Raw genomic sequence first — 57671 nt, forward strand, 5'->3', positions numbered from 1 at the left:
CCGATAGTGCTCCTGGCGTAAGGTTATTCGCCAGCGCAATACCTGTAAAGTGAAAGATATCCAGGCAAATAGAGAAGTTTGTGCAATGCTTACAACAATTCCTGTTATAAATTTAATGAATTAAGTATCGCATTCCTATTCTAATTTCTGCCCCTCCCCGCAGAATGAATGGTGCAGCATTGAGTTGTACAGATGGTGGAAGCTGTTAAGCAGAGAAGAAGAGTTCATGCACCAATACCAGTATTCCGATCGATAACACGAACCAGCCAAATACTTTACGGAGCGATCCGGCAGATATTTTATCGGAGAGTGACATACCCACAAAAATGCCGCCTATGGCGATGGCCGTAAAGCTCATCAACAGGGGCCAATGGATCTGATACTGGGCCATGGTGCTGAAAAAGCCAAACAAGGAACTGAAGGTCATGATGGTTAAGGAAGAGCCTACAGCTGTTTTCATCGGCACCTTGCCAAATAATACGAGGGCTGGGATAATGAGGAAGCCGCCGCCGGCGCCCAGTATACCGGTAATGATGCCTACCCCGGCGCCCTGCAGAAATAGCGGCAGCATTTTCCGGGGCTGATCACCTGCGGGTACGATCGTTAGCTGGTTGTTGCGGGCGTTACGGATCATGGAAATGGAGGTGAGGAGCATCAGCAGGGAGAACATCAGCATCAGGAACACCGGTTTTGTAACGGCGAGCGGGCCAATGTTGAAGAAGTAGTTGGGCAACAGCGGCACCAGGTGATGCCGGGCAATAAAGACAGACAACATAGAGGCGCTGCCGAATACGAATACCACGGGTATGTCGACCAGGTTCTTGCGATAGGCCCGTACGGAACCTACGAGACTGCAGCATCCAACTACGAATAACGAGTACATCGTTGCCAGTACTGGATCAACCTTCAGCAGGTACACCAATACCGGCACCGTTATGATGGAGCCGCCGCCGCCTATTAAACCAAGGGAGAGGCCGATCAACACTGCTATGATATAACCCGCTATTTCCATACTTTCCTGTCTTTCAAAAAAGTGCGGAAAGGTAAGGTTAGTTTCCGAGGTCACGCATCCCCTTTTCTGTGAAGTTGTGGGTAAATTAAATTATTCCTCCGGCGCGTATTTGCAGGCTTCCCTTATTTTTGGCCAAAGTTTTTACATTGCTCAAATCTTTTCACCAGGAGGTGTTTATTGAAGCGGGTTGCGATGAGGCCGGCAGGGGTTGCCTGGCCGGTCCTGTATTTGCAGCGGCCGTCATCCTTCCCAAAGACTTTTACCATCCTTTACTCAATGACTCCAAGCAGGTAACGGAAGAGCAGCGCTATGAACTTAGGCCGGTGATCGAAAAAGAGGCTATCAGCTATGCCGTCGGCATTGTCGATCACGAAGAGATCGACCTGATCAATATTCTCAAAGCTTCCTTTAAAGCGATGCACCTCGCCATCGAACAACTCAAAACAAAGCCGGAACTGTTGCTGATTGACGGCAACCGCTTTACGCCCTACCCTTCCATTAAGCACGAGTGCATCATCAAGGGCGATGGTATCTACGCTTCTATTGCTGCTGCCAGTATCCTCGCAAAGACTTACCGCGACGATTACATGATGCAACTGCACGAGGCCTTCCCTCAATACAAATGGAATTCGAATAAAGGATATGCGACGCTGCAGCACCGCAACGCGATCGGCGAACATGGCATGAGCCCCTATCACCGCAAATCGTTCCAGTGCCTGCCTTCGCAGCTGGAGCTCGATCTCTGATACAGCCTGATTATATCAATACATCATTTCGGGAAAAAAACTGGCTGCTCGCTCGGGCCATTCGTTCTTCAGCATACTGAAATAAATGGAATCCCTGCGGCGGTCGTGGTGCATCTGCATGTGGCTGCGGAGTACGCCTTCGGGGATCATGCCCACTTTTAAGAGGGCGGCTTTGGCGCGCTCATTGAGGTTATCGGTCTTGATCTCTACCCTTTCCATTTTCATGACGCCGAAGGCATAACTCAACAATGCGAACTTAGCCTGTTTATTGATGCCCATGCCAATATAATCAGGCCCCAGCCAGCTGGATCCTATTTCAAGCCGCTTGTCGAAAAAAGATATATTGAGGTAGCTGGTACTGCCGCAGATGGTTTTGGTGTCTTTATCGATAACCACGAAGGGTACCCGTTTGCCCTGTGCACGCTCGGTCAGCAGATCATCGATCCAATTGCGCAGTGCCTGTGCATCATCGAGTTCCTGCACAAAATATTTCCAGGTTTCCCTGGATTGGGCGAGTGGATACAGGGCATCGAAATCGGCCGGAGTGAGCAGGCGTAGTTTTACCCGTTGTGTTTCCAGTTCGAAGGTATCGGGAAATAGCCGTTGGTATTCTTTCAGGTATGGAGGCATGGCGATCGTACTATTAGGGGGGCGAATATACGGCCAATTATTCAGCTACCCATTCACCGGCACCCTGGCGTATAATCACAGGTTCTTCACCCGTACAGTCTACCACAGTAGAAGGTACCATACCACCAATGCCGCCGTCGGCTACTATGTCGACCAGTTTTTCGAAGTTGGCGTACATCAGTTCGGGATCGGTGTATTCTTCCACCATATCACCCGGCAACGTGGTACTGAGGATGGGGTGACCGAGTTCTTTGACGATAGCGCGGGCAATATTGTTATCGGGGACGCGGATACCGATGGTATCTTTTTTGCTTTTGAGGATCTTCGGCACTTCCTTGCTGGCAGGCAGGATGAATGTGTAAGGCCCCGGCAGGTAGCTTTTCAGCATCCGGTACAGCGGGGTCGATATACTTTTGGTATATTGACTAAGATCGCTGAGATCGTGGCAAATAAAGGAAAACTGGGCCTTCTGGGGATTGATCTGCTTGATGCGACAGATACGCTCGATGGCTTTTTGCTGGAAGATATCGCAGCCCAGACCATAAATGGTATCGGTAGGGTAAATGATCACTTCACCCTTGGCCAATCCCGACACAATGGTTTGAATATTACGGGGCTGTGGATTATCGGGATGAAGATGTAATAGCATACCGGTAAAGTTAGCGGTAAAAGTCAAAGAATCAGCAAAAAGCAGGTCCGCGGCGCAACAATTGGCCGCCCGCAGTTGTCAGATTATCAACATATTCGGCAAGGTCATTCCATGAATTTGTATTTAATATTAAATTAGCGCAAAATTTTGTCCATGCGTTTACAAACTGTTGATAGAGTAGATTCTATAGGAGGAGACGAGTTTCAGCAGCGCTTTTATAAACCGATGAAGCCGGTGGTCATCAGGGATCTGGCCAAGGATTGGCCGGCCTATCAAAAATGGAACTGGAATTTTTTTAAAGAAAAGGTAGGTGACAAACGGGTAGGCCTGTACAACAATGTGAAGAGCGATGCCTATACCCCCATTAATACTGCAGATGACTATAAGACCTTTGGCGAATACATCGATATGATATCCCAGGGTCCTGCCGGCTGGCGGATCTTCCTGTTCAATATTTTCGATCATGCGCCGGAGTTGACACAGGATTTTGAGTGGCCCGAGCATATGATGAGGGGGTTCGTCAAGAAGTTCCCGATGTTGTTTACGGGTGGGGCTACGAGCATCACGCATATGCATTTCGATATCGACATGTCGCATATCCTGCATACCCAGTTCCAGGGCAGAAAGCGGGTATTGTTGTTTCCCTTCGAGGAACAACACAAATTGTACCGCAAGCCTTTTGAAGTGTTGAGCCTGGCCGACTTTTCGAACTACAATGTAGATGGCAAGGTGGATTACAGTAAGTTCCCCGCCCTGAAACTGGCGCAGGGATATGAAGTGATCCTGGAGCATGGCGATACTTTATTCATGCCTGCGGGATACTGGCATCATATGGAATACCTCGACAGTGGGTTTGCGATGAGTTTAAGAGCTTTGCAATCTTCGATCAGTGGCAAACTACAGGGCGCCTGGAACCTGTTTGGGATGCGCAGTATCGACACGCTGATGAAAAAGACAGCACCCAAGTGGTGGTATGATTACAAGAAAGACAAATTGTACAAGGCTGCGGAAAAGGAAATGAGCTTTCATTCCGTTTCTTAGTAGTTTTAAAATAGATCCGAACCCTTAACTATTGCGCAATCAGGCGCCTGTTGATCGTGTTGCCCGCTTAATAAGAATAGTTGATCTATCTTAATAAATGGGTGCAAATACTCTATTCATTAAAAATTCTTGAGGAAATTATTGATTTTTAAGAAAACTGTGATTACTTTTACCCTGCTTATGTGCTGAACCACTATTCACACCTCCAAAGCATTACAATCTCCAATCTCCTCATTCCAACCATCCAATTTCCAGTCCTGTTTCATTTTCCGGTACTATCGAAAAAGAAAGAACAAGTTAGCCTTGTACCATATAAGATTGTCCGCGACCCTTATAAATTGATTTTACCTCTGTCACGTTGTTTACGACCCTGTGCGTTTTGGCCACCCAAATCATGTGCGTTGCTGTAGCCAAAACCATCTGCTCTTACTTCAAGGTATTAGCAGTAAAAATCAAAGTGAAGTATTAAAAGTGCTCATCTCAACAAGAAGAATTCCTCTTCCAGGCATACGTCCTGTTGGCTGGGCTGCTTTATAATCTCTTCACCATTTGTTGAAGAATCCAATTCAAGACCATTATCAGGTTCCTTTAAACTGAATTTATATATACTGAATATATAGTTACCTTCTTTCTTTTTGTGGTTTCAGAGGTAAGCACAGGCCGGCGATTTCCATCGCTGGCTTTCTTTTTTATAATGAATTACCCGATTCGGATTTGTAATAACTGACAGGGCAGTAAATACAATTGAGAGGCGGGGTCATTGAATGACCCGCACTCCGGTTATGCAATGTTGAAACGTTAGTAGGCTGGAGATCGATCGAAGCAGGATCAGGAAATTGTCCACGTTTCATGCCCACGCAAAAGTTTATCGAGATTACCCGCACCTTTTGATTGGATGACCTCCTGCAATTGCAACTCCATCATTTCCTCGTAACAAGGTCTGTCGGTTTCATAGAACACCCCGAATGGGCGGGGCAGGTGTCCGTCTATGCGCGGATCATCGAACATACGCACCAGCAGCTGCGCTTTATTGGAATCGCGCTCATCGTGTATCCACAGGTCATCGGCACCGGCACCATCGCCGAGGTCGACGATTACCGGCTTAAAGCCATCGAGCTTGATGCCTTTGTTTCGTTGTGCTCCAAAAATGAGCGGTTTTCCCTGCTCGAGAAAGAGGGTATTATCGGGCTTGGTCGCTTTTTCGGTGAATGGCTCAAAAGCTGCATCATTGAAAATGTTGCAGTTCTGATAGATCTCGAGGAAGGAAGATCCCTTGTGCTGGTGACTACGGACCAGCGATTCCTGCAGGTGTTTGGGATCACGATCCATCGTGCGCGCCACGAAGGTAGCATCGGCCCCTAAGGCCAGCGCTAGTGGGTTAAAGGGATGATCGATGCTGCCATAGGGGGTAGACTTGGTAACCTTCTGCTCTTCAGAGGTGGGCGAATACTGTCCTTTGGTGAGGCCGTATATCTGGTTGTTGAAGAGCATGATATTGACATCGAAGTTTCGACGCAATAAATGAATGGTATGATTACCTCCTATGCTGAGGCCATCGCCATCGCCGGTGACGATCCATACGCTCAGGTCGGGCCTGGCAGCCTTAAGGCCACTCGCTACCGCTGTTGCACGGCCATGGATAGAGTGCATGCCATAGGTGTTCATATAATAGGGAAACCGGCTGCTGCAGCCGATGCCTGATATGATCACTATGTTTTCGCGGGCAATACCTAGTCCGGGCATGATCTTTTGAACCTGCGCCAGGATGGAATAGTCGCCACAGCCGGGACACCACCGGACTTCCTGATCGGTGGCGAAATCTTTTGGTGTCAATATGGGGATCGATGCGGCTTCGCTCATATCCTAAATTTACAAAATTTAGGGCACCCGGCCTTTTTTGAAAGCCAGGGGCGAAAACAGCCGGATAAGCTACTGACCGCTCACCAGCTCTTCCCAATATTCTGCAGCGCGGCGGGTGTGCGGTACCACGATGGTGCCACCCACAATATTGGCCACGGCAAACACTTCATACATCTCGGCAGTGTTGACACCCAGCTCATGACTTTTGCCCAGGTGGTATTTGATGCAATCGTCGCAACGCAGTACCATGCTGGCTACCAGTCCCAACAACTCCTTGGTCTTTTTATCGAGCGCACCTTCCTCATAGGTATTGGTATCGAGGTTCCACAACCGCTTTAATACCAGGTTGTCTTTACTGAGTATCACTTCATTCATTTTAGCTCGGTAATCATTGAACTCCTGTACTAGCTGGCCCATAATTTTTCTTGTTTATTGTACAAAATTAAGAAAGCGCTGAATTCATCATTTACGTGTAATGTAAAACCCTATCTATTCGTACATTCAGCACTTCAAAAATGTTACATGATGAAATTTCTCTATTCGGGTATCCTCTTTGCCGGTTGCACGTTTAGCGCCGTGGCTCAATCGCCCAAAGAACCGGTAAAAATAACCGATATGCTGAAGATCAAAACAGCAGGCGCTGTAACAATCAGCAAGGATGGCAGTAAAGCGGCGTTCAATGTGATGACGATTGAACCCGACGGCGACAGCAAGACCGATTTCAAATACAATACCCAGGTTTGGATGGTGCCCACCGACGGCAGTTCGCAGCCCAGGCAGCTTACCAGCCGCGAAAGCGCCATGCAGCCCGCCTGGAGCCCCGACGGAAGGCAGCTGGCTTTTGTTCGTGCGGCAGACGGTAAATCGCAGATCTTCCTGCTTTCACTGGATGGTGGAGAGGCTGTTCAGCTTACCAAATTCAAATATGGCGCTGCTGCACCTGTATGGAGCCCCGATGGCAAGCAACTCCTGTTTGCAGCCAGCGTACCCTTCAAAGACCTGCTGAAAGACGCAGAACTGAATCCAGGTAAACAGTCGCCCCGTTGGCCGGCAGAAAAGCCTGGCTTTGCAAAAAATGAGCAACTCACAGCCGCTGAGGTTAAGGCTGATCCGGATGGCAGCCTCGATGAAGTGCGCGCCTACCTCGACAACAATGCCAACGACCGCAAGGCACGGATATTCAACAAGCTCAATTTCCTGGATGAGACGAATATCTCATCCGATATGAGTTTCAACCACTACTTTGTCGTGAATGCCGTGGCTGGCGCTACGCCTGTAGCGATCACCAAAGGTTTTTACCGGTTCAACGGTGCCGGCTTTACGCCCGATGGCAAACAGCTTTTGCTGGCAGGTGATGTGGACTCGCTGGAACATCCGGACCGCTCTTTGGAGAGCCAGCTCTTTTTAGTGAATACTAATGGAACCAATTTCAGGAAGGTGCTGGGCGAAGACGGTAAAGTATACTCCAATCCGCGCATTTCCCCATCGGGTAAATGGATTGCCTTTCAACACGGCACTACCTCATTCGTAAACGTACCGGCACTGGCCATCATGCCGCTGAACGGTACGGCTAAAGACATCGTCGATATCCCTTTCGACCGTAATAAGGGTACGGTTACCTGGAGCGCAGATGAGCAATTCCTGTATTTCACGGCGCAAAGCAATGGAGGTATGCCACTTTACCGGGCAGACATAAAATCCCGTAAGGTTGACCAACTAACCGATTATAACAGTGGCATCAGCAGCTTTGATATAACGGGCAATAAACTCGTGTATGTAAAGGCCGAAGTAGCGAATCCCTTTGAATTATACCTCGCTGATGCGGCCGCCAAAAACCCGAAGCGCATCAGTAATTTTAATGAGTGGGTGAACAACAAGCTGATCTCCCAACCCGAAAAGAAAACCTTCACCAACAGCAAGGGCATGACGGTTGAGTACTGGGTGATGAAGCCCGCCAATTATGTGGCCGGCAAAAAATATCCGGTGGTGCTGGAGATCCATGGCGGTCCTTCTGCGATGTGGGGACCCGGCGAAAGCAGCATGTGGCACGAGTTTCAATATTTCTGCAGCAAGGGCTACGGTGTTGTATACTGTAATCCCCGCGGCAGTGGCGGCTACGGAGTCGATTTTCTGCGCGGCAATATTAATGACTGGGGGGCAGGCCCTTCCAGTGATGTGCTAACGGCGCTGGACAAGGCGGTGGCAGAGGGCTGGGCCGATACCTCCAGGCTCACCATCACCGGCGGTTCCTATGCAGGCTACCTCGTTGCCTGGATCATTGCCCATGACCAACGATTTAAAGCCGCTTGTTCGCAGCGGGGTGTTTATGACCTGGCCACCTTTTTTGGCGAAGGCAATGCCTGGCGCCTGGTGCCCAACTATTTCGGAGGCTATCCCTGGGAGCCTGCCACCAAAGCTATCCTTGAAAGAGAGTCGCCGATCAACTACGTGCAAAACATGCATACACCCTATATCGTATTCCATGGCGACAACGACCGCCGCACCGGTTTCGTGCAGAGTGAAATGTTGTACCACAGCCTTAAAGCGCTTGGCCGGCCAGTTGAATATGTACGCCACCCGAATGCAACGCATGAGATCACCCGCAGCGGCGATAACCGCCAGCGGATCGATCAGCTGCTGCGTACCTGGGAGTTCTTTCAGCGGTATATCCAGTAGCATGTTGAGTGACGGTGGATACCCTTCAACCATTCAATTCTTCATTCCAACGGCATTTTAGGCATTGTGCCGATTAGGGCTGGTTGATTTACCCTTAGCAGAATAGCTTTAGGTAAATCAACCAGCTTTTTTATGGCTACCGGAAAATTATATATGGCGGTGTTTGTTGCGGCGTTTACGGCGCTGGTATCCTGTGGCGACAAAGATCCGTTGCCGCCGCCCGCCGCAAAGCCTGTAACGGACCAGTTTGATGTGCGCATACGGGACATCGTTGTAACCAATTCCCCATCTCCGTACTATGGCTTTACGTATAACGATTCGGGGTACGTAACTTCTCTCAACTTCGCCAGCAGCCTTTATATTTACCACTACTACTACAAGAACCAACGTATCGATAGTGTTACCAGCACTTCGACCGACGCGCGTTATCTATTGTATAAGTACACCGGCAAGCTGGTAACCGGCGTGGATCAATTTAATGATGCCGGGAAATGGCTTGTTGTCACTATTCAGTATGACCAGCAAAACCGCGTGAGCAAAATGACATGGCGGCAAAAGTCGGCCACTGAGTTTGACAAGGTGAGTGAGTTTACTTATTATGATGACGGCAATGTAAAACAATTGAAAAACACCTATCAGCCTGGCGGCATTACTTCGGTCGTGGACTATGAAGCTTATGACAACAAAAGGGGGGTAGACGGCTTTAGCATCTTCAAGGATTTCTGGGATCACGTGATCCTGTTGCCCGGAGTAAAGTTTCAGTATAACAACCCTGTTCGCATGAAGATCGTGAGTGGCCCCAATGAAAGAATAATCCGTCACGATTATGTTTACCGCGACTCATTGCCCATTGAGCGCAACTCGCATACGCAGGTAACTGGGGGGCCTTCGGCCGGACAGGCGTTTACGGGACACACTACATTCAGTTACTATTAATGAACCTACGTGCTTCTTCTCAAATATCGCAGGTGACCTTATATACCTGCAAAAAAGACGCTCTTGATTTCCCGTTCCCAAAAATCGAAAAGTGAAGCTTTTGTAGTAGAATAGGCCTCGAGGCAACGCAGATCACTTTAATGCCGTTGAGCGCTTTCTTATTTTATTTCCTCGATCCTGATGGCCTCGAGTTGCTGGCGCTGATCCTGTTTGTATTGGTCGAATACCAGCTGGGCCGATTGGGAGATGGGTTCGGCCGATGGGAACTTCTGTCTCAAAGGATCCACCTGTACATTGTTTTTCCAGAAGCGGTAACAAACATGCGGGCCGGTAGCGAGCCCTGTGCTGCCTACATAACCGATCACCTGCCCCTGGCGCACATGCTGGCCCCTCTTGGCAGCACGCCTGCTCATGTGCAGGTATTGAGTTGTGTAGGTGTTGTTGTGCCTGATCTTTACATAATTCCCGTTGAAGCGCGAGAAGGCCGACTCTATAACCACCCCATTGCCCGTGGCGATGATGGGCGTGCCGGTGCCGGCGGCATAATCGGTGCCGAGGTGCGCTTTCCATCGCTTTTGCACAGGATGAAAGCGCCGCAGGGTGAAGCGGGAGGTGATATGACTGAATTTAAGGGGTGCCTTGAGGAAAAAGCGGCGCAACGTTTTGCCCTGCTCGTCATAATACTCGCCCGGCTGGGTGCTATCGGGCTGAAAGAAGAAGGCATAAAAAGGTTCTCCGTCGTGCGAAAAGACTGCAGAACGAATGGAGCCCAGTTCTACCGGCTCATCCTTGATGTATTGCTGTTCGTATACTACTTTGAACCAGTCGCCTTCATGGATTGAATAGAAGTCGATGGACCAGGCATAAATATCAGCCAGTTTCATAGCGAGGCCGGGATCGGCGCCTGCCTTTTTAAATGTTTCGTACAGTGACCCTTCTATTTTACCGGAAGCCGTGAGCGAGCGGGTTGTCACTTCTCTCTTACCCGTATAGATACTGATGGAATCGCGCAGATCGTATACCACATAATCGATCGCATTCGGCTGGTACACGAAATATTGTGCTTTCTGCAGGCTGTCTTTGGTACAAAAAACGGTGTACTGGTTGCCGGCCCTGATATTGCGGATATCGAATACTTTTTTGGATTTAGCGGCCAGCAGGGCGATGGTTGGTTCTTCTACCTGGTAGAGTTCAAGTATGTTGGCCAGGAATTCATTGCGTTCGATGGTCTTTTCGATCACCGTAAAGGAGTCCACAGACAGGCCGAACTTTCTTTGCGGCACTGCGGGAGCTGCAGATGTAGTTTTGGCGAGTGTATCGGATGATGGAGGAGTTGCTTGTTGCTGCCGGTTCTTACAGGCTGTTACAGTCAAAACGAATAGCAAGAGTACTAAAATACCGGGGTGTACAAGGCTGGGTTTGTGCATGCAGGTTGATTGTTCGCGGTTCGCGGTTTAATAATGGCTGATTGCTATTCTATCAGTGGGCCCTGCCGCGTCCGTATGCTTACCTTCTTAAACAATCAACAAAAGACAATAGCGAGGCTTAATTCATTCATCTATGGGCAATAACGCAATGTCTGCGTTTTTCTTATTCCGGACAAAAAAGGGGGTCATTAAAATTCTGTGAAAATGTCCCCTTGTTCCTCGCGGTAGGTCGATGATGGGTGCCCAACCGGGGCACTAACCCCCCCTATCGTGCGCTTCTTGTTACCCTATAACCGTCCGGCTGAAAGGCATAAACGACAACTCCATCAGCTTCACGTGCTGACGGGCAAAGGGAATGCCGATGATCGTGATGAAAAGGATCAAAGCGAATACGAGGTGTACGAAGGCAGTGTACAATCCACCGCAAAGCAGCCATACGATGTTGGCAAACAGTGAAAGGCAACCGGTGCTTCCATCCCGGGGAACTATTTTCTTACCGAACGGCCACAACACAACGCCAGCGAGCTTAAAACACTGGAATCCCCAGGGTATACCTACAATGGTGATGCATAATACAAGGCCTCCGAAGAAATATCCGAGGGCCGACCAGAGGCCACCGAATACCAGCCAGATGAGATTACCGATTAGATTCATATAGGGGTGCAGGCTTTTGAAGGTGATGACTTGCAAAATAAAGGGTTCGGGGCAGGTGGCCAAAAGGAGAATCACGGCTGGCAGCCACCGCGTCATTGCACGAAAAAAGCCCCCGGTATCCCGGGAGCTTTGAACTATTATCTTCTAAAAAAAGATTAATAACGGTTGTTGTTGCTGCGGGAGAAAGAACGACGGTCGTTGTTACCACCACCGGTACGCTCTTCGCGGGGACGGGCTTCAGTAACCTTGATAGCACGACCTTCTACGATACCACCATCCAGTTCAGCGATCGCTTTGCGGGCAGCCTCATCATCGGGCATTTCCACGAAACCGAAACCACGGCTCTTGTTGGTGAATTTGTCAGTGATTACTTTGGCAGAAGAAACTTCGCCGTAATCAGCAAAAAAATCTTGCAGGTCTTCATCGGTAACATTGAAGCTTAAATTCGAAACATAAATGTTCATAACAAAAAAACTATTAAATTATAGAATGATCTGAGAAAAAAGCAGAGTAATAGAAGACTAACTAACTATTAGCAGATTTGCGTAGCAGACTACATCGTTCACTTACTAAATGCTAAACCTCAAATTGACGCCGCAAATATAAGAAGTTTTGCTTTGATATTTTATCACGATATAATAAACCTATGTTAAGCAAGTATCGGATGAGCTCGTCGTCAAATGTCAGAGAATTGTCACATTTCCCTCTCAGGAATTAGGGTCAATTCCTTATTTTCATCCACTAAATGACTCATTATTATGGTGTTTAACAAGAAGATGACTGTGATTGGTATGTTGGCGATACTCGTTCTGGCTGGCATTGCGGCAAGCGCCCCTCCTAAACCAACGTATAAAAACCTCAAGGTGCTGCCTAAGAACATTACCCACGACGAGCTCGACAAGGTAATGGATGAGTGGAAGGCTGCCCTGGGTGTACGATGCAATTATTGCCACTCACCCCGCAAAGACGACCCCAAAAAGATGGACTTTGCCAGCGATGATAAGCCCGAAAAGGATATTGCGCGCAAGATGTACCAGATGACAGCCCGCATCAACAAAAAATATTTTCACTACAAACAGGGCGATACTACGGCTATTGCACCGCTGAGCTGTGTTACCTGCCACCATGGAAAAGAGCATCCCGATAACGTTTCCGTAAAAAAATAATTCATAAAAACGTGCAACAAAAGCCCGTTTTGCTTCAACGCAAACGGGCTTTTTCGATTTTTTAAGGCCCTTTCCGCTAACAGAACATATGAAATAGGCAACAGTTCTTTTTTTTCTTACCAGCCTCACTACCTAATTTTGTTACTCACCTTATAATTTTCACATGGCTGCACAACAATTCGACTTTGGAATGATCGGCCTGGGGGTAATGGGCAGGAACCTGTTACTGAACATGGCAGATCACGGATTTAAAGTAATCGGATTTGACAAAGACAATCAAAAAACTACTGCATTTGAGGCGGCCGCCAATCCTGGTACCACCGTTAAAGGGGTTGTTGCCCTCCAGGAAATGGTGAGCCAGCTGGCTGTTCCCCGCAAGATCATGATGCTCGTTCCAGCCGGCAAGCCGGTAGACGACGTGATCGAAAGCCTGCTCCCCCTGGTTCAAAAAGGGGATATCATCATCGATGGCGGTAATTCGCACTACACAGATACTTTACGCCGGGTTACTTACCTGAAAGACAAAGGCATCCACTTTATGGGTGTGGGTGTTTCGGGTGGCGAGCAAGGCGCCCGCACAGGCCCCAGCATTATGCCGGGCGGCGACCAGGAGGCCTATCCGCATGTTCAACCCATGCTGGAAGCCATCGCGGCCAAGGTCAATGGCGAACCCTGCGTGGCCCATCTGGGCAAAGGCGCGGCCGGACACTATGTAAAAATGGTGCACAATGGCATCGAGTACGCCATCATGCAGATCATCAGTGAGTGTTATGATCTGCTGCACCGCGGCGCCGGTCTCACCAACGACGAACTTCATAAAGCCTTCGATAGCTGGAACAAGGGCGACCTCCAATCCTTCCTGGTGGAGATCACCGCCGATATTTTCCTGCAGCCCGACGATAAAGATGCCTCCAAACGCCTCATCGACGTAATCCTCGATAAAGCCGGCGCTAAAGGAACGGGTAAATGGACATCACAAGACGCAATGGAGATCGGCGTTCCGATCCCCACCATCGACATGTCGGTAACGATGCGCAATATTTCTGCCATCAAAGAAGAGCGCCTGAAGGCCAATGCGCTCTACAAGAACCAATCTGGCAAGATCGATACCACCAAAGAAGCCTTTGTACAACAAGTACACGACGCTCTTTACTTTGGTATCCTCATGAGCTATGCACAGGGCCTTGCCATGTTGCACAAAGCGTCTACCGAGCTGGATATGCAGATCCCCCTGCAAAAGGTGGTGAGTGTATGGCGCGGAGGTTGCATTATCCGCTCTACCCTGCTCGATCTCTTTACCAGGATCTATACGCAGAACCCTCAGCTTGAGAATTTGTTATTACATGAGCAGATCGCGCAACTGCTTGCGGACAAAACAGAGAATACACGTAAAGTGGCAGGTGCTGCGATCCAGCATCAATATGCCGCCGGCTGTCTGCTGGCTGCCCTGAGCTACTTCGACGCTTACCGCAGCGGACAATTGCCCATCAACCTGGTGCAGGCACAGCGCGATTATTTCGGAGCTCATACTTATCAACGTATTGACCAGCCAGGCACGTTTCACACGATTTGGAATAAATAGTCCGGCTCAAATTAACATATATGCAAAATCACAAACGACCACCAGCTTCCCTGTTGTTCATTTTTGGTGGCAGCGGCGACCTTAATCACCGCAAACTTTCTCCCGCTCTCTTCAACCTGTTTATCGATAACTGGATGCCCGATAAGTTTGGCATCGTAGGCATTGGTCGCCGTCCTTACAAGAACGAAGACTACCGCAAACACCTGATGAACGGCATTCAGGAATTCTCCCGCCGTAAGGAAGACCAGATCGAACAGTGGGATACTTTCTCCAAAAATGTTTCCTACCTGCAAATGGATGCATCGAACGAAGCCGACTATCAAAAGATCGCCGACATCGTAAAGGAAAAAGAACAAGAGTTCGGCGAGCATCCCAACGTTATATTCTATATGGCGGTAGCCCCCGGCCTGGTTCCCGAAATAGCCAGCAAACTGGGTCCGCTCAACATATGCTCCGATACCAAATGCACCCGCATTGTGGTAGAGAAGCCCTTTGGTCACGACCTCAAGAGCGCCCATGAGCTGAATGAACTGCTCCTGAGCATGTTCGACGAAAAGCAGATCTATCGTATCGATCATTACCTCGGAAAAGAAACTGTTCAGAATATCCTGGCGTTGCGTTTTGCCAATGCTTTGTTTGAGCCCATCTGGAACAGGAACTACATCGAGCACGTACAGATCACAGCTGCCGAGACCGTTGGCGTAGAAGGCCGCGGTGATTATTACGAAACTTCGGGAGCCCTGCGCGACATGGTGCAAAACCATATCCTGCAGCTGATGTGTATGATCGCCATGGAAGCGCCTGTATCGTTCGAGGCCGATGAGATTCGTAATAAGAAAGTAGATGTGCTGAGCGCGATCCGCAAGATCACCAATGAGGATGTGCATGCTCACGCAGTGCGCGGTCAATATTCCGAAGGCTGGATGAAAGGCAAGCAGGTTCCCGGCTATCGCCAGGAGAAAAATGTTGCGACCAACTCGGGCGTAGACACTTTCGCGGCCGTGAAATTCTATATCGACAACTGGCGCTGGCAGGATGTGCCTTTCTATGTGCGCACCGGCAAACGCATGCACCAGAAGTCAACCATCATTACGGTACAGTTCCGTCCGGCTCCATTTTATGCATTCCCTCCGGAAGCTGCAGAGACCTGGAGGCCCAACCGCCTTACCATCAGTATCCAGCCCGAAATGGATATCCGCCTGCGTTTCCAGGCCAAGCGTCCCGGCCAGTCTATGACGCTGAACCCGGTTGACATGATCTTCAGCTACAAGGACTCCTACGACGAAGAAGAACCCGAAGCATACGAAACCCTGTTGCTGGATGTAATGGAAGGCAATGCCACCCTGTTCATGCGCAAAGACCAGATCGAAGCGGCGTGGAAGATCATCATGCCGATCCTCGAAACCTGGGAAGCCCGCCCACCGGTAGATTTCCCCAACTATGCACCTGACAACTGGGGTCCCGAAGATGCCGAAGCATTGATTGCCCGCGATGGCTATAACTGGGTTAACCTGCCGGTACAGAAACAATCCAAATCAAAATCGGAAGTAGGTTCCAAATAAGATCGATCATGCAACTGCACATACAAAAAGATCCTACAGCGGTAAGCCATGACCTGGCGGAATGGATTACCAGCAATATTGAAAGCAATTTACAACAGAAAGGCCGTTTTACCTGGGTGGTGACCGGGGGTAATTCACCCAAACTCTTATATGAGTTGCTGGCCGCCGCTCCTTATCGCGAACGGATCGACTGGAGTAAGCTGCATATTTTCTGGGGCGATGAGCGGGCTGTTCCCTTCAACGACGTGCGCAACAATGCCCGCATGACGTTCGAGCAGCTCCTTGGCCATGTGCCTGTGGTCAATGAACAGGTGCATATCATGAAAACGGACGTATCCCCCGAAGAAAGTGCCAAGGATTATGAAAAGATCCTGCATGACTATTTTGGTGATGAAGGAGAGAGCTTCGACCTGGTGCTGAATGGCATGGGCGATGATGGGCATACCCTCTCGCTTTTTCCGCATACGGAAGTGATACACGAAACAAAAGCCTGGGTAACGTCCTTCTTCCTCAAAGCGCAGGACATGTACCGCATTACGCTAACTGCTCCGATCGTGAACCGTGCCCATAAAGTGGCGTTCCTCACGTTCGGTGCCAATAAAGCCAATGCGTTGCAGCAGGTACTGAAAGGTGCACGCAATATCGAGCAGTACCCTTCGCAGATCATTCAGCCAGCCTCGGGCGAGCTGCATTGGTTTGTAGATGAAGCGGCAGCAGCTGGCGTTCAATAATTATACTTCTTTAAATAGCGAGACCGATAAGCCTGGGGCCTATCGGTCTTTTTTATTTCCTGGGCGACGTACGCCCGCTGATACTGCTGTGAATGATTCGGGCGCCTGTTTGTTGTTTACCCGAATATTTCCGCGATGATCGCGTTGGTCAGCTTTCTGTCGCTTTTGGTCCAGAAGCTATTGGGCGGCGGAAACTCATTGATACAATAACCACCCTGCTTCTCAAAATCGAAGAGCGCATGGCATTGGGCATTGACCACGAGTGCACATTTGAGCCAATCCCTCGACCAGATTACCTTAATGTTGAGCGGCTTCTCTTCCTCTGTCAATTCTTCCACATTGTAAATATGAACAGCATCGAGGATACGCTGGCCACCTGTTTCGGGAGTCAACTCCAGCGCATAGAAATAGCCTGTGCTGGTATCATCTTCAAATACAACGGCATAATTGTTCTCGCTGGACACACTTTCAATAAACGTATCCTCACCCGGGGTGATTTTCTTTTCTGCTAATAGGTATCCTTTCATATTGCATCTACTGAATCATATACAACCACTTTCTTCCACAGGGAGGAGCATTCTTCCACAAACTTCAGGTGTATGGGATCGGTTTGGTAGCTGGCCTGATCGGCATCGTTGTCGAACATCAGGCACCAGGAGATGGAATAACTGCTGTCGATCACTTCGCGGTTGGTATTGGCCGGCTGGCCGATATGGAACCACTTGATCGTTTTTACAGCAGACAGCTTTTTCAAACCGGCTATCAGCTTTGCTTTGTCTTCCTTGCTATCGGGATGATTAAGCCAAAAATATACGTGGTGAATAAACTTGTGGTCGGCCATGGTTGACTGATTATTTTCTGCTAATGTAATCAATCCTCCGGCAACTACGGCTTTACCGGTATTGGCGATAAACTCACGACGGGTAGTGCTCATATTAGAACTTTTTATTTTTTACCTCCTGTTCGCCTTCAGCCAATCCCTGATGCCTTTGTAGATCTTTTTAGCTACTGCCTTATGAAACGCAGGGTCCATGATCTTCTTCTCCTCTTCTTCATTGCTCAGGAATGCGATCTCGACCAGGCAATTGGGATATTCGGTGGGACCGCTCAAGGCGAAATTGAAGTTGCCGATATTTCCGTAATTATCCAAACCCAGTTGGAGCATCCGGTCAAGAATAGCCGTGGTGAGGGGGCGGAAGCCGATATAGCGGTAGTAGGTGCTGGTGCCTTTGCTGGCAGGATTACCAGAGGAGTTGAGGTGCAGGCTGATGAGCAGGGAGGGGTCCTGTTGCCGGAGGGCAAGGGTACGGTCGGGCATGCTGATATCGACATCGGCAGTCCGTGTCATATATACCTTTACTCCCTTACGGCCGAGGTAATGCTGCAAGGCTTCTGCAAACTGCAGGGTATAGGCTTTTTCTAGGCCCTTATTCATTTTACCAGATGCTCCCGTATTGCTGCCTCCATGCCCTGCATCGACGGCAATAGTGAGATTTCTGATGTTTAGCTTTCCTGGTTGCCGTTTGATGCGGATGACCAGCTTTTTTCCGGCGCTGTCATAAGAAATAAAATGTCCCCAATGCTGATGGTGCTTCAATTCGATGAACACCCGCAGCACATCGTCTTCTGTTTGTTCGTACCAGGCATTCTTAATTTCTTTCAATGTTTTCAACTGGGTGATCCAATTGCTGTTGGAGGTGGCGCCGAATATATCTACTGCCAGTCGGGAAGGATTGATCTGTTGTATCGCACGGTAAGGCAGGCGCTCTTCCATAGCTATGGTGACATAATCGTGGGTATCGTTGCCGTAAGCCCGCCAGCTGCCGGTGAGGTAGTAAGGTTTATCTTTTGTGGCTGTATCCGTCTTCACGTTACTTTTTGCGACGTAGGCGATGTGATACTTTGACAACTGCACTTTATAATCGGTACCGGCAGAATCAATCACCTTCAACACGACATTGGTATCGAGGTAAGTCATCTTGGCGCCGCCAAGACGATCATCTCCCAGGCCGTATTCCAGGAAGGGAAGCTGGCCGGTAGTCCTTACAAAGAAGTAACGCGTGGTATCCTGAGCGCGGGATGTAGAGAACAGGAGAAAGAGAAATGAGAGTGTTGCGAATTGTTTCATATGGCAAAATACACAGCAATAGCATACTAAATGCAGTTGCAGCATATTGCCGGTAATGCATGAGCTTTTTGAAAATCTATGGCACTCAAGTTCCTGCATGGGCAACAAAAAGGGCCGCAGTAGACACTGCCGCCCATAGTATAGCCATGATTCTAAATATGCTTATAAGGGATACTTATTGTCTTTGATCAGTTTGTCGGCAATACGTCGACGGGCATCTTTCGTATTGAAAGGCTCCACTTTCGAGAATCGCTTAATGCCCAGCAACATCATGCGTTGTTCATCACCTTCGGCAAAGGCGTTGATGGCCTCGCGGCCGAATTTGTTGATGTTGTCTGCAGCATCATACAGGTAGGTGCGCATGATGTCGAGTTCCCACTGGCAGGCAGCTTCGCCTTTTCTGTCGACCAGTTTAATGGTCCTCAGCAAGGCACTTTCGGCACAGAAGGTTTCAATAGCCATGTCGGCGATGTGCATCAGTATTTCCTGCTCGCTTTCGATCTTCATCATCAGCTTTTGCACAGCGGCGCCAGCCGTCATGAGGATGGCTTTCTTAAAGTTGGCGATGGCCTTTTTCTCTTTGGAGAATGCTTCTTCCTCGCCGCTGCCAAAATCAGGGATGCTCATCAGTTCTTTCTGTACTGCCATAGCGGGCCCCATCAGGTCGAGCCGGCCTTTCATGGCGCGCTTGAGTACCATATCTACTGTAAGGAGACGATTGATCTCGTTGGTACCTTCATAGATACGGTTGATGCGGCTGTCACGATAGCCTTTTGATATGATGTATTCGTCGCTGTAGCCATTGCCGCCGTGTATCTGCACGCCTTCATCAACGACAAAATCGAGCATCTCACTGCCAAATACTTTCAGGATGGCGCATTCGATCGCGTATTCTTCGGCACCGCCCAGCAGGGCTTCGTTGAATGGTTTTCCTGCAGACAGCAGCTCCTGCTCTTTGTCGTCGATCCATTTGGAGCTACGGTACAGGGCGCTTTCCGCCACCCACATTTTGATGGCCATTTCAGCCAGCTTGTGCTTGATGGCGCCAAAGGTGGCTATAGGCGTCTTAAACTGTTCGCGGGTAGTTGCGTATTGAATAGAGGTGGCAGCTGCCCGTTTTGCGCCGCCCAATGCTGCAGCACATAATTTCAGCCTGCCGATGTTCAGGATATTAAAGGCTATAATGTGGCCCTTGCCAATTTCTCCCAGTACATTCTCTACCGGTACTTTACAGTCCTGGAAATACAGCTGAACGGTAGAGGAACCTTTGATCCCCATCTTGTGTTCTTCGGCTCCCTGCGTAAATCCTTCAAATCCTCTCTCTACGATAAAGCCGGTGAACTTATCGCCATCCACTTTAGCGAAGACAGTATATACGTCGGCAAAACCGCCATTGGTGATCCAGCATTTCTGTCCGTTCAGCAAATAATGTTTGCCATCGGCACTCAGTTTGGCGGTGGTCTTTGCACCGAGAGCATCACTGCCACTATCGGGCTCTGTAAGACCATATGCGCCTTTCCATTCGCCGGTGGCCAGCTTAGGAATGTATTTTTCTTTCTGGGCATCGGTACCGAAATACAAAATAGGCAGGGTACCAATACCGGTATGAGCAGCTACTGCTACGGAGAAGGAGAACCCTCCGCCCAATCCTTCATTGACGAGCGTTGAGGTGATGAAGTCCTTACCAAGTCCTCCATATTGCTCGGGTATAGAAGCCCCCAGCAAACCCTGCTCACCTGCTTTCAACACCAGCGAAGGCATCAAACCGGGCTCCAGCTTATCGATGCGATCGATGACCGGCAGCACTTCGGCGTCGAGGAAGGATGCGCACATGTCTTTTACCATCTGCTGTTCCTCGTTGAAGTCTTCGGGGATAAAGGTTTCAAAAGCAGAACCTTCTTTGATCAGCCACTCGCCGCCTTTGAGGCTTGTTTTCGTTTGTGTTGCGCTGCTCATAGTAAATGTTTTTAAAATGAATAGTCAATCGTTTATTATCGTTGGTGCTCCGGCCGCTTGACAGTGGTCCGGTGCCCGCTTTATTTCAGATTATCGTATACGATCTGCAGCACTTCTTTACAGATCTCGATCCGCTCAGGTGGCACGCCTTCCAGTGCTTCATTCAACGTTTCTTCAGCAATTTCCATGCTCTGCTCCTGCAGCTTTTGTGCCTGTCGTGTGAGGTAGATCAGGTTCATACGCCGGTCTGCATCCGACGAAACCCTTTTTACCAACTGCAGCCTTTCGAGGTTATCGACCAGGCGGGTAATGCTGGGTTTATCGCGGAAGGTGGCGTTGCACAACTCCTGCTGGCTGATGCCGTCCTGTTTCCACAAATGATACAACACACTCCACTGCTCGATGGTTACATTGAGACCTGCACTGTTGAATTTTTTTTGCAGCCGCCTGGCAATAGCCGTCGATGCCTTACCGGTAATAAAGCTATATAGTTCGCCTCTTCTGAAATGGTTGTTTGACATATAGTTGTTTATACAACTATCCAAACTTACACAATTTCCCCGTCCCGGACAAGTTTTCTTCCGTTTATATATTGGTAAGGGAAAACCTTTATGGGGGCTTGTTCAGGCCTTTACAGCAGGGAGATTGGGGAAAATCCGCTGGCAGGAAGAATGGATACTGTGCAGCGATTGGGACGGCTGCTGCGCGCAGAAGGAATGCTTCCTTTTGAATGGACAAAGTATCGGAAAAGGGGGTGCTATGCTGGATAGAGAATGTGAAGTGGCACACGGTTTTGAAATGGCGGGCTTTAAGCAGGGGGCATGCCCGGCGAGATCAAAATCGATATAAATCAGGGGATTTTTGTAGGGGTTACTGGTTTCACTATGTTTTTATGATAGATTTGGTTTGCCTGCTATGCTGATCGTAACCTGCCCGCTACTCTATTAACTGAGCTATCGACTTTACCCCCTAAACACCTTACATGAAGCAACTTTGCCTCGTAGGCCTCTGCCTGTGCCTATCCCTGGCTGTATCCAGCCAGTCGATGAAAATAGTAGCGATCGGCTCTTCAACAACCAGCGGAACGGGGGCTTTCCCGTACGACAGTTCCTGGGTGGGCCGCTTTACCTATTATTATAAAACACAACTGAGCATTGCCAGTGCCGTTTACAACCTGGGCGTACCGGGCGCCACCTGCTATCGGGGTATGCCGGCAACCTATGCTCCCCCACTTAACCGGGAAGCGCCCGATGCAGCTACCAACGTATCCAAAGCCGTACAATTGCTGGCCGGAATGCCCATTCCTTCAAACGGGATCATTATCGTAGGGTATCCATCGAATGGCTATGTAACCTATAGCATCCCGGAGATCATGCAATGCCTGCAAACTATTTACGATTCGGCCACCAGACTTGGCAACCGGTGTTTTATCACTACGAGCCAGCCGCGAACAGATGGCGGTTATAATACACCAGCCATCAAACGTAAACTGGCCGACATCAAAGACTCCATCATCCGGCGTTTTACGGCAGCCAATACGATCAATTGCTGGGATGGCCTATTCAATCCGGCCGATAGCTCTATTTTGCCCGCGTATTCAGCAGGCGACAATGTCCACTTCAACAATGCTGGTCACCGGGTATTGTTCGAGCGTATTCAGGCCATGCATGTTTTCAGTATGGTATTACCGATCAGTATCGGAAAGTTTACGGTTACGCCGCTCGATAAAGGGGTAGATCTGCAATGGACGGCCGAACAGCCAGCTGAAGCCTCTTCTTTCGAAATACAACGAAGCCAGGATGGGATACATTTTCAGTTGTTACATAGGTTGGCGGGCATGGCCAGCGCCGGGCAACACACTTACAAATGGACGGATATAGCGCCATTACCCGGTATCAGCTATTACCGCCTGGCATTCCGTGAGGGAGATGCGCCACGTTATTCTACTACCGCCACAAGTACACGGCGCTTGCCAGCGCTTGCATGCGGCGCCATGAAGTGGCAGCGTGGAGCACGTCAAATTCAGTTACAATTGACTACCGATGCCAATCAGGTAGTGAATATCATGATCACGAATACCAACGGACAGGTGCTGCAGCGGCTGCAGCAGCCCGTGCGCTGTGGTTTAAACAACCTCAGCATTGCGCTGCCTGCATCGCCGGCAGGCATATACTATATGCGGATCTCCGGAACCAATGGTCAATCGATAACGCGCTCTTTTCTATATTGAGGCTTCGATTCCATTACTTTCTTATAATGTTGTAGTTTTAGAGCGGTGTGTTCTATGCAAACTGCTTTTATCAATTACAAGAGCTCGGCAATCAGCTATAGCTATGGCGGCAACGGTGAAAAACTCCTGGTGTGCCTGCATGGTTATGGTGAATCGGAAAAAAGCTTTCACTTCCTGGAGAAACATTTGCCAGACGGATACCGCATCCTGGCCATAGACCTTCCTTATCACGGCGCCACGCAGTGGAACGAAGGTTTGCAGTTTACCATCGAAGACCTGCTGGTCATTATCGATGCTATCTGCCGTCAACATGGTGACTATACCGGCCGCTTAACCCTTGCAGGTTATAGCATGGGTGGCCGCGTTGCCCTTAGCCTTTTTCAACAGGTACCCGCGCAAACCGACAAGATCATCCTCCTGGCACCGGATGGTTTGAAGGTCAACTTCTGGTACCGGCTGGCTACCCGCACGTATATCGGCAACCGATTGTTCCGTTTCACGATGTACCATCCACAGTGGTTCTTTCGCTTCCTGCAGGCAGGCAATAAACTGGGCCTCATCAACCAAAGCGTATTCAAGTTCACCAACTATTATATTCACGATAACCAGGTGAGAGACGATCTGTACAAACGCTGGACCTGCATGCGGCTAATACGCCCCCGATTATCAACCATAAAACAACTGGTAACACAGCATAGGGTGCCTGTGCGTTTATTGTATGGCCGGTACGACCGCATCATAAGATACGAACGCGGCGAAAAATTCAGAACAGGTATTGAATCTTTCTGTACGTTGCAAATAATTCCAAGCGGTCACCAGGTGTTGCATGAAAAGCATATGGCGGTGATCCTTGAATTACTGAAAACATAAATCCGTTTATCTAACTGCTCATACATGCCAATATTCCTGTTAGTGTTTTTCTTATTGATGGTGGGCTATGCGATCCTGATCAACTTTTACCACCGGGCCTGGAATCAGCTGCCCGTGTATAAAGTTGCCGACCGAAAGCCGGTTACGAATATTTCCGTTGTTGTGGCGGCACGGAATGAAGAGGACAATCTCCCTGCGTTGCTCGATTCACTGAACAGCCAGCAATATCCCAGCTCCCTCTATGAAGTGATCGTGGTGAATGACCACTCGACCGATAATACCTGGTCGATCCTGCAGCAAGCAGCCTATCCCGAATTGAAACTAAGGCCAATTAATCTCGCCGCCTACCTCGAAGACACCGGAACTACCAGATCGTATAAGAAAAAGGCCATTGAAACAGGTATCCGGGAAGCGCGCGGCACACTGATCGTAACGACCGATGCCGATTGCCGTTTGGGAGATCAGTGGCTGCAAACCTTTGCCTCTTTCTATGAAACCACCGAGGCGAAGTTTATTGCCGCACCGGTACGCATCGATGCGCGCCGCTCTTTACTGGGCATCTTTCAAACCCTGGACTTCATCACCCTGCAGGGCATTACAGGCGCTTCCGTATACAAACGTTTTCACAGCATGTGCAACGGTGCCAACCTGGCCTATGAAAAAAAGGCTTTTGAGGAGGTGAATGGTTTTGAAGGCATTGATAAGATCCCTTCGGGCGATGATATGCTGCTGATGCATAAGATCTATCAAAAGTATCCGGACAAGGTCTTTTACCTCAAAGCACAGGAAGCGATCGCTTCCACAGCGCCAGCCGCCAGCTGGAAAGCGTTTTTTCACCAGCGCATCCGGTGGGCGAGCAAGGCCGATAGTTATGATGACAAACGAATATTCTGGACCCTGTTGCTGGTGTACCTGATGAATGTTTGCTTTTTGGTGGCTGCCGTGGCGGCTTTCTGGAAGAATATCTGGCTGTTCTTTTGCCTGCTCCTGCTGCTTGCCAAGGTGCTGATCGAATTTCCTTTTGTACATTCGGCCGCTATTTTCTTTGGGCAGACTTCCATGATGAAGTATTTTCCTTTTTTACAGCCTTTGCATATTCTATACACTATTATTGCAGGATGGCTGGGAAAATTTGGAAAGTATGAATGGAAGGGAAGAGTGATCAGCAAGCAGCCTAACAATTAAACTTCAAATCATCGATGGCAACGGCCACAACACGTAGTACCTGGCGACGCTTGAAACGCAATAAAGGAGCCTTGTTCGGCATGGTGATCATTGTGCTTGCCTTGTTTGTTGCGTTATTTGCTTATCTGCTGGCACCGGACGGTACCCCCAACGCCAACCGGATGATCGTGGAGATTGGCGGACAGAAGCCAGGTTTCTCCCAACAGTTCCTGTTGTTGCCCAAAGAGCGCCAGGTAGAGAAAAGCGCTTTCCTGACCCGGTTGCTAACCGGCAGCGAAGACAGGTTTCAATATATTCCAATCTCCTCATACACGGAGGGCAAAGACAGCCTGATCGTGCAACAGTTCATCGATGAAGGCATCACCGAGCGTGTAGCTTTCCCATACAGCGCAACGCGCTGGAGCCAACAATCTTCCGAAGGCAATTATAGCATCGTTCATAAAACCTTTTACCTGGGTACAGATAAATACGGCAGGGATATCCTCAGCCGCCTGCTGGTAGGGGTTCGGGTAAGTTTAAGCGTTGGCCTGGTAACGGTGTTGATCTCACTCAGCATCGGCGTACTGCTGGGCGCCCTGGCGGGCTATTTCAGGGGCTGGGTGGATGACGCCATTATGTGGTTCATCAACGTGATCTGGAGCATCCCTACCCTGCTGCTCGTATTTGCCATTACCCTGATGCTGGGCAAAGGATTCTGGCAGGTGTTCATCGCCATTGGCCTTACGATGTGGGTGAGTGTGGCCCGCATTATCCGTGGCCAGGTGTTGAGTGTACGGGAAATGGAGTATGTGGAGGCGGCACGCGCGCTGGGATACGGCCATCCGCGGATCATCGTAAAGCACGTATTGCCCAATGTAATGGGGCCGGTGATGGTGGTGGCTGCTTCGAACTTTGCTTCTGCTATTGTGATTGAAGCGGGTCTCAGCTTTTTGGGGGTAGGTGTACAGCCTCCTCAACCCAGCTGGGGGCTTATGATCAAAGAGAACTACAACTTCATCATAACAAATAATCCAATGCTTGCGCTGGCCCCTGGCTTTGCGATCATGCTATTGGTGCTTGCCTTCAATATGCTGGGCAATGGATTGCGTGATGCGTTGCAGGTGAAGGCCTGATACTTCCCCATTAATTATTGCGGCTCTTTAAGTGGTTAAGGCGCATGGGTATCCTCAAAAAATGGAGCCCGTTGTACGGTGATACAACGGGCTCGTATATTTTTATTGCTACAGTTATTTCTTGGAATAACGATATCCACCGGTCCACTTGTTGGAAGCACAGCTTTTAGAAGTAACGGTGATTGTTACTTTGGAGACGGCTCCCGATGGAGTATTCGTGATGGTAAAGTTGCTGATATTGGTCTTCACATCCGGGAGGGTTTGTGTGAAGAAGGCAGAACCACCGGCATCCGGCTCGGCTTTCACCTCGATGGAAACACCGGCAGAAGGCAGGTTGGCAGTAATATTCACCTGCAAGGGGAAGTTGGGACCAGGAGCAGCTGGCTCCGTAGTTCCATTAGCTGGGGTGGTAGTTACCTGTAAAGCTGTTTCCGAACAGGGCTTGGGATCCCCCCCTTTTCCTCCGCAGGAAGGAGAAACCAAAATGACTGACAGGGCAATCAGGTTAAGGAAAACGATTTTTTTCATGCTGCGATAATATTGAGTGTACTGCTCTAAAGCTAATATTAAATTGGCTTATTAGAAACATCTATTTTATTGCGCCGGGCCTGGCGCATCAGGCCATCACTTGTACATTGCGGTTAAAACTCTCTTCGAGCGAAATGAAAGTTTCGGTACGTTCGATGCCTTTGATCTTCTGCAATTCATCATGCAACACAAAACGCAATTGATTAATATCACGGCAGATGATCTCGGCAAACATGCTATAATTGCCCGTGGTGTAATTGAGGCGGGTTATTTCGGGGATCTTCTGGAGTTCCTTGGCTACGGAATCATATAAGGAGCTCTTTTCTAAATAGATGCCAATAAAGGCAATGACATCGTAGCCCATCTGCTTAAGGTCTACGTTTAATTTTGTACCTTTCACCACTCCAGCTTCCTGTAGCTTTTTGATCCGCACATGGATGGTGCCTCCTGATACGAACAGCTTCTTTCCCAGATCAGCATAAGATATCTCGGCATTGTCCATCATCTCATGAATGATCTGTAGGTCGAGTTTATCAAGATTCAATTTAGCGCCCATTTAGCAATCGTTTTTTGTAAAAAATCAAACATTTCTACAAATATTTGTAGAATATCGAAACTTTCAAAATTTTTATTGAATAATTCTCAACGAATGGCCTTCTTTCTTTAATATTGCACTGTAATCGTTCTTTAAAAGTCAGTAGATACTGTGGAGTGATGGAATTTTGGCAGACATGCCCCCTTGTCTCGGGGGTGGGGGTCACAGGATAAACATAGTGTAATGCCGTCCTTCGGGATGACTGGGGTTGACCACCACAGATTGCGCTATAGCTAACTGCCCCGTGGAGGTTCGAGTCCTCCCTCTACAGCCAGAGCAAGCAACACATAAACCCTGTCGGATTCTTCCGGTAGGGTTTCACTTTTTTAGTACCTACCTCATTTATTTTCAGCTGTTTACTATCTTCCCTCGCTGACTTTCATCCTGTCTTTTACTGCAATCTCCCACTTTTATCGCTTTCTAATCGTTCATGAAACTTTCTCAAACTATGTGTCAACCATGTACCAAACATGTGCCTTTCATTGGTAAACACCCCCGTTTGACACATGGTTGGTACAAGGATGAGGCCAGGTTGAGGCCAGGACTACAGCCTGATCAGCGGGAGTTCATCAGGTATTACACCAGGTAAGACCGACGCTGAGCTACAACGTCAAGGGTTTGCCTGCCTCCTGGCCAGTGGTCGGAGGAGGTCCCTCTTTCTTCACCACGCCCATCACCGGGATACTGTATACCTGCGATCACTGATTACCAATAGAGTTCCCGGGCCGGCAAACCGCTGAAAGGGACCTGCTTCTTTTCAGCGGTTTTTTATTTCGCTACTTTTGCGCCCGTATGGGTCATAAAAAGTTAATTCGCTTTGCAGAGATGAGCACATTTCCAAATGTGCTGCAGTATCCCGAGAATATGCCGGGCCGATGGAAGGAGTTCTTTCACAACGACAACCCTATTGTGCTGGAACTGGCCTGTGGCAAAGGAGAATACGCCGTAGGACTGGGTCGACTGTTCCCAGACAAGAACTTCCTGGGCGTAGACCTGAAAGGAAACCGCATTTGGGTGGGTGCTAAAAAGGCGCTTCAGGAGAATCTGACCAATGTTGGTTTTCTGCGTACACAGATTGACCAGATCGCGCAGTATTTCGCCCCCGGTGAAGTGTCGGAGATCTGGATCACTTTCCCCGATCCACAGCTGCGTACCGGCAAGGCCAGGAAGCGCTTAACGCATCCCAAGTTTCTGCGGCTTTACCAACAATTCCTGCAGCCCGGCGGTTATATCAACCTGAAAACAGACTCTCCCAGCCTGTACCGCTTTACCAAATGGGTGATCGACCTGCATGAACTGGCGGTGAACCAGGATATGGATGATGTGTATGCCAATCCCGACATCAGTGATACATTACGGATCAAAACACATTACGAAGGATTGGATATTGCCCAAAGCAACCGCATTCACTATTTACAATTCAGTTTGCCGGCGGCACCATTGCCCGATAAGGATGAAGCCTTAAAAGAATTATTGCTTGAAGAAGGAACTGATAGAAGGAGTTGATTTCTATTATAACGAACAGGGGTATGTGGTCTTAACAGCCAAGTTTCACCTGGAACGTGGACGATGCTGCGGCAATGGCTGCCTGCATTGCCCCTATGAGTATATGAACGTACCCGAACCACGCCGTACCGAATTGCTCAACAAAAGAAAACAGCATGGCAACCCGTAAGAAAGCTGCTAAACCAGCCACGGAAAAACTAGCCTCCCTCACGCCTGCGGGCCGAAAGGAGTCGTTCTTCGAACTTGTTTTTGAAGTGGCCCGTCAGATACCCAAAGGGCGTGTCACCTCCTATGGCGCCATCGCCGCCTGTCTCGGCGCCAGATCATCCTCACGTATGGTAGGATGGGCTATGAATGGGGCAGATAAAGTAAAGCCTAAAATACCGGCGCACCGCGTCGTGAATCGCAATGGAATGCTGAGTGGCAAACATCATTTCGCCACGCCAACCCGCATGAAAGAATTACTGGAAAAAGAAGGAATCAAAGTAAAGAAAGATACGGTAGTCAACTTCAGGGAATTGTTCTGGGATCCTTCGGAAGAATTGATCTGATACGTCCATAACAGGTTCCTGCGTTCTATCATTGCCAAGCCAAACAGAATTAGTGAATCCGCACAACTGACCGTCCCATTCAAAAGCACCCAGACTCAACCAACCATTGGTACCCCCGCGACACCCGTCTCCTACTCCTTCCCTTCCAACTCATCAACCTCTTTACTGGTGAGATTTAGCAGTACAACGATATTGTCCTTACGGGGCATGAACATCAACAGCACCAATAAATGAAATGCGGCCAGGGCGAGAAACGCAAAGTTGCCCGAGAGGAAGTAACAGATGCCGGCAAACAGGCCAGGCGCTTCAATCATCGCCCACCACATAATACAGGCTGTTCGATATTGCTGCATGCGAGCCACCCCACCCAGGGTACTATTGCGGGCCTGCAACATCTTACGTTTGAACAGCCTGAAGCCGATCAACAACACCCCAACGGAGAGCACTGCTGCCACCCCCTGAAGCGTTCTCTCGAGATTAGAGTCGGTACCAGTAAGGTGGCCCGAGCGGGATGCAATGATCAACGCTACGGTAAACAAAAACAGCCCAGCCCCAATCGCCAGGTGAATGATCTTTAAAGTCTTAAAAGCATTTTGCTGCATGCCGGGAAGTTTACAGCCAATTTAATCAATAATACGGACTGATCAGTAGATAGACCAATACACCGGTCACCGCCACATAGAGCCATACGGGCCAGGTAATGCGGGCCAGCTTGCGGTGTTGTGGCCATTCGGCAATGAGCCCCCTGTAGGCAGTAAACAGGATAAAGGGCAATATGATACCAGCCAGGGGAATATGTGTAAGCAGGATAATGTAATAGAATAAACGAATTCCTCCCGCCTCCGCTTTTTCCGCATCCGTAACGAAACCGTCGTGATCAAGGTCACCAAACTTCGTATCGCCGGCAAACAGGTGATGGCAGATATACGATACGAGGAACAATATGGAAAGGATCATAGCAGCCAGCATGATCTTTTTATGCACCAGGTAGTTTTTACGCTTTACACTGATGAGGCCCGCCACAAGTAATACGCTCACCAGCGAATTAATGGTGGCGCTGATGCCGGCAAACACATGTGGATCGAAACCGAGGTCCACATTGACGGTGATCTTACTCAGCGATACCACGGCAGCAAATACCACTACCGACACGATGCCGATGAATACCCAGGCCTTTTTGTCATTCTTGACTAATACGGGAGCTAACATACTATGATGATTTCTTGTTTTTGGGCCTGCGAACGATCCACATCAAAACCGCCACTGCCGCGATCACCACCAGGTAGATCGGCCATAAGGAAAGTAATTCGGCCAATACAGGTGATGGTTCCTTCTTGTCTTTCTCCAGCATCAGGAGCGTGAGGTCTTCGGCCAGTTTGGCGAGTGCCACGGAATCAAGACCATTGTAGTAACCCCGTATAATGCCCTGCTTGTCGATCAGCACAAACTTCTCGGTGTGGATGAAGAGAGAGTCAACCTGACCTCCATCCTGTGCCGGCAACCTGATCTCGTTAAGGGCATAGTCATAGATCTTCTTCTTGGGGCCCGTCAGCATCGACCACACATCGTGGTTGACGCCATAACGATCGGCATACTGCTTCAATACAGGTACGGAGTCCCGCTCCGGATCTACGCTGAACGAAAGAAACTGAACATAGGTAGTATCGATACGCTTGGTAATATCTTTCATCTTCAGGCTTTCCTGAAGACTTTTCATGTTGCGCGTAAGGTAAGGGCAGATAGAGGGGCAGCGGGTAAAAAAGAAATCGGCAATGATCACGCGGCCGCGAAGGCTGTCCATCACCACCCGATTGCCCAGCTGGTTGGTAAACGTGTCGTTGGCCAGTTGGTACCACACCGTATCCGATACCTGCTTGCCATTGATAACGGTATCGATGGTGTACTCAGGATAGTACTTGCGGGGCATCTGTATGGCGTCACGGCTAACGGTCTTCACTACAAAATAACTGATTACCGGCAGCAGGATGGCGATACACAATCCTAAAAAAGCTTTCTGGCTCACGACGTAGATTTTGCTGCGCAAAGTTACCACAGGAAACAATGCAATGCTGGTTTTACCGGAAAAGCCAGGAAATAAAAAACCACCCCGCATGGCGGGGTGGTTCAGCTATTTAACACCTTCTTAATAAAGGATTAATGTACTGCTTCGGGCTTTGCTTCGGCTCCATGTTCACCATGAGCGGCTTTCTTTTCTACTGGTGTAGAAGTAGCCTCTTTGTGGTGTGGATCGTAGGTATTGCGCAGGTTCTTGTAGGAGTTACCATCCCACAGGAAAGCAGCAATGAACCAAACGAACAGGAGGGCCGGTACTGCGATCGTCATGATCATGTTCTTGATCTCATGACGCAAGTGCATGAACTCGGCGATGATATAAAATGCTTTAGCTCCAGTAAAAATGATGTACAGGATATTGAACATCAATTTCATCGAATGGTAATGCGGTGCGATGAACATACCAATGATCAACTCGATACAGGTGATCACCAACAGGATCCAGAACGTTCTCCAGATGGCTTTTGTATCGAAGCTGTGCTTTTCCCCGTTGCCGTGCGCTTCAGTATGTGTGTGCTCGTGGTGTGCCATAATTATTTGTATTGCAATTAGCGTTAATCAATTCGTTGTTTAGAACAGGTAGAAGCAGGTGAATACGAATACCCAAACCAGGTCTACAAAGTGCCAGTACAAACCAGCCTTCTCGATCATCAGGTAATGACCGCGACGGTCAAATACTCCCTTATAGGTCATGATGAACATGATGATGTTGATGATCACCCCGGAGAATACGTGGAAACCGTGGAATCCGGTGATGGTAAAGAAGAAGTTGGTAAAGTTGGTAGATGCTTCAGTACCGTCGGCATTCACGAACGGATTCATACCCCACCATGCACCCTGATGGTACAAGTGAGTCCACTCCCAGGCCTGGCAACCGAGGAACGCGGCGCCACCTACGATGGTCCAACCCAGCCATTTCAATACTGATTTACGATCATTGCTATGGCCTGCTCCCACGGCAAGTACCATGGTAACCGAGCTCATGATCAGAATAAAGGTCATTACACTCACAAATACGAGCGGCATGTGTGCGTGGCCCATTCCGGGGAATGAAGAGAACACCACGTTAGGGTCGGGCCAACCATTGCTGGAAAACCGTACCGTGCCGTAGGCGATCAGGAACGCGCCGAAGGTGAAGGCATCGCTCATCAGGAAATACCACATCATCAGCTTGCCATATTCTACGTTGAAGGGACTTCTTCCGCCACCCCACCATTTTTGATTCGCTGGTACTGCTTGTGCCATGTGTTGCTATTAGTTTAAACTCAATAAAAATTTTCTACTTTATAAGCCCTGCTTCGCAGTGGCTGTTCCGTTTTAAGGCCGGCTGCCTATGCTGGTTAATCCGCTTAGGACTTCACCAAAAAGAAAACAAACAGGTAGATCCACAACAGGTCTACAAAGTGCCAGTAGGTACTTATTACCTCTACCGGTACGGAGTTGTAGTTCCTGATCTTCGAACTGAACGCTTTTAAGAACATGATCAGCAAAGCGATGGCGCCGCCCAGCACGTGGAGGGCATGCAATCCGAAGATGATGTACAGGAACTGACCTGCGCCCGATCCGCCTTCCAGCTTTACACCCGATTGGAACAGCTGCTTGAAGCCGATGATCTGCATCGCGATGAACACGACGCCTAAAACGGCCGTCAGCGTCAGCAGGCTACGGTATTGTTGCATGCTGCGTTCCTTGAATGCCTTGAGCGCGATCTGCATCGTCAGGCTGCTGATCAGGATCACTCCCGTGGAATAATAAAAGATCTTAGGCACCACTACCGTGCTCCATCCTGGCTGCTCACCTTTCACGATATAGGCGCTGGTTAACCCGGCAAACATCATTATGATACTGCCGATCGCAATCCACAAGGTAAACTTGTGGGGATGGATTTTTTGTGGGCTCGAACTCACGATATTCATTCTAAATCAGTTCTATATAATAATCTGTTTCACAAAATCCTGCACACGTACGTCAATTACTGACTTATTGTTTACAACTTGTCTGCCAGCAGGGCCAGTAACACGATGGGCAGGTAAATATAGCTGCTGAACATCACCCTTCTGGCTGCTTTTACTTCCATTTCGCGGTAAAGCCTCACGCTTTGCCAGGTCATGAAAATATTGGCGGCTACTATGATCCAGAAACTGATCATTCCGCTCATGCCTATCAGGTAGGGCAATATGCCTACCGGAATAAGGACCAGCGAATAGATGATCGACTGGACGGCTGAATATCTTCCCGGACCTTCTACGGAAGGCATTAGCTTGAAGCCGGCCTTGCTGTAGTCGTTGTGCGAAATCCAGGCGATGGCCCAGAAATGCGGGAACTGCCAAAAGAACTGGATGGCAAAAAGCACCCATCCACCGGCACTAAGGTCATCCTGCCCTGCTGCCCATCCGATGAGACATGGTAAACCACCAGGAACCGCTCCGAGGAGCACGGCGATGGCGCTTACCTTTTTCAAAGGTGTGTACATAAAAGCATAAATGAACCAGCTTACCAAGGCCACCGCAGCCGACAGGATGTTGAAGTAATAAGCCAGGATCACTACACCCGCTATGAGGGTAATGATGGCAAAGGCCCAACCTTCAGCAACACTCATTCGTCCGGAAGCAACCGGCCGTTTGGCCGTCCGCTTCATCATGGCATCGGTATCGCGTTCCACCACCTGGTTTACTGCGTTGGCGCTGCCTGTTACGAGCATACCGCCTACGAACAACCAAATGATCATGGCCCAGTCGAATTCAACCACTTTAGGCGCCAGCAGGTAACTGATCACTGCAGAAAACACTACCATGAAGCTGAGGCTGAACTTAATCAGCATCATATAGTCGCGTACCTTACCGGCTATTGTAAAAGAACTGGTTTGCTTCACGGTTTCCTGCTGCGTCATTAGAAAATATTTAGACAGTGCAGGGCCGGGTTTGCGGGCCCTGCACCGCAACATTAATGATGGCTCTCATTGGGGCCGATAGGCTCCGTCTGAGGGATGAAGTCACGACCGTCTTTGCTATAGTCATAAGCCCAACGGTGTACTTCGGGAATTTCGCCAGGCCAGTTACCGTGTCCGGGCCTGATGGGGGTAGTCCACTCGAGGGTAGTTGCACCCCATGGGTTCGGCTTGGTTAATTTTCTACCCTTGAAGATAGAATAGAAGAAGTTGAAGATGAACAGCAACTGAACCGCGAATACGATGATCGCCACAGTAGAGATGAACTTGTTCAGCTCAGCAAACTGCTTGAACGACTCCCAGCCGGTGTAATCGAGGTAACGGCGGGGCATACCAGCCAAACCTTCATAGTGCATTGGCCAGAAGATCAGGTAGGCGCCGGCCAGGGTTACCCAGAAGTGGATATAGGCCATAGTATTGTTCATGAAGCGACCATACATTTTGGGGAACCAGTGGTAGATACCGGCAAACATCCCAAAGAACGCAGATACACCCATTACAATGTGGAAGTGCGCAATCACGAAATAAGTATCATGCAGGTGAATATCAAGGGTAGAGTTACCCAGGAAGATACCTGTAAGACCACCGGAGATGAACAGGCTCACAAAACCGAGCGCGAACATCATACCAGGCGTGAACTTGATATTAGCCTTCCAGATCGTGGTCAGCCAGTTGAACACCTTGATGGCTGATGGTACAGCGATCAGCAGGGTGAGCAATACGAATACTGAACCGAGGAAGGGGTTGAGACCAGTTACGAACATGTGGTGCGCCCATACCAGGAAGGCCAGGATGGTGATCGCAAACATAGAACCAACCATCGCCATATAACCAAAGATCGGCTTACGGGCGTTGATAGAGATGATCTCAGAAGCCATACCCATCGCTGGCAACAGGATGATGTATACTTCGGGGTGACCGAGGAACCAGAACAAGTGCTGGAAGAGGATGGCACTACCACCTTCGTTAGGCAGGGCTGTTTTGGTTGCGGCAATATAGATATCAGACAGGTAGAAGCTGGTTCCACCATGACGATCGAACAACAGGAGGATGAAACCCGACAACAGTACAGGGAATGAAAGTACACCCAGTACGGCCGTGAAGAACAGGGCCCACATGGTCAAAGGCATTCTTGTCATAGACATACCCTTGGTACGCATGTTCAATACAGTAGAGATATAGTTCAAACCACCGAGCAAAGAAGATACTACGAACATGGCCATCGCTGTGATCCAGAGGTCCATCCCGGTCTTTGAACCTGGTGAAGCATCACCCAGGGCGCTCAGTGGAGGATAAGCTGTCCAGCCACCGCTGAAAGGACCAGTTTGGATAAACAAAGAAGAGATCATCACGATGCTACCACCGAAGAAGAACCAGTAAGACAGCATGTTCATGAAGGGCGAAGCCATGTCACGTGCACCGATCTGCAGGGGAATGAGGAAGTTCGCGAAGGTACCGCTCAAACCACCGGTCAGTACGAAGAACACGAGTACAGTACCGTGCATCGTTACCAGTGCATAGTAGTTTTCAGCGCTGATCTTTCCGCCTTTGGCCCAACGGCCCAGGATATCTTCCAGCCAGGGGAAGGTTTGGTCGGGATAGCCCAATTGCAAACGGAACAGTACAGACATCAGGCCACCAATGACAGCCCATATCATACCCGTAATCAGGAACTGTTTAGCGATCATCTTGTGATCCTGGCTGAATACGTATTTGGTGATAAAGGTCTCTTTATGATGGTGTACATGATGCTCATCGTGATGCACATCGTGCGTGGTGACTACCTCAGGATGCCCGTGCAATGCTTCGTTGCTCATGATAAATTATTTATTCGATGTTAATGCTGTTTCGTTTCTTCACAAGGTCATTATTTATGACCGCTGGCTACTGTTTTAAGGGTGTCTTTGTGTGCTAGCTGCGCTGTCTGCTACCGGAGCGGCAGGCTGAGCAAGTGTTGCCACCGTTTCGGGGAAGGCAAGTGCATAAGCAGGCTTTTGCTTGGCTTTCCACAAAATGAACTCTTCGGGAGTAACCACCTTGATAATACCTCTCATAGCGTAGTGGCTGTTACCGCACATCTGATCGCAGGAGATCTCATACTCAAACTTGGGGTTGTTGGTGATCTTCTTCATTTCATCAGTAGTATACTGAGGCGTGAACCACATGGTGGTAGGTGTACCGGGCACCGCATCCATCTTCAAACGGAAGTGCGACAAGCCTACGTCATGGATCACGTCACGGGAATTGATGATCAGCTTTACCGCTTTGCCCTTCACGAGGTACATAGCTGTATTGTCTACGAGATCATCAAATCCTTGCGGATCAGCTTTCAGTTTCGCTTCGCCAACAGGGTTGTTATGCCTGTCTTTCTTAATGATCGTGGTATCTCTCCAGATCAGACCCAGCTGGTTACCAGTAGCCTCGTCGATATTGCGATAGTATTTTTTACCAAACTCACCATCCTTACCTGGGTAACGATAGATCCAACCGAATTGCTTTCCGGTGATCTCTACCTGCATAGCATCGGCAGGAGCTTCACCTGTCATACGGAACCAATAGAACAATCCGAAACCTACCAGGATACAGAGTGCGATAGCAGGTACCGTAGTCCACAGTACTTCCAATTTGTTATTGTGGGGATAGAAGAATGCCTGTCTTTTTTCGCTGTGCTGGTATTTGTAAGCAAACCAGAACAGGAGGATCTGTGTGATCAGGAACACAATGCCGGTGATGGCGATGGTGATCATCAACATCGTGTCGATGTTCTTACCATGCTCGGAGGCAGCGGGGTAAGGCATCAGCGTCTTGGGATACAGGGCTTTGTTACACCACCATACACCAATCAGTCCCAATACCAGGAACACTACCATCAAAAACGCATTGATCCTGTTGTTTTGCTCGAAAGCCTTCTTCTCTCCTTTCAGCACAGATACATACTCACTGGCCTTGGCAATCTGAAACGTGATCAGAAAGCCGAGGATGAGAATCGCTAACAGAAGTATTCCAGTAGTTGTCATGATCTATCAATATATTTAATTCAGACCTATCAAAGTTTTTAAGCTATTGAACTTTACACACGACCAGCCACGCTTAGGTATGGTGTATGATACTTTCTTTCGTGAACGGGTGGTTCTTCGCTACCAACGGTGTCTTGCTCATAGCATTACCAACGCTGTTCATGATGATACCGATGAAACCGGCTGCAATACCCAGGCTGAGTACGAACATTCCCTTATTTACATGTGTAGGATCGATGCTCGCAAAGATCATCTGGTAGAAGTCGAGCCAGTGGCCGAAAATGATCACCACCGCCATAAACACCATAGAAGCATAGTTCCGTTTAGCTCCGCGACGCATCAGCAGCAGCAGCGGCGCCAGGAAGTTGATGACAAAGCTGAGCCAGAAAATACCACTATAGGGACCTGAATCATGGCCTTGTGCAGAAATACGGGACTTGAAGTAAACTGTTTCTTCAGGAATGTTCGCATACCAGATCAGCATATACTGAGAGAACCACAGGTATGTCCAGAAGATAGAGAAGGCAAACATGAATTTACCAATATCATGCAGGTGCTCGTTGTTGGTGTATTCGAGATAACCTTTGTTCTTCATGTAGATCACGAAGAGGGCAATCAATGCCATACCCGATACGAAGGTAGAGGCGAAGGTGTACCAGCTGTACATGGTAGAATACCAGTGTGCATCGATACTCATGAGCCAGAACCAGGGCAAGGTCGACATGGTGGTAAGACCAAACCAGGCGATGAACACAGAAGCCCAAACAGTATTCTTGAAGATATACTTACGGCCTGCTTCTGCATTAGGCAGCGGGTTGTTGTCGAGTTCCTGAGAGAGGGCGCGCATTTTACGACCCAATACGATCCACAATACAATGGTCAGTAAAGTGAATGTTATATAAAAAGGAGTGTTGAGGAACCCCTTCTTGAACTCGAGGATCTTATCTCCATCGGGATGCTGCCAGTGATAAAAATGGGTAGGCAACAAAACGATCAGCAAGCAAACGACGGCGGTAATAATACCGATAGGCACTACTGCTGTTGAAATAGCTTCAGGAACCCTCCTGAACGACATTTGCCAGCCGCCCATAGCGAGCGTAGTAGCACAAATAAAGAACATGGAGGCATTAACTACCAGCAGGAAGAATGCACTGTTTTGCAGCAGGGCGCCCCAAAACAACTGCGGGTGTTCCCCTCTTCCATAAGCGATATATGCAATGATCACTGACAATGCACCTACTCCAATCAAACCGGCAGACCAGGTCTTATATCGCTTGGGTATTTCGAAAAATTCTCTTGAAGCCATTATCAACTATTTATAAGTTCAGTATCTCGTATCAGTTATTTTTTTGCGGTTGTATCAACAGCTGGTTTAGCGGCAGCAGAATCTGCAGCTGCGGGTGCAGCAGCACCACCTGCTCCGGCCTGCTTGGCTTTGATGTACTGGATCACCATCCAGCGTTGAGTAGTGCTCAGCTGTGAAGCGTAGCTACCCATTTGGCCTTTACCATAAGTTACAGAGTAGAACATTTGGCCGGCAGGCATGTTAACATAAGTTGGGTTTCCAACCAGGTTGGCAGGTGCGGCCGCATAAGGACCTTCAGAACCGTCGGTCCTGGTGTGCAGTACACCCTTTCCGTCCAATCCTGCGCCATGGCAGATACCACAGTTCACCAGGTACAGGCGCTCAGCTTCTTTAGACTGTGTCTCGCTCATTTTGGGCAGCGGATTGGCAACTTGCTTAGACAGTTCGTAGTTGACCAGTTCGCCTTGTTTATCCTGTGCGATGGGGAAAGGCAGCAATTCGCCTCTCTTTACAGTTCCCGGAACGGGCATGGCATTGTAATTAATACCTTGTGCGTGCAGGGTATCGAGAGAAGTGTAGGTTTCAATAGCACGGCTATAAGCCATATCTGGCATATAAACCTTACCGGGGCTTCTCCTTGTATCGCCGCAACTCCAGGCTACCAGGGCTACTAAAACAACTATGATTGATAATTTTTTCATCGTACTGAATATTCAGGGATTATGCTGTAACAGTTTCCGTTTTGTCTGCAATAAGTTTTTGTTCCTTGTCATAGGTACCCAGCCACCAGCCGGTTTCGGCGTGTTGGATATTCACTTCAGTACCGCCCGCAGCAGACAGGAATGAGCTTACTTCGGCGTCATTGGTTTTGCCGTTGCACTCGATCACCATGACAAACTTGTCGTCGGTAGCCCGCAGGTGGAAGTGATGCTTCTTTACGAAGGGGGCCAACTGGCAGAGGTAACAGAAGGTCAACACCATACCTACGGCAGCCATCAATACGGTAAACTCGAAGGTGATGGGAATCCACGCTGGTAATGCCAGGTGGGGCTTACCACCGATGTTCAGCGGCCAATCTTTGGTAAAGATCCAGGAAATGCTGCTCAACGCGATGGTTGTACCGGTGATGCCGTACACGAAACCCGCCGTATGCAGGCTGGTATCACGCAGGCCCATGGCTGTGTCCAGACCGTGGATAGGCATTGGTGTATATACGTCGTGCAGCTTATAACCGGCTTTACGTACTTGCTTTACTGCCTTGAACAGTACATCCTCCTCATCGAAGCAAGCCACTACAAATTTTTTAACCGCCATATAAGAATTTTAATATTTCTTTTATCTCAAAATCTGATTGCTTAATACCGTACCGGTTCTTCAAACACCGGCCGGGTTATTACACGCTACCGATTAGTGGTGTGCGTGTTGGGTTTCGTGGAAATACTCATCGGTATCTTTCGCCTCTACGGCCACAGCCTTCTGCTTGTAGCTTTCGCCCGATTTCTTCAGGATATGCTTGATCTCAGCGATCGCGATAACCGGGAAGAATTTAGAGAACAGGAAGTAACAGGTAAAGAACAAACCGAATGTACCCAGGTAGAACCCTACTTCCCAAATGGTGGGGCGATAGTAGGTAGCCCAGCTACTGGGGATATAATCACGGTAGATAGAGGTTACGATGATCACAAAACGCTCGAACCACATACCGATGTTTACGATCACAGACATGAAGAAGGTAACCACGATATTCCTTCTCATTTTGCGGAACCAGAAGATCTGCGGAGAGATCACGTTACAACCCATCATCAGCCAGTAGCTCCAGCCGTAGGGGCTCAGCAGGTTCAACCTGTTCTGGAAGAAGGCCCAGTTTTCGTATTTATTGGCACCATACCAGGAGATGAACAGCTCGGTGAGGTAGGCGATACCTACGATTGAACCGGTCAGTACAATTACCTTGTTCATCACTTCGATGTGTTCCATGGTGATATAGTCTTCCAGTTTCAACACCTTACGTGTTACCAGCAACAGCGTCTGCACCATCGCGAATCCGGAGAAGATCGCACCCGCTACGAAGTAGGGAGGGAAGATGGTCGTGTGCCAGCCGGGAATTACGGAGGTGGCGAAGTCAAAAGATACGATCGTGTGTACAGACAATACCAGTGGCGTACTCAAACCAGCCAGTACCAGTGACAAACTTTCGTGGCGTTGCCAGTGCTTGGTAGAACCGGTCCAGCCGAAAGAAAGCACACCATACATTTTCTTTCTCCATTTCAATTTGGCACGGTCACGAATGGTAGCCAGATCAGGAATAAGACCAGAGTACCAGAACAACAGTGACACGGTAAAGTAAGTAGAGATCGCGAATACGTCCCACAACAGCGGAGAGTTGAAGTTAACCCAGAGCGGACCGCGGGTGTTGGGGTAAGGCAGTACGAAGAAGGCCATCCACACACGACCCATGTGCCAGATCGGGAACTGACCCGCACACATTACCGCAAAGATGGTCATCGCTTCCGCAGCACGGTTTACACCGGTACGCCAGCCCTGACGGAACAGTAAGAGGATCGCGGAGATCAGGGTACCGGCGTGACCGATACCTACCCACCACACGAAGTTGGTGATATCCCAACCCCATCCGATGGTTTTGTTAAGGTTCCACTGACCCACCCCGTACGTTACTTCACGATAGATGGAGTAAACACCGAACAACAACAGGATCACGGAGATGATGAAGCCGATCCACCAGCTGCGCGTTGGCGGCGCCTCAATAGGACGTACTATATCTTCCGTTACCTGGTGATACGTCTTGGTGCCATCCACCAATGGGGCTCTTACTAACGATTCGTACTTTGATGCCATGTTTATTAGCTTTTAGCTATCAGCTTTTAGGCTTTAGCTGAAAATTTTTAGTTATTTGACCTTATCTACGCTTCAGATTCAATTTGCTTAGTGATGACCGGCAGCTTCCTTCTTTTCGCCTTTAACTGCTCCGTGTGCATCAGCCAATACCGCTTCTCCGCTCAATACTCCGTGATTGCTGATCTCATCCGTATTACGCACCTTGGCCAGGTAGTTGATGTTTGGCAACACGTGGATCGGCTCGAGTGCATGGAACAGGCGCAGCTTGTTGTGCTGACGAACCTGGCTGATCTCACTGTTCGGATTGTTGGCATTACCAAACACGATCGCGTCGGCTGCACAAGCCTGCTGACAAGCAGTCTTCACATCTTCGTCTTCCAATACGCGACCTGCTTTCTTAGCCTTCAGCTTGCCTTCCTGTAAGCGTTGAACGCAGAAAGAACATTTTTCGATCACACCACGGCTACGTACAGTAACATCGGGGTTCAGTACCATGCGGGTGAGGTCGTCGTTCATCATCAGCACCACATCGTCCAGTTTACCTTCTTCTACCAGCGGCGCCTGGTTATTGGCGAAGCTGTCGGCGCCGGTGTAATCGGCCCAGTTGAAGCGGCGAACTTTGAACGGACAGTTGTTGGCGCAATATCTTGTACCGATACAACGGTTATACGTCATTTGGTTGAGGCCTTCAGAACTGTGGTTGGTAGCAGCCACCGGACATACGTTTTCGCAAGGCGCGTTGTCGCAATGCTGACACAGCATCGGCTGGAATACAGTCTGGATGGACTCGGGATCATCAGGATTACCGCTGAAGTAACGGTCGATACGCAACCAGTGCATATCGTGGTAGCGCATTACCTCACGCTTACCTACCACCGGAATATTGTTCTCAGCGTTACAAGCTACCACGCAGGCGCCGCAACCATAACAGCTGTTGAGGTCGATGCTCATACCCCACTTGATACCCGGACGGGCGTGCGTAGGATAGAGGGTACCTTCTTTTTCGTAATCGTTGATACCGCCCCAGGGTTCCAGTTCCTTGGCCCTTTCGTTATAGATAACTTTAGGATCTTCTTTGAATTCCTTGAGGGTGATCTCTTTCAATACTTCCTGACGGCCTTCGTAGCTGTTGTGCGTTTGCACCATCGCTACTTTGTAGATCTCTTCAGTTTTGCTAACCGTTACATCGCCGGCGAACCATTCGATGGTTGAACCGTTGTAGCTCAGTAAGGGGTATGCATTTTTACCAAGAGGAGTACCGTCCATGGTCACTACCGATCTGCCGATCTCTTTCGCTCTTCCGTAACCAACCGCGATAGCGATGGTTTCGTTTTGCATACCAGGGATCACGATCACCGGCAGAGAGATTTCCTTATTACCAACTTTTACTTTGATAACAGGCTTTTCGGGATAGATCTCGTATTTATCAGCTTCCCAGCGATCGCTCAGGTTGATTCCGTAGTCCTTGGCGAGTTTGGGAGAAATGATCGCATAGTTGTCCCAGCTTACGCGGGTGATAGGATCGGGCATTTCCAGCAGCCAGGGGTTGTTACCTTGCTTACCGTCGCCGAGCGCTACCTTTTGGTAGATTACCAATTCAGCCTTACCTGCTTTCTTCAAGCCGTTGGCTGCAGTGATCGCCTGAGCTACTACAGCACCCGTAAATACAGGAGCAGCACCGGTACCAGCAGCTTCGATCACACCATCCTGCAGGGCCTTCACATACAACTCAGCACTGCCGAGGCGTGAAGTCCAGTAGTTCTTGAAGTAAACATCGTAAGCAGCGGTAGCATTACCAGCCCATTTCAGGAGAGAATCCTGGAACGGCCTTGTCTGGAACAAGGGGTTGATGGTAGGCTGGATCATGCTGAACAGACCAGCTTTTGGCTCTGCGTCACCCCAGCTCTCCAGGAAGTGAGGAGCGGGCAAAATATATTTACACGCTGAGGTCGTTTCATCCTGCCTGTCGTTGAAGGAAACAGTCAGTTTAACTTTCTTAAGGGCGTTCTTGAATTTCTCTCCGTCGAAGTATTCGTACGCGGGGTTCACACCGTTGATCAGCAGGGCGCCTACGCGACCAGCTTCCATATCGGCAGTGAGGGTAGCCATTTCGCTATCCAGACCCTGGTGGGTAAGGATGGGAGCGCTCCAGCTGATGGTAGAACCATAAGCACCGATCGCTTCGTTGATGGCGTTTACAATGATCTGTACATTAGGATTGTTGCTGCCGCTAACCACCAGACCTTTACCCCTGTTGGCAGCGAGATCTTTCGCAGCTTTTTCGATACCTTCTTTCAGCTTGCCGCTAACACCGGCAGCACCCTGACCTTGCACCGCGCTCAACAGAGCAGCTGCTACCACACCTACTTCAGAAGGACGGTGGGTGAAGCGCTCGTCGGCATTGGCGCCGGTCATGCTCATCATGCTCTCGAACTGGTAGTGCTTGCTGAGGGTGATATTGTCTTCTTTGATCTTTCTCTTCGTCGTGTAACCGCGTTGGAACTCAACGGGGCTGAGCCAGGTACCTAGGAAATCGGCACCGATGCTTACCACTACATCAGCATTTTCGAACTGGTAAGAAGGGATGGCTTTAACACCATGCGTGGCTTCATTGGCCAGGATCAAACCGCTATAAGAGATGGCATCGTACTGAACATGGCGGCTACCGGGGTATTTGGCCAAAAATTCAGTGATGAGTTGTTTTGTTGTGGGAGAGGTAACAGTACCGGTCAGTACTACTACAGCAGTACCACCGAGTGCAGCCAGTGCATCGGTGATCATTTTATCGATCGACTCATAGCTGGCGGCAGCGCCGTTGGCCATGGGATGCTTGATGCGGGCTGTATCGTACAGGTCGAGTACAGAAGCCTGTACGCGGGCTGTGGTAGCACCTTTGGTGAAGGAAGAAAGAGTATTACCTTCTATTTTGATCGGACGTCCGTCGCGAACTTTGGCTATTACGGGAATGGCTTCTCCACCGCTGATATAGGTGGTGGCATAATAATCAGCCACACCGGGGATCAGGTCCTGGGGCCTGTTTACATAAGGGATGGCCTTACGTACAGGCGTTTCACAACTGGCAGCTACCATCGCAGCAGCGGTGCTGAAACCAAGATATTTCAAAAAGTCTCTACGGGATGCGGAAGAATTGGCTAACCCGTTATCGTCAGCTTGTTGAGACTGTAATGGTTCGGGGAATTCATCCTTGGCCAACTGCTGATGGGCTTCACTGTTATTGAGCTCTGTAAAACTCTGCCAGTACTTTTTTTTAGCCATTTATATTAATTTGAAAAATTAGTCAATTTGAAAATTTGAAAATGCGGTCGCTGGTTGTTTTAAGTGGCGGACATCATTTCAAACGCTGATCATCCAAACTGTGCATCTCCCTTTTCAGGAGCACAGGTGCCAGTTTTTAATAGTGGCATTTTTGGCACTCAAGGCCTCCGATATCAGCAACAGTCACACTGTCTCTTGTACCGGCCTTGATCTCGGCGTGGTATTTCTCGTAAATGCTATAGAATTTGTTTCCTTCGCCTTTATCGTTGTTGAATTGAACTTTTGTTTCGCGGTGACAGTTCACGCACCATCCCATGCTCAACTCGGCAGCCTGTTTTACTTCGTGCATCGCAGTGATCTCACCATGACAGGTTTGGCACTGTACTTTACCAGCATTTACGTGCTGAGAGTGGTTGAAGTAAACGTGGTCGGGCAGGCTGTGGATCTTGGTCCACTCGATGGCCTTTGTTTTACCGGAGTATTGTTTGGTCTTGGGATCGTAACCGGCAGCAGCGTAGATCTTCTGGATCTCGGCAGTACCGTTTACTTCTGTGCCGTCTTCTTTATGGATGGGAGCACCGGTGTACTCGTTGATGGTAAGGTGACAGTTCATACACACATTCACAGAAGGAATGGTGGCATGCTTGCCTTCCATGGCACTGCCGTGGCAGTACAAACAGTTGATCTGGTTGGTACCGGCGTGTACTTTGTGCGAGTAGAAGATCGGTTGCTCGGGCTGGTAGTCTTTTTGACGACCGAGGCCGATGGCGCCTTTTACTACATAGAATCCACCAACTACAAAGAGCAATAAGGTGAGGAGGGTAATGTAGGTTTTATTGCGGTAGAAGGGAACAGGTTCGCCAGAAGGAACACCGTCCTTGTCATCAGCCAGTTTCTTCAGATTGCTGTTCACCTGCAGGAGGATGAAGGCAACAACTGCCAGGATCAGGGTCAATACACCATACAGGATGGCGCTATCGCTTTCACCCATTTTACCATCGGGAGCAGCTGTATCACCACCAGTAGGCGCGGCTGGAGCTTTGTAATCCTTGATGTACTTGAGGATGGCATCGATCTCGGGATCTGTCAGTGAGGGAAACACGCTCATGGCTGTCTTGTTCCACCTGCTGTAGAGATCATTGAAATATTTGTCGCCCGATGCAAGAACTTTAGAGTTGTTCCTGATCCATTCGTGCAACAGCTTTTTGTCCTTTACGCGGTCTTCAATTCCTTTCAGAGCGGGTCCGGTCAGGTCTTTATCCACTTTGTGACAGGTAGCGCAATTAAGATCGAATAACGCTTTTCCATCCTGCGCTGCAATCCTGTTTCCGAACGACAAAACAACGATCAATAATGCACTGAGAAGAGTTCTTTTGACAATTGGTCTATGGTCAATCATATCAGTTGAATATGACGAGATTATGTGGAAAAATTTCCTGAATTGGCTGCAAAAATAAGTCAGGATTTCAACAAACTATCAACATGTTTAAAATTTTTTTAACGCAGTCTGGGCGCGGGTTTCAGCCGATTTTTAGTAACATGTTTCATTCTGTCATGACATTTATGTCATGTTTTTGTCACCCGTTTTTGGGAATCAAGTGAGGCGAATTTTAGACGGATCGGATGCAGTAATAAGAGCATATCCAGGTTTTAGGGTTACAATCGAGTTTGCAATCCCTCTAAACGTCAGATGTCCAACCTTTTATTGTAAATGCGATCAAAATATTTCGCACAATCCATGGAAAATTGGCGCTGCTGGCTGAAACAGAAACGCGGCAACCTGTATAGGACATGAATGAATGAAGAGCATACGAGTACTTAGGAGCACTGGCATTATACCTTCAATACACTACCACTTCACCACCACTTGCCTGGAACTTCACTGCCACTTGCCCGCACATTGCCGGAATATGGTATCTCTACATAGAGAGCGCAGGCAATATCCAGGCAATGTGCAGGCAATATGTAGGCAATATACAGCCAATGTGAGGTAGCTTGCCTTCGCCTGTCCCGGCCAGCCGCTTCAATTTATCTGCCTGAAACTGTTTTATCTGTGGCCAAATTACCGCACTTTTGCGTGCATGTTCGAAAGGCTTCAACAGAAATGGAAGGTCAACGGATGGCGCTTGCTGCTCATCCTGGTCACTTTTGCACTGGGTGGAAGCCTCTGCGGTTACCTGGGTCGACAGCTTTTAGGGCTTTTTCAAATTGAATCGGCCGTTATCCGTGTACCTTTATATATTATATTGGTCACTATCCTGTGGCCCTTTTGTGTGATTTTGATCAGCATTCCCTTGGGTCAGTTTACTTTTTTCCGCAGCTACCTTCAAAAAATGGGCAACAGGATGAGGGGCCGCAAGGCCGGCCTGGGCCAACCTGTCCCCGCGAGGGTAACAACGCAGGCAGGCGCGCAAATGGCGAGCCCGGCTCCACAGCAGCCTATTTCAACGCAACCAACCGCTCAAACGAATACCGTGAACCAGGAAGCAATGCCACAGTCAGTAAGCCAGGTCAGTGAACAACCATCCGTTACCCGTGTAGCCGTTTTTGCCTCCGGGGCAGGATCGAACGCGCAGAAGATCATCGATCATTTCCGCAACCACCCCTCCATCCGGATAGCGTTGATAGTTTGTAATAAACCGGGTGCCGGCGTATTGGGCATCGCCGAACGCGAGCATATTCCTGTATTGCTGATCGAAAAAGAGACCTTTTTCCGCGGCAATGGCTATGTAGACGAACTGAAGGCCGCCGGGATCGAATTTGTGGTGCTGGCAGGATTTCTCTGGAAGGTACCAGCTTCCCTTACTGCGGCCTACCCCAACCGGATGGTGAACATCCACCCCGCCCTGTTGCCCCGTTATGGCGGCAAAGGCATGTACGGAATGCACGTGCACGAAGCCGTGATTGCCGCCGGAGAAAAAGAAAGCGGCATCACCATCCACTACGTAGACAACGTATATGATAACGGAGCCATCGTTTATCAGGCAACCTGCGCCATTGAGCCAGGCGACTCTCCTGCCGTGCTGGCCCGGAAAGTGCATGAACTTGAGCACGCCCATTACCCCCGGATCATTCAACAAGTGATTGAACATCTGCAAAATCAACGTTAAATTGAGGACCGGCAGGAAAGCTATGTCGCGATCTTGCCGTAATATCACCACCTTAACTTTACTTGTTTGGTACGGACGGCACTGATCATATTAACGATAATCGTCTTTTCAGTCAATTCTCAGTCCGTACTTGGGCAGGTGAGGGTCAATGGCCGGGTGTTCGATATGTCGCAGCGGAATCCCATGCAGGCCGTGAGCGTGAACAGCAATTCGGGCGCGGGAACCATGACCGATTCGCTGGGCAGGTATACCCTGGTGGTTCCAGAAACAGACTCTATCTGGTTCTCTTACCTCGGCAAGCCGACTCCCAAATACGCCGTGCAGAACATTCGCAACCTGCAGGTTTTCGAAGTAGCCCTGCATGTAAATATTACCGAGCTGAAACAGGTGATGGTGAAGCCGCCCAACTATAAGCTCGATTCTATCCAGAACAGGCTCGATTACGCCAAAGCGTTCAATTTCGAAAAACCAGGCATCAGCGGTTCTACCCTGCCCGTTACTTCCGGTACTGCACCGGCAGGTGTAGGTCTTGACGTTAACGAGTTCATCAATATGTTCCGTTTCCGCCGAAACCGCAATATGCTGGCTTTCCAGGAAAGACTGTTGCGTGAAGAAAAAGACAAGTTCATCGACCACCGGTTTAGCCGCGCCCTGGTGATCAAACTCACGAAACTCAAAGGCCCCGACCTGGATACCTTCATGGTACGCTACCGCCCTCCTTTATATCTCGTAGAACAGGCTACGGAATACGAATTCCAGTTATACATCAAGAACTCGTACGAGAAATTCCATAAGCTGCAGCTGATCATGGGCGACCTCAGAAAGGACGACAACTAGCTTTCGGTGCGCTTAGGTCCGCCAGGACTGAAGTCCGAAACCCCAATAGGCGTCTGCCCTCCGCCCTCCAACACAATTATACAATACAACCGGCCGCAGCGCTCCACTGGCTGCATGAACATTAATTGCTATCTTGAAGCCCTATTCAATTTACCTGCATATGAAAAAATTGATAGGGCTGGCAGGCTGTATCGTTCTATGCTGCACCGGCTTTGCCCAAACCAAAACAACCCCGGTCATCACTGCTGCTACCAACCCTGCTGCCGCAGGATTTTCGGCCGACAGGCTGCAGCGCATCGATCATTTATTGCAAACCTATGTTGACAGCGGCCGCATGAACGGCGCCGTAGCATTGGTGATCCGCCATGGAAAGATCGCTTATTATAAAAGTGTCGGGTACGATAAGAACCCCTCCACCCCGCTACAAAAAGATGGCATCTTCCGCATCGCCTCTCAAACCAAAGCCATCACGAGCGTAGCCGTGATGATGCTGTACGAAGAAGGCAAATTCATGCTGGATGATCCCATATCCAATTACCTGCCCGAATTCCGCAAGCCTGTCGTGCTGGATAAATTCAACAAGGACGACTCCAGTTATACCACCGTTCCCGCCAAGCGCGAGATCACTATCCGCGACCTGCTGACCCATACCTCTGGTATCGGTTATGCGCAGATCGGCTCTCCCGAAGCCAATGCCATCTATGCGAAAGCTGGTGTGGTGGGCGGTATCGGCGTAGGCAAAATATTGCTGGGTGATAAGATGAAAGTGCTTGGCAAACTGCCCCTGTTTCACCAGCCGGGTGAAAAGTTTACTTACGGGTTGAACACCGATGTGCTGGGATACCTGGTGGAAGTGGCATCGGGCATGCCCCTCGACCAATTTCTCCGCAAGCGGATCTTTGACCCCCTGGGCATGAAAGACACCTGGTTTTATTTACCCAAAGACAAACAGCATCGCCTGGTGATGCTATATACCGAGAACGCCGACACCAAAAAAGTAATCCCCATGCCCGAGCGGATCGGCATCAATGGCGAGTTTTCACGCGACTATCCGGCTAGCGATGGTACTTATTTCTCCGGCGGTGGCGGCCTGTCGTCGACCATTTATGATTACGCCGTCTTTTTGCAAATGCTGCTGAATGGTGGTACCTACAACGGTAAACGCATTCTCAGCCATAATTCAGTTCGCATGATGACGATGAACCAGATCGGAGATATCAGCCGCGGGGCCAATAAATTCGGCCTTGGTTTTGGCATCACGACCGAAAAAGGAAGCGCTGTGCTACCCACCCAGGAAGGTACTTTCGAATGGGGCGGCATGTTTGCCACTACCTATTGGGTAGACCCCAAAGAAGATATGGTAGCATTGGTTTACCGCAACGTGTATCCTACGCGTTGGGGCAACCTCGGCAATCTATATAAGGTGCTGGTGTACCAGGCCATAAATGATTAACAACAATTAACCCATCCCTTATGCTCCCTAAGATCAATACCCCCATCAAACCATGTTTTCTGCTCATCTGTCTGCTTACAGCGGCCGGCTTGCTTGGCCAGGACAAAACACCCGCTTTTGTACGGGACAGTCTCGACACCTATGTTGAGCGGGCCCTGAAGGACTGGCAAATACCCGGTGTTGCCGTTTGTGTTATCAAAGATGGCAGGATCGTCGTGATGAAAGGATATGGGATAAAGGAAGCAGGTACCGATAACAAGGTCGATACGAATACCCTGTTCATGATCGGCTCCAACTCCAAAGCATTTACCGGCACCGCCCTCGCCATGCTCGAGGCAGATAAGAAGCTATCCCTCGATGACAAGGTGCAGAAATGGCTGCCCGATTTCAAGCTGTACGATCCCTGGGTTGCCAAAGAAGCAACCCTGAGAGACCTGCTTTGCCATCGCCTGGGCTTTGAGACCTTCCAGGGCGATTTCATGTACTTCGACTCCGACCTTACCCTCCAACAGGTGCGGGAAAAGTTTGGCAAAGTGAAACCCGTATATAGCTTCCGCAGCAAGTGGGGTTATACCAATGCAGCTTTTCTGACGGCCGGCGAAGTGATCCCCAAAGTAACCGGTAAAACCTGGGCGCAGTTCCTGGAAGAACGCATCTTCAAACCACTGGGCATGAACAACACCTTGGCGCTGTCTAAAGACATTGCGAGCGCCCCCAATAAAGCATCGGCCCACACCGTCGACAAGGGAGTGCTGAAAAAAATACCTTATGGCAATATCGATAATATGGCGCCCGCAGGTAGCATCAGTTCTTCCGTAAGCGATATGAGCCATTGGGTACAGGCCTTGCTGAGCGGCGGCCGTTACAATGATCAACCGGTCATAAACCCCAATGCCATTGGGCAAACCCGCGTTCCGCAATCCATCCTTGGTAATGGAGGTCATATGTACAACAGGGCGCATTTTTCGCTGTATGGCCTGGGCTGGTTCCTGGAAGAATACAGCGGACGGAAGTTTGTGGGACATACCGGAGGGGTGAATGGATTTGTGACCAGCGTGGCCATGCTGCCCGAAGAAGCACTGGGCATTATTGTGTTTACTAATACCGATGCCAACAATTTTTATGAGGCGCTGCGCTACGAGATCATGGATGCTTATCTGGGCTTGCCCTACCGCAACTATAGCAATGTGTACCTGGGGTATAACAGAACCCAGGAAAAACATGCGGCCGACTGGCTGAAGAAAAAGCAGGATACCATCGCCAACCTTCCCGCCCCCTTGCTGCCGATCGCCGCTTATGCAGGCGACTATAATCATGCTGTATATGGGAAAATGAGCATCAAGCCCGAAAACGGAAAACTGGTTGCGCGTTTTGAACACCACCATGGCCGGTTTGCAACCCTGGATCCCTTAGGAGGTAACCGTTTTCTCGCCACTTTCAACGAAGCCTTATACGGTGCTAAAGAATGGCCATTTACAATCGACAAAGGCAAGGTGAAATCGGTGACTGTCACCGTAGCCGATTTTGTCGAGTTTACTCCTTACGAGTTTTATAAAATCAAATAACGTATAAACAGCCGCCCTTTTCATTGCGTGTCACAAATCGCAGGAATAGGTTGCAAAATGAATGCATATGGATCAACTTACTTTGGGTATCGGAACACGCCTTCAGCACACTCAATATGGACCTGGTGTTATTGTGGGCATCCGTTTTGCCACTTACCTCATCTCCTTCATCAATCACGGCGTAAAAGAGATCGACAAGAATGATACTCAGCTGGATGAGATCATCCCGGAAAACGTTACTGAAGAGATAGAAACCCATTCGGATGTCGAAAAATCACTGCTCAAGATCCTGCGGCTTTGGGGAGGTATTACAGAGACTGTTCCCTTGGGCGACCGCTGGAAAGGCGGCGTAATGCTCCTGCAGCCCGCCGATAAAAGTCAGAAACCAAAGGATGTGCCGATCGAAGCGTTCTTTCATAAGATCGTGATGCTGCGCGACCGCCTGCGCGTGCTGGAGCAACAGATCAATGCCCATAAGCAGCTCAGTGACGAAGACAAGGTCAACATGCAACAATACATCACCCGTATCTATGGTTCACTTACCACCTTCAATGTACTTTTCCGACAAAAAGAACATTGGTTTATAGGAGAGAAGGGGGCTAAGGAAGATTAAGCCGGCAAGCGTTTATCGCTTTTGCCTACCCACGCTAATCGTTTTTACTTAATAGCATAAACTCCGTAATAAAAACATTTTCCATAAATCATAACAGCTATTATCTTTATGCTTTCATAGGATAAGGTTTAATGGTTAATGGTATTTGATTAGTGTACCCCAACTTTCCAGTTGGGGTTTTTTTATGGCTGCAAGAGGCATTGCAGCATTTTGCACGAAAGACAGCCAACTCCACTTCATCATCACGCCCGCCCGGCACAACACCGCATACCTGCCCTGATTTTCAATTGTTTGCATTTCGTATCTTGTCTGCTCAAACCAGTTGAGCCACCCGATCATGAAATACTACCTGCTTTTATGTTTCCTCCCAATGCATGCACTGGCCCAGACAACCACCGACGCTGTAAGCGCCTGGCAGGCGCAGGCCAACAAAATCACCATCATCCGGGATAACTGGGGCGTTCCGCATGTTTATGGAAAGCAGGATGCAGACTGCGCCTTTGGTGTTATGTATACCCAGTGTGAAGATAACTTCTGGCAGCTGGAAGAAACTTTTATCAGCGCACTTGGCCGGTCGGCCGAGTTGTATGGCGAAAGCAGGCTGCCGGCCGATGTATCGGTGGCTTTGTTTGAATGTGTAAAGAAGGCCAAAGCCGACTATGCCAGTGCTCCGAAGCTCATCAGGCAACTCTGCAACAGCGCCGCTGCAGGCATCAACTATTATCTGTATAAACATCCCGATACGGAACGCAGGTTGCTGCTGCAGTATGAACCCTGGTACTTTCTGTTGCCTGGCACCGACAATCCTGCCAGTCACGGCATCAGCAACGCAGCCGTGCGGGCTTATACCAACTCGATCATTCGCGGTGAGGCTGCGGAAGGCGAAGACGATGGCATTGCAGAAAGGGAAAATGGTTCCAACACCATGGCCATTGCTCCTGTAAAATCGGCCAGCGGCCACAGCCTGCTGCTCATCAATCCACACGTTAACTTCTTTGGTAACGGCCAGCGGTACGAATGCCACCTCATCAGTGAGGAGGGGCTGAACGTATCGGGCTTTGCCATCTTCGGCAACTTTTATATCTGGAGTGGATTCAATGCCCATACCGGATGGGCGCACACCAATTCGGGCGTCGACTTCACCGATGTTTACCTGGAGCACTTTGATGACCCAGCGCATCCTGACCATTACCGATACGGAACCGGATATCGCGTAGCAACCAATTGGCAGGATACCCTGCTGGTTAAAACTGCTAACGGTTTGCAGGCAAGAACCATTTCGTTACAGAAAACGCATCATGGACCGGTGGTTGCAAAAAAAGATGCGCAGCTGGTCACGATCCGGAACGTGACCGCTCCTCAATCGCGCTATATAGAACAGTGCTGGAAGATGTGCCGGTCAAAGAATTTCAAGACCTTCAGGACCGCCATGAACATGCGCACGCTCGGTTATCCCAATACGATGTACGCCGACAAAAATGGCCGCACTGCTTACTGGCATGGTAATGCGGTACCCAAAAGGTCTACACAGTTCGACTGGCGCAATCCGGTTGATGGCAGCAACCCTGCCACCGAATGGAAGGGGCTGCACAAGCTAAAAGACATTGCCCAGGTGATCGACCCGGCTACCGGCTGGATACAGAATTGCAACTCGACGCCTTATATGGCGGCCGGGGTAAGTAGTCCAAAACAAAGCGACTATCCTGCCTATATGGCCTATGACAAACATATTTTCCGTGCGGTGGAAGCGGTGAGGCTGCTGGACAGTAAGGATAAAATAAGTTTTGAAGCGTTCGGGCAACTGGTGGTGAGCAATCACCTGCCGATGATGGCGCTATGGCTGCCACAGATACTGCATAGCTACGATAGTCTTGCACAGCTGTCAACAGATTTGCCCAACCGCCTGGGCGCCGTTGCAGATACATTAAGGCGATGGAACTACCGGTATGCCCTCAACAGCCAGGCTACCACCCTGGCGGTGATGTGGTACCTGCAATACGATGAGTGGAATAAGAGCCGGCCCGCTGGCGCCGCCGGCGACGACAATGCAGTTGACCTGCAAGGCAATCAGCTACCCATGAGCGGCGCCACCGCCGTTGAGTTGTTGGATAAGGCGGCATCAGCATTAAAAGCGAGGTTTGGTACATCGTTCATTAACTGGGGCGATATCAACCGGCTGCAGCGTGCTACCGGTTCGCCCGAAAGGTTTGACGACAACAAACCAAGCTGGCCGGTTGCAGCAGTACCAAGTCCGCTGGGCTCGCTCTTTGCGTTTGGCAACGGACAGGTACGCGGCCAGCAAAAATTCTATGGCACACGCGGCAATACTTATACAGCCATTGTTGAATTTGGACCCCGCATCAAGGCACGTTCCATCATGTACTTTGGTCAAAGCGCCAATCCAGCCTCCTCTCATTACCTCGACCAGGCTCCATTATACGTAGCAGGCAAATTCAAAGATGCCTGGTTCTATCGGGAAGACATTGAAAAACATGCAGAACGAACCTACCATCCCGGAGAGTAGACAATGACCATTTAACATTTTGCTAAGTAGAATTAATTCCACAGGCAAGCTATCCACCTATTCGAACAGTTGATGGCACGGGCTTTTTATACCCTATGGTATAAAATTGAATAATATGGATAAGCTTGAGTTAAAAGGTACGTGGAATATACTGAAGGGCAAGGTTAAGCAAGCCTATGCCGATCTTACCGACGACGACCTGAAATATGAAGAAGGTAAAGATGATGAATTGCTGGGCCGCCTGCAGGAGAAAACCGGTAAAACGAAAGACGACCTGATCAAATGGCTGAGGTCGCTGGGCTAACAATTCACACTCTATATATAAATCGTGGAAAGGGACTTTTGTGGGTCCCTTTTCGCATGTTTACTTGTACTGGACGTAGAACTGATTTTGAAACAGCTCCAGCGAATCGTATAATTTCTTTTTGGCGAAAAAATCGCCAGCCATTGGGTAAGCCTTAAACAACTGTTCGCGGGTGGCATGAAGCCGGTAAGGAAGGTAATAAGTGCCGCCCAGCAGCATGGCCTTATCTATTAGCGTCTGTGTCAGCGCTTTCATGGCCTGCTCACCATCGGGCGTAATAGCCTGGTTATACAACATCACAAACCCAAATACTTCCCGGTTTGCATAGCGGAGATAAGTATCTTCATCCTGCTTAACGTTCCTCAAAGTGATGTTTAACAGATCTACTTTGTGTTGTGGAATAATGTCGCGCAGCACTTCTATGAACCGGACAACAGAATCGGTGGGAATAAAATACTCATGCAGAATATCCGTATATCCCGGTTGCGTATTCTGAAATACTTCTACGGGTTCGTTTATCAATTGATTGCGCGAAAATGATTTGCCGTCAATCAACCGTGCACTCCATTTCTCCAACTTCCAACGCAGGTTCTTTCCATAACCGCTGTTGGCCGACCCTCTGAACACAGCCCGGCGCAAGTCTTTAAACCCAGTTTCTTTTAATGACACCAATTCGGAAGGACTGTCGACTGTGAACACGGATAATATGGCTTCCTGCATAAAATCCGACGGGTTAATATTCACCCTACCATAAACCATTCCTACGGGTTTTCCGCTATTGACGACCTCATTGAACTTTTTGATATAGTCTTCACTCCGGATCACGTATTGCTGTACCTTATACATCACATTGGGCACTACCCGAAGGCGCACGTCGACAATAATGCCAAACAAACCATAACCGCCCAAAACCAGCGAAAATAGCTCCGGGTGGTTGTTTCGGTCGCAGGTGATCAACTGACCCGCAGCATTTATCAGCCGAAAAGATTCGACGGTACCGGCTATGGGAGGCGAATTGGGTTGCCAGCCATGGCAATTAACACTGATAGAACCTCCTACGGTAAAGGAATTATTCGACTGCATCACGGCAACTGATCGCCCATTTTGATGCAGGTAAGGAATGATCTGTGCCCAACGTGCGCCCGCACCTGCCGTCAAAAGGTTGCTGGCGGTATCCAACTCCAGGTAATTGAAATTGGTCATATCAAGTATAATTCCATCCCTGCTGATCGTGTGAGCGCCCATGGAATGCCGGGCGCCGGCGATCGATATATTTTTTCCAGTCCCCGCCGCCCGGTGTACCAACTGCACTAATTGATCTATAGCCTCATCGCGATTTCCAGCCACCCGGATAATGGTATCGACTGGCGTTTCACTAATACGACTGGCATCGTTCGAATAACCAGTTCTTGAATAAGGTGTGGGGGCAGGATCTTTGTACCAGTGGTACAGCACAAACGTAAAAGGGCGGGCGATAAGAAGGAGAACAACGAATAGCACCAGCAGGATAACCCGCTTCAGGGTGAGCATTCTTTTCATTTGTAAGGCCGTTAATCCTTCTAATATAACGTAATTTTAGGTTGATCCATTAAACCCGAACCGGTGAGAAAATTCGTACCGATCAACACAATTACCTGCCCGCATTTGTAAAGTGTTGTTTAAATTTAAAGCTGTTATCTGCAACACATGAAAAAAACACTACTGCTCGGTTCCATCCTGGTTTATTGCGTTTTTCTGCAAGCGCAGTCATCGCGCAAGCTCCATTTCAAATCGATACTCGTAGATACCCACAACGACATCCTCACCACTGCCATCGATGATAAATTATCATTCGATCAAAACCTGAAAGGAAAAACCCATTCGGACCTGGCGCGGTTTAAAGAAGGTGGTGTAGACGTGGAGATATTCAGCATTTGGTGCGATGGATCGTATGGCCCAGGCAAAGGGTTCAAGCGGGCCAACCAACAGATCGATACATTGTATGCCGTGATTGCCCGCAACCCCGACAAGATAGCACTCACCACCACACCGGCCGAGCTCAAAAAGAATGTTCGACAGGGAAAGCTGGCGGCGATGATTGGTGTAGAAGGCGGCCATATGATAGAAGACAGGCTCGACTACCTCGACAGCTTATACAAGCGCGGCGTGCGGTACATGACACTTACCTGGAACAATTCCACCTCCTGGGCTACCAGCGCTATGGATGAAACGCCTGGTTCGCGCACACAGTTTGGCGCCGATGCCGCACCTGCAACCTCCCCGGAAAGAAAAAAAGGGTTGAATGATATGGGCAGGCAGATCGTAAAGCGCATGAACGAACTGGGTATGATGGTTGACCTGAGTCATGTGGGCGAACAAACTTTCTGGGACGCCATTCAAACCACCACCAAACCTGTAATAGTTTCTCATAGTTGTGTGCATGCTATTTGCCCCGTATTCAGAAATCTCAAAGATGAG

General features: G+C 49.2%; 54 protein-coding genes (1 of these 54 running past the window's edge). 23 read left to right on the top strand and 31 right to left on the bottom strand.

From position 1 onward, the window contains the following. Positions 1-205: 205 nt before the first annotated feature. Complete coding sequence (locus P2H89_RS20670; RefSeq protein ID WP_275830412.1) at positions 206-1066, bottom strand: sulfite exporter TauE/SafE family protein; 861 nt, start codon at positions 1064-1066, stop codon at positions 206-208. A 92-nt stretch (positions 1067-1158) separates the two neighbouring features. On the opposite strand from P2H89_RS20670, the gene P2H89_RS20675 reads away from it, so the two are divergent. Next, positions 1159-1758, top strand: coding sequence for a ribonuclease HII (locus tag P2H89_RS20675; protein WP_275830414.1), 600 nt, complete (start codon positions 1159-1161; stop codon positions 1756-1758). A 15-nt stretch (positions 1759-1773) separates the two neighbouring features. Here the strand turns inward: P2H89_RS20675 and P2H89_RS20680 are convergent, their stop codons facing one another. Together P2H89_RS20680 and P2H89_RS20685 are read right to left on the bottom strand one after the other, a co-directional pair. Further along, positions 1774-2388: a GNAT family N-acetyltransferase gene (locus P2H89_RS20680; protein WP_275830416.1), complete on the bottom strand. Its 615-nt coding sequence runs from the start codon at positions 2386-2388 to the stop codon at positions 1774-1776. 37 nt (positions 2389-2425) lie between these two features. Then, positions 2426-3037, bottom strand: a complete 612-nt coding sequence (locus tag P2H89_RS20685) for an L-threonylcarbamoyladenylate synthase (protein WP_275830418.1) — start codon at positions 3035-3037, stop codon at positions 2426-2428. Between the two features lie 153 nt (positions 3038-3190). On the opposite strand from P2H89_RS20685, the gene P2H89_RS20690 reads away from it, so the two are divergent. Further along, positions 3191-4078 (top strand): cupin-like domain-containing protein, encoded by an 888-nt coding sequence (locus P2H89_RS20690; protein ID WP_275830420.1) that lies wholly within the window; start codon positions 3191-3193, stop codon positions 4076-4078. A gap of 828 nt (positions 4079-4906) precedes the next feature. On the opposite strand, the gene P2H89_RS20695 is transcribed toward P2H89_RS20690, so the two are convergent. Further along, a complete protein-coding gene (locus P2H89_RS20695) occupies positions 4907-5938 on the bottom strand; it encodes a 2-oxoacid:ferredoxin oxidoreductase subunit beta (RefSeq protein WP_275830422.1) in 1032 nt (343 codons plus the stop codon). Between the two features lie 69 nt (positions 5939-6007). After that, positions 6008-6355 carry a carboxymuconolactone decarboxylase family protein gene (locus P2H89_RS20700; protein ID WP_275830424.1) on the bottom strand — a complete coding sequence of 116 codons (348 nt, stop codon included), beginning with the start codon at positions 6353-6355 and terminating at the stop codon, positions 6008-6010. A gap of 105 nt (positions 6356-6460) precedes the next feature. Here P2H89_RS20700 and P2H89_RS20705 point away from each other — a divergent pair, with 105 nt between their 5' ends. Next, positions 6461-8614, top strand: a complete 2154-nt coding sequence (locus P2H89_RS20705) for a S9 family peptidase (protein WP_275830426.1) — start codon at positions 6461-6463, stop codon at positions 8612-8614. Positions 8615-8746: 132 nt separating this feature from the next. Continuing rightward, entirely contained in the window at positions 8747-9550 is an 804-nt protein-coding gene (locus P2H89_RS20710; protein WP_275830428.1) for a hypothetical protein, read from the top strand. A gap of 158 nt (positions 9551-9708) precedes the next feature. Here the strand turns inward: P2H89_RS20710 and P2H89_RS20715 are convergent, their stop codons facing one another. The 3 genes from P2H89_RS20715 to P2H89_RS20725 form a co-directional block, all read right to left on the bottom strand. Then, entirely contained in the window at positions 9709-10977 is a 1269-nt protein-coding gene (locus tag P2H89_RS20715; RefSeq protein ID WP_275830430.1) for a peptidoglycan DD-metalloendopeptidase family protein, read from the bottom strand. 282 nt (positions 10978-11259) lie between these two features. Continuing rightward, positions 11260-11631 (bottom strand): YccF domain-containing protein, encoded by a 372-nt coding sequence (locus P2H89_RS20720; RefSeq protein ID WP_275830432.1) that lies wholly within the window; start codon positions 11629-11631, stop codon positions 11260-11262. 155 nt (positions 11632-11786) lie between these two features. Next, positions 11787-12095 carry an RNA-binding protein gene (locus tag P2H89_RS20725; RefSeq protein ID WP_275830434.1) on the bottom strand — a complete coding sequence of 103 codons (309 nt, stop codon included), beginning with the start codon at positions 12093-12095 and terminating at the stop codon, positions 11787-11789. A gap of 294 nt (positions 12096-12389) precedes the next feature. Here P2H89_RS20725 and P2H89_RS20730 point away from each other — a divergent pair, with 294 nt between their 5' ends. From P2H89_RS20730 to pgl, 4 genes are all read left to right on the top strand, one after another. Beyond that, positions 12390-12797 (top strand): c-type cytochrome, encoded by a 408-nt coding sequence (locus P2H89_RS20730; RefSeq protein ID WP_275830436.1) that lies wholly within the window; start codon positions 12390-12392, stop codon positions 12795-12797. A gap of 163 nt (positions 12798-12960) precedes the next feature. After that, positions 12961-14379 carry an NADP-dependent phosphogluconate dehydrogenase gene (gndA, locus tag P2H89_RS20735; RefSeq protein ID WP_275830438.1) on the top strand — a complete coding sequence of 473 codons (1419 nt, stop codon included), beginning with the start codon at positions 12961-12963 and terminating at the stop codon, positions 14377-14379. A 20-nt stretch (positions 14380-14399) separates the two neighbouring features. After that, positions 14400-15941 (top strand): glucose-6-phosphate dehydrogenase, encoded by a 1542-nt coding sequence (gene zwf / locus P2H89_RS20740; protein WP_275830440.1) that lies wholly within the window; start codon positions 14400-14402, stop codon positions 15939-15941. An 8-nt stretch (positions 15942-15949) separates the two neighbouring features. Further along, on the top strand, positions 15950-16672 hold the full coding sequence (gene pgl / locus P2H89_RS20745) for a 6-phosphogluconolactonase (RefSeq protein WP_275830442.1): 723 nt from the start codon (positions 15950-15952) through the stop codon (positions 16670-16672). Positions 16673-16788: 116 nt separating this feature from the next. Here pgl and P2H89_RS20750 read toward each other — a convergent pair whose 3' ends face one another. From P2H89_RS20750 to P2H89_RS20770, 5 genes are all read right to left on the bottom strand, one after another. Beyond that, a complete protein-coding gene (locus P2H89_RS20750) occupies positions 16789-17199 on the bottom strand; it encodes a DUF2251 domain-containing protein (RefSeq protein ID WP_275830444.1) in 411 nt (136 codons plus the stop codon). Continuing rightward, positions 17196-17606 (bottom strand): Dabb family protein, encoded by a 411-nt coding sequence (locus P2H89_RS20755; RefSeq protein ID WP_275830446.1) that lies wholly within the window; start codon positions 17604-17606, stop codon positions 17196-17198. The genes P2H89_RS20750 and P2H89_RS20755 overlap by 4 nt, the downstream gene beginning before the upstream one ends. A gap of 18 nt (positions 17607-17624) precedes the next feature. Next, positions 17625-18800, bottom strand: coding sequence for an N-acetylmuramoyl-L-alanine amidase (locus P2H89_RS20760; RefSeq protein ID WP_275830448.1), 1176 nt, complete (start codon positions 18798-18800; stop codon positions 17625-17627). Positions 18801-18962: 162 nt separating this feature from the next. Continuing rightward, the gene (locus P2H89_RS20765; RefSeq protein WP_275830450.1) at positions 18963-20756 is read right to left on the bottom strand and encodes an acyl-CoA dehydrogenase family protein; all 1794 of its coding nucleotides are present in this window, start codon (positions 20754-20756) and stop codon (positions 18963-18965) included. Positions 20757-20836: 80 nt separating this feature from the next. After that, positions 20837-21277, bottom strand: a complete 441-nt coding sequence (locus P2H89_RS20770; RefSeq protein WP_275830452.1) for a MarR family transcriptional regulator — start codon at positions 21275-21277, stop codon at positions 20837-20839. A gap of 461 nt (positions 21278-21738) precedes the next feature. On the opposite strand from P2H89_RS20770, the gene P2H89_RS20775 reads away from it, so the two are divergent. From P2H89_RS20775 to P2H89_RS20790, 4 genes are read left to right on the top strand one after another with little or no spacing between them, the layout of a single operon-like run. Then, the gene (locus P2H89_RS20775) at positions 21739-22986 is read left to right on the top strand and encodes a T9SS type A sorting domain-containing protein (RefSeq protein ID WP_275830454.1); all 1248 of its coding nucleotides are present in this window, start codon (positions 21739-21741) and stop codon (positions 22984-22986) included. A gap of 54 nt (positions 22987-23040) precedes the next feature. Next, positions 23041-23856 (top strand): alpha/beta hydrolase, encoded by an 816-nt coding sequence (locus P2H89_RS20780; protein ID WP_275830456.1) that lies wholly within the window; start codon positions 23041-23043, stop codon positions 23854-23856. Between the two features lie 24 nt (positions 23857-23880). Beyond that, positions 23881-25041, top strand: a complete 1161-nt coding sequence (locus tag P2H89_RS20785; protein WP_275830459.1) for a glycosyltransferase — start codon at positions 23881-23883, stop codon at positions 25039-25041. A gap of 14 nt (positions 25042-25055) precedes the next feature. After that, positions 25056-26153: an ABC transporter permease gene (locus P2H89_RS20790; protein WP_275830461.1), complete on the top strand. Its 1098-nt coding sequence runs from the start codon at positions 25056-25058 to the stop codon at positions 26151-26153. A 114-nt stretch (positions 26154-26267) separates the two neighbouring features. Here P2H89_RS20790 and P2H89_RS20795 read toward each other — a convergent pair whose 3' ends face one another. Next, the gene (locus P2H89_RS20795; RefSeq protein ID WP_275830463.1) at positions 26268-26681 is read right to left on the bottom strand and encodes a hypothetical protein; all 414 of its coding nucleotides are present in this window, start codon (positions 26679-26681) and stop codon (positions 26268-26270) included. An 88-nt stretch (positions 26682-26769) separates the two neighbouring features. Further along, positions 26770-27237 (bottom strand): Lrp/AsnC ligand binding domain-containing protein, encoded by a 468-nt coding sequence (locus P2H89_RS20800; RefSeq protein WP_275830465.1) that lies wholly within the window; start codon positions 27235-27237, stop codon positions 26770-26772. 831 nt (positions 27238-28068) lie between these two features. Here P2H89_RS20800 and trmB point away from each other — a divergent pair. Genes trmB through P2H89_RS20815 form a run of 3 tightly spaced genes read left to right on the top strand, consistent with a single transcriptional unit; the run spans position 28069 to position 29333 of the window. After that, positions 28069-28782 (top strand): tRNA (guanosine(46)-N7)-methyltransferase TrmB, encoded by a 714-nt coding sequence (trmB, locus tag P2H89_RS20805; RefSeq protein WP_275830467.1) that lies wholly within the window; start codon positions 28069-28071, stop codon positions 28780-28782. Then, complete coding sequence (locus tag P2H89_RS20810; protein WP_275830469.1) at positions 28754-28951, top strand: DUF5522 domain-containing protein; 198 nt, start codon at positions 28754-28756, stop codon at positions 28949-28951. The genes trmB and P2H89_RS20810 overlap by 29 nt, the downstream gene beginning before the upstream one ends. After that, positions 28938-29333: an MGMT family protein gene (locus P2H89_RS20815; RefSeq protein ID WP_275830471.1), complete on the top strand. Its 396-nt coding sequence runs from the start codon at positions 28938-28940 to the stop codon at positions 29331-29333. The genes P2H89_RS20810 and P2H89_RS20815 overlap by 14 nt, the downstream gene beginning before the upstream one ends. Positions 29334-29464: 131 nt before the next feature. Here the strand turns inward: P2H89_RS20815 and P2H89_RS20820 are convergent, their stop codons facing one another. The 15 genes from P2H89_RS20820 to P2H89_RS20890 all read right to left on the bottom strand — a co-directional run bounded on the left by P2H89_RS20820 (position 29465) and on the right by P2H89_RS20890 (position 46207). Then, entirely contained in the window at positions 29465-29935 is a 471-nt protein-coding gene (locus P2H89_RS20820; protein ID WP_275830473.1) for a hypothetical protein, read from the bottom strand. A 25-nt stretch (positions 29936-29960) separates the two neighbouring features. Further along, positions 29961-30542, bottom strand: coding sequence for a DUF420 domain-containing protein (locus tag P2H89_RS20825; RefSeq protein WP_275830475.1), 582 nt, complete (start codon positions 30540-30542; stop codon positions 29961-29963). Between the two features lies 1 nt (position 30543). After that, positions 30544-31356, bottom strand: a complete 813-nt coding sequence (locus P2H89_RS20830; protein ID WP_275830476.1) for an SCO family protein — start codon at positions 31354-31356, stop codon at positions 30544-30546. A gap of 131 nt (positions 31357-31487) precedes the next feature. Next, complete coding sequence (locus P2H89_RS20835) at positions 31488-31937, bottom strand: cytochrome C oxidase subunit IV family protein (protein WP_275830478.1); 450 nt, start codon at positions 31935-31937, stop codon at positions 31488-31490. 39 nt (positions 31938-31976) lie between these two features. After that, complete coding sequence (locus P2H89_RS20840) at positions 31977-32651, bottom strand: cytochrome c oxidase subunit 3 (RefSeq protein ID WP_275830480.1); 675 nt, start codon at positions 32649-32651, stop codon at positions 31977-31979. Between the two features lie 104 nt (positions 32652-32755). Beyond that, complete coding sequence (locus P2H89_RS20845) at positions 32756-33322, bottom strand: heme-copper oxidase subunit III (RefSeq protein ID WP_275830482.1); 567 nt, start codon at positions 33320-33322, stop codon at positions 32756-32758. A 71-nt stretch (positions 33323-33393) separates the two neighbouring features. Further along, the gene (gene cyoE, locus P2H89_RS20850) at positions 33394-34296 is read right to left on the bottom strand and encodes a heme o synthase (RefSeq protein WP_275830484.1); all 903 of its coding nucleotides are present in this window, start codon (positions 34294-34296) and stop codon (positions 33394-33396) included. Positions 34297-34349: 53 nt separating this feature from the next. Then, positions 34350-36170: a cbb3-type cytochrome c oxidase subunit I gene (locus tag P2H89_RS20855; protein ID WP_275830486.1), complete on the bottom strand. Its 1821-nt coding sequence runs from the start codon at positions 36168-36170 to the stop codon at positions 34350-34352. 75 nt (positions 36171-36245) lie between these two features. Continuing rightward, complete coding sequence (locus P2H89_RS20860) at positions 36246-37370, bottom strand: cytochrome c oxidase subunit II (protein WP_275830488.1); 1125 nt, start codon at positions 37368-37370, stop codon at positions 36246-36248. A 73-nt stretch (positions 37371-37443) separates the two neighbouring features. After that, the gene (locus tag P2H89_RS20865) at positions 37444-38676 is read right to left on the bottom strand and encodes a quinol:cytochrome C oxidoreductase (protein WP_275830490.1); all 1233 of its coding nucleotides are present in this window, start codon (positions 38674-38676) and stop codon (positions 37444-37446) included. A gap of 35 nt (positions 38677-38711) precedes the next feature. Next, the gene (locus P2H89_RS20870) at positions 38712-39377 is read right to left on the bottom strand and encodes a cytochrome c (RefSeq protein WP_275830492.1); all 666 of its coding nucleotides are present in this window, start codon (positions 39375-39377) and stop codon (positions 38712-38714) included. 19 nt (positions 39378-39396) lie between these two features. After that, a complete protein-coding gene (locus P2H89_RS20875) occupies positions 39397-39990 on the bottom strand; it encodes a DUF3341 domain-containing protein (RefSeq protein WP_275830494.1) in 594 nt (197 codons plus the stop codon). Positions 39991-40083: 93 nt separating this feature from the next. After that, positions 40084-41532: an NrfD/PsrC family molybdoenzyme membrane anchor subunit gene (gene nrfD, locus P2H89_RS20880; RefSeq protein WP_275830496.1), complete on the bottom strand. Its 1449-nt coding sequence runs from the start codon at positions 41530-41532 to the stop codon at positions 40084-40086. Between the two features lie 87 nt (positions 41533-41619). Beyond that, positions 41620-44808: a TAT-variant-translocated molybdopterin oxidoreductase gene (locus tag P2H89_RS20885; RefSeq protein ID WP_275830498.1), complete on the bottom strand. Its 3189-nt coding sequence runs from the start codon at positions 44806-44808 to the stop codon at positions 41620-41622. Positions 44809-44944: 136 nt separating this feature from the next. Further along, complete coding sequence (locus tag P2H89_RS20890; RefSeq protein ID WP_275830500.1) at positions 44945-46207, bottom strand: c-type cytochrome; 1263 nt, start codon at positions 46205-46207, stop codon at positions 44945-44947. Between the two features lie 682 nt (positions 46208-46889). On the opposite strand from P2H89_RS20890, the gene P2H89_RS20895 reads away from it, so the two are divergent. From P2H89_RS20895 to P2H89_RS20925, 7 genes are all read left to right on the top strand, one after another. Continuing rightward, entirely contained in the window at positions 46890-47918 is a 1029-nt protein-coding gene (locus tag P2H89_RS20895) for a phosphoribosylglycinamide formyltransferase (RefSeq protein WP_275830502.1), read from the top strand. A gap of 66 nt (positions 47919-47984) precedes the next feature. Beyond that, complete coding sequence (locus P2H89_RS20900; RefSeq protein WP_275830504.1) at positions 47985-48755, top strand: hypothetical protein; 771 nt, start codon at positions 47985-47987, stop codon at positions 48753-48755. Positions 48756-48915: 160 nt separating this feature from the next. Beyond that, on the top strand, positions 48916-50208 hold the full coding sequence (locus P2H89_RS20905) for a serine hydrolase domain-containing protein (RefSeq protein WP_275830506.1): 1293 nt from the start codon (positions 48916-48918) through the stop codon (positions 50206-50208). Positions 50209-50228: 20 nt separating this feature from the next. Beyond that, positions 50229-51773: a serine hydrolase gene (locus P2H89_RS20910; RefSeq protein WP_275830508.1), complete on the top strand. Its 1545-nt coding sequence runs from the start codon at positions 50229-50231 to the stop codon at positions 51771-51773. A 67-nt stretch (positions 51774-51840) separates the two neighbouring features. After that, complete coding sequence (locus P2H89_RS20915; protein WP_275830510.1) at positions 51841-52386, top strand: hypothetical protein; 546 nt, start codon at positions 51841-51843, stop codon at positions 52384-52386. A gap of 370 nt (positions 52387-52756) precedes the next feature. Beyond that, on the top strand, positions 52757-54910 hold the full coding sequence (locus P2H89_RS20920) for a penicillin acylase family protein (RefSeq protein ID WP_275830512.1): 2154 nt from the start codon (positions 52757-52759) through the stop codon (positions 54908-54910). 115 nt (positions 54911-55025) lie between these two features. Next, positions 55026-55214, top strand: coding sequence for a CsbD family protein (locus tag P2H89_RS20925; protein ID WP_275830514.1), 189 nt, complete (start codon positions 55026-55028; stop codon positions 55212-55214). A 60-nt stretch (positions 55215-55274) separates the two neighbouring features. Here P2H89_RS20925 and P2H89_RS20930 read toward each other — a convergent pair whose 3' ends face one another. After that, positions 55275-56753: an FAD-binding oxidoreductase gene (locus tag P2H89_RS20930; RefSeq protein WP_275830516.1), complete on the bottom strand. Its 1479-nt coding sequence runs from the start codon at positions 56751-56753 to the stop codon at positions 55275-55277. A 147-nt stretch (positions 56754-56900) separates the two neighbouring features. On the opposite strand from P2H89_RS20930, the gene P2H89_RS20935 reads away from it, so the two are divergent. Next, on the top strand, positions 56901-57671 hold the 5' portion of the coding sequence (locus tag P2H89_RS20935; protein ID WP_275830518.1) for a dipeptidase. 447 nt of this gene lie beyond the right edge of the window; only the first 771 of its 1218 coding nucleotides appear in the window; the start codon lies at positions 56901-56903; the stop codon falls past the right edge of the window.

Origin of the sequence: Paraflavitalea sp. CAU 1676 (assembly GCF_029223285.1) — a bacterium.
In the GTDB taxonomy this organism is placed as follows: Bacteria; Bacteroidota; Bacteroidia; order Chitinophagales; family Chitinophagaceae; genus Paraflavitalea.

Bases quoted from the DNA above. Each gene is read 5' to 3' on its own strand.
- P2H89_RS20680 (WP_275830416.1), bottom strand. From the start codon at position 2,388: ATGCCTCCATACCTGAAAGAATACCAACGGCTATTTCCCGATACCTTC.
- P2H89_RS20685 (WP_275830418.1), bottom strand. From the start codon at position 3,037: ATGCTATTACATCTTCATCCCGATAATCCACAGCCCCGTAATATTCAA.
- P2H89_RS20690 (WP_275830420.1), top strand. From the start codon at position 3,191: ATGCGTTTACAAACTGTTGATAGAGTAGATTCTATAGGAGGAGACGAG.
- P2H89_RS20695 (WP_275830422.1), bottom strand. From the start codon at position 5,938: ATGAGCGAAGCCGCATCGATCCCCATATTGACACCAAAAGATTTCGCC.
- P2H89_RS20700 (WP_275830424.1), bottom strand. From the start codon at position 6,355: ATGGGCCAGCTAGTACAGGAGTTCAATGATTACCGAGCTAAAATGAAT.
- P2H89_RS20705 (WP_275830426.1), top strand. From the start codon at position 6,461: ATGATGAAATTTCTCTATTCGGGTATCCTCTTTGCCGGTTGCACGTTT.
- P2H89_RS20710 (WP_275830428.1), top strand. From the start codon at position 8,747: ATGGCTACCGGAAAATTATATATGGCGGTGTTTGTTGCGGCGTTTACG.
- P2H89_RS20715 (WP_275830430.1), bottom strand. From the start codon at position 10,977: ATGCACAAACCCAGCCTTGTACACCCCGGTATTTTAGTACTCTTGCTA.
- P2H89_RS20720 (WP_275830432.1), bottom strand. From the start codon at position 11,631: ATGAATCTAATCGGTAATCTCATCTGGCTGGTATTCGGTGGCCTCTGG.
- P2H89_RS20725 (WP_275830434.1), bottom strand. From the start codon at position 12,095: ATGAACATTTATGTTTCGAATTTAAGCTTCAATGTTACCGATGAAGAC.
- P2H89_RS20730 (WP_275830436.1), top strand. From the start codon at position 12,390: ATGGTGTTTAACAAGAAGATGACTGTGATTGGTATGTTGGCGATACTC.
- gndA (WP_275830438.1), top strand. From the start codon at position 12,961: ATGGCTGCACAACAATTCGACTTTGGAATGATCGGCCTGGGGGTAATG.
- zwf (WP_275830440.1), top strand. From the start codon at position 14,400: ATGCAAAATCACAAACGACCACCAGCTTCCCTGTTGTTCATTTTTGGT.
- pgl (WP_275830442.1), top strand. From the start codon at position 15,950: ATGCAACTGCACATACAAAAAGATCCTACAGCGGTAAGCCATGACCTG.
- P2H89_RS20750 (WP_275830444.1), bottom strand. From the start codon at position 17,199: ATGAAAGGATACCTATTAGCAGAAAAGAAAATCACCCCGGGTGAGGAT.
- P2H89_RS20755 (WP_275830446.1), bottom strand. From the start codon at position 17,606: ATGAGCACTACCCGTCGTGAGTTTATCGCCAATACCGGTAAAGCCGTA.
- P2H89_RS20760 (WP_275830448.1), bottom strand. From the start codon at position 18,800: ATGAAACAATTCGCAACACTCTCATTTCTCTTTCTCCTGTTCTCTACA.
- P2H89_RS20765 (WP_275830450.1), bottom strand. From the start codon at position 20,756: ATGAGCAGCGCAACACAAACGAAAACAAGCCTCAAAGGCGGCGAGTGG.
- P2H89_RS20770 (WP_275830452.1), bottom strand. From the start codon at position 21,277: ATGTCAAACAACCATTTCAGAAGAGGCGAACTATATAGCTTTATTACC.
- P2H89_RS20775 (WP_275830454.1), top strand. From the start codon at position 21,739: ATGAAGCAACTTTGCCTCGTAGGCCTCTGCCTGTGCCTATCCCTGGCT.
- P2H89_RS20780 (WP_275830456.1), top strand. From the start codon at position 23,041: ATGCAAACTGCTTTTATCAATTACAAGAGCTCGGCAATCAGCTATAGC.
- P2H89_RS20785 (WP_275830459.1), top strand. From the start codon at position 23,881: ATGCCAATATTCCTGTTAGTGTTTTTCTTATTGATGGTGGGCTATGCG.
- P2H89_RS20790 (WP_275830461.1), top strand. From the start codon at position 25,056: ATGGCAACGGCCACAACACGTAGTACCTGGCGACGCTTGAAACGCAAT.
- P2H89_RS20795 (WP_275830463.1), bottom strand. From the start codon at position 26,681: ATGAAAAAAATCGTTTTCCTTAACCTGATTGCCCTGTCAGTCATTTTG.
- P2H89_RS20800 (WP_275830465.1), bottom strand. From the start codon at position 27,237: ATGGGCGCTAAATTGAATCTTGATAAACTCGACCTACAGATCATTCAT.
- trmB (WP_275830467.1), top strand. From the start codon at position 28,069: ATGGGTCATAAAAAGTTAATTCGCTTTGCAGAGATGAGCACATTTCCA.
- P2H89_RS20815 (WP_275830471.1), top strand. From the start codon at position 28,938: ATGGCAACCCGTAAGAAAGCTGCTAAACCAGCCACGGAAAAACTAGCC.
- P2H89_RS20820 (WP_275830473.1), bottom strand. From the start codon at position 29,935: ATGCAGCAAAATGCTTTTAAGACTTTAAAGATCATTCACCTGGCGATT.
- P2H89_RS20825 (WP_275830475.1), bottom strand. From the start codon at position 30,542: ATGTTAGCTCCCGTATTAGTCAAGAATGACAAAAAGGCCTGGGTATTC.
- P2H89_RS20835 (WP_275830478.1), bottom strand. From the start codon at position 31,937: ATGGCACACCACGAGCACACACATACTGAAGCGCACGGCAACGGGGAA.
- P2H89_RS20840 (WP_275830480.1), bottom strand. From the start codon at position 32,651: ATGGCACAAGCAGTACCAGCGAATCAAAAATGGTGGGGTGGCGGAAGA.
- P2H89_RS20845 (WP_275830482.1), bottom strand. From the start codon at position 33,322: ATGAATATCGTGAGTTCGAGCCCACAAAAAATCCATCCCCACAAGTTT.
- cyoE (WP_275830484.1), bottom strand. From the start codon at position 34,296: ATGACGCAGCAGGAAACCGTGAAGCAAACCAGTTCTTTTACAATAGCC.
- P2H89_RS20855 (WP_275830486.1), bottom strand. From the start codon at position 36,170: ATGAGCAACGAAGCATTGCACGGGCATCCTGAGGTAGTCACCACGCAC.
- P2H89_RS20860 (WP_275830488.1), bottom strand. From the start codon at position 37,370: ATGACAACTACTGGAATACTTCTGTTAGCGATTCTCATCCTCGGCTTT.
- P2H89_RS20865 (WP_275830490.1), bottom strand. From the start codon at position 38,676: ATGGCTTCAAGAGAATTTTTCGAAATACCCAAGCGATATAAGACCTGG.
- P2H89_RS20870 (WP_275830492.1), bottom strand. From the start codon at position 39,377: ATGAAAAAATTATCAATCATAGTTGTTTTAGTAGCCCTGGTAGCCTGG.
- P2H89_RS20875 (WP_275830494.1), bottom strand. From the start codon at position 39,990: ATGGCGGTTAAAAAATTTGTAGTGGCTTGCTTCGATGAGGAGGATGTA.
- nrfD (WP_275830496.1), bottom strand. From the start codon at position 41,532: ATGGCATCAAAGTACGAATCGTTAGTAAGAGCCCCATTGGTGGATGGC.
- P2H89_RS20885 (WP_275830498.1), bottom strand. From the start codon at position 44,808: ATGGCTAAAAAAAAGTACTGGCAGAGTTTTACAGAGCTCAATAACAGT.
- P2H89_RS20890 (WP_275830500.1), bottom strand. From the start codon at position 46,207: ATGATTGACCATAGACCAATTGTCAAAAGAACTCTTCTCAGTGCATTA.
- P2H89_RS20895 (WP_275830502.1), top strand. From the start codon at position 46,890: ATGTTCGAAAGGCTTCAACAGAAATGGAAGGTCAACGGATGGCGCTTG.
- P2H89_RS20905 (WP_275830506.1), top strand. From the start codon at position 48,916: ATGAAAAAATTGATAGGGCTGGCAGGCTGTATCGTTCTATGCTGCACC.
- P2H89_RS20910 (WP_275830508.1), top strand. From the start codon at position 50,229: ATGCTCCCTAAGATCAATACCCCCATCAAACCATGTTTTCTGCTCATC.
- P2H89_RS20915 (WP_275830510.1), top strand. From the start codon at position 51,841: ATGGATCAACTTACTTTGGGTATCGGAACACGCCTTCAGCACACTCAA.
- P2H89_RS20920 (WP_275830512.1), top strand. From the start codon at position 52,757: ATGCATGCACTGGCCCAGACAACCACCGACGCTGTAAGCGCCTGGCAG.
- P2H89_RS20925 (WP_275830514.1), top strand. From the start codon at position 55,026: ATGGATAAGCTTGAGTTAAAAGGTACGTGGAATATACTGAAGGGCAAG.
- P2H89_RS20930 (WP_275830516.1), bottom strand. From the start codon at position 56,753: ATGAAAAGAATGCTCACCCTGAAGCGGGTTATCCTGCTGGTGCTATTC.